The sequence below is a fragment of the Pseudonocardia sp. Cha107L01 genome (assembly GCF_052566575.1).
The window spans coordinates 1-56,656 of the sequence record NZ_CP199579.1; the positions used below are offsets into that span (position 1 = coordinate 1).

Annotated in this window: 53 protein-coding genes and 1 pseudogene (1 of these 54 cut by a window edge); 22 read left to right on the forward strand and 32 right to left on the reverse strand. The window is 72.8% G+C overall.

What is annotated here, in order from left to right; all coding sequences use genetic code 11:
* The first annotated feature begins 69 nt into the window (after positions 1-69).
* Entirely contained in the window at positions 70-657 is a 588-nt protein-coding gene (locus ACTXG6_RS00005; RefSeq protein WP_445190305.1) for an O-methyltransferase, read from the forward strand.
* A gap of 67 nt (positions 658-724) precedes the next feature.
* On the opposite strand, the gene glgC is transcribed toward ACTXG6_RS00005, so the two are convergent.
* Positions 725-1,966 (reverse strand): glucose-1-phosphate adenylyltransferase, encoded by a 1,242-nt coding sequence (gene glgC, locus ACTXG6_RS00010; protein WP_445185678.1) that lies wholly within the window; start codon positions 1,964-1,966, stop codon positions 725-727.
* Between the two features lie 90 nt (positions 1,967-2,056).
* Positions 2,057-2,605, reverse strand: coding sequence for a CGNR zinc finger domain-containing protein (locus ACTXG6_RS00015; protein WP_445185679.1), 549 nt, complete (start codon positions 2,603-2,605; stop codon positions 2,057-2,059).
* Between the two features lie 83 nt (positions 2,606-2,688).
* On the opposite strand from ACTXG6_RS00015, the gene ACTXG6_RS00020 reads away from it, so the two are divergent.
* Complete coding sequence (locus ACTXG6_RS00020; RefSeq protein ID WP_445185680.1) at positions 2,689-2,898, forward strand: hypothetical protein; 210 nt, start codon at positions 2,689-2,691, stop codon at positions 2,896-2,898.
* A 4-nt stretch (positions 2,899-2,902) separates the two neighbouring features.
* Here ACTXG6_RS00020 and ACTXG6_RS00025 read toward each other — a convergent pair whose 3' ends face one another.
* From ACTXG6_RS00025 to ACTXG6_RS00065, 9 genes are all read right to left on the reverse strand, one after another.
* Positions 2,903-4,522 (reverse strand): leucyl aminopeptidase family protein, encoded by a 1,620-nt coding sequence (locus ACTXG6_RS00025; protein ID WP_445185681.1) that lies wholly within the window; start codon positions 4,520-4,522, stop codon positions 2,903-2,905.
* Between the two features lie 29 nt (positions 4,523-4,551).
* Positions 4,552-4,719, reverse strand: a complete 168-nt coding sequence (locus ACTXG6_RS00030) for a DUF3117 domain-containing protein (RefSeq protein WP_084211001.1) — start codon at positions 4,717-4,719, stop codon at positions 4,552-4,554.
* 116 nt (positions 4,720-4,835) lie between these two features.
* Positions 4,836-5,411, reverse strand: coding sequence for a DNA-3-methyladenine glycosylase I (locus tag ACTXG6_RS00035; RefSeq protein WP_445185682.1), 576 nt, complete (start codon positions 5,409-5,411; stop codon positions 4,836-4,838).
* Positions 5,408-5,890 carry an SRPBCC family protein gene (locus ACTXG6_RS00040; protein ID WP_445185683.1) on the reverse strand — a complete coding sequence of 161 codons (483 nt, stop codon included), beginning with the start codon at positions 5,888-5,890 and terminating at the stop codon, positions 5,408-5,410. The genes ACTXG6_RS00035 and ACTXG6_RS00040 overlap by 4 nt, the downstream gene beginning before the upstream one ends.
* Before the next feature lie 30 nt (positions 5,891-5,920).
* The gene (locus tag ACTXG6_RS00045) at positions 5,921-6,280 is read right to left on the reverse strand and encodes a DivIVA domain-containing protein (RefSeq protein WP_445185684.1); all 360 of its coding nucleotides are present in this window, start codon (positions 6,278-6,280) and stop codon (positions 5,921-5,923) included.
* A gap of 9 nt (positions 6,281-6,289) precedes the next feature.
* A complete protein-coding gene (locus tag ACTXG6_RS00050) occupies positions 6,290-7,243 on the reverse strand; it encodes a glucosyl-3-phosphoglycerate synthase (RefSeq protein ID WP_445185685.1) in 954 nt (317 codons plus the stop codon).
* 54 nt (positions 7,244-7,297) lie between these two features.
* Positions 7,298-8,110, reverse strand: coding sequence for a dihydropteroate synthase (folP, locus tag ACTXG6_RS00055; RefSeq protein ID WP_445190306.1), 813 nt, complete (start codon positions 8,108-8,110; stop codon positions 7,298-7,300).
* Between the two features lie 140 nt (positions 8,111-8,250).
* Positions 8,251-8,793: an LOG family protein gene (locus ACTXG6_RS00060; protein ID WP_445185686.1), complete on the reverse strand. Its 543-nt coding sequence runs from the start codon at positions 8,791-8,793 to the stop codon at positions 8,251-8,253.
* 28 nt (positions 8,794-8,821) lie between these two features.
* Complete coding sequence (locus tag ACTXG6_RS00065; RefSeq protein ID WP_445185687.1) at positions 8,822-9,613, reverse strand: LOG family protein; 792 nt, start codon at positions 9,611-9,613, stop codon at positions 8,822-8,824.
* A gap of 186 nt (positions 9,614-9,799) precedes the next feature.
* On the opposite strand from ACTXG6_RS00065, the gene ACTXG6_RS00070 reads away from it, so the two are divergent.
* From ACTXG6_RS00070 to ACTXG6_RS00080, 3 genes are all read left to right on the forward strand, one after another.
* On the forward strand, positions 9,800-10,822 hold the full coding sequence (locus ACTXG6_RS00070; protein ID WP_445185688.1) for a C45 family autoproteolytic acyltransferase/hydolase: 1,023 nt from the start codon (positions 9,800-9,802) through the stop codon (positions 10,820-10,822).
* Between the two features lie 144 nt (positions 10,823-10,966).
* Positions 10,967-11,137 (forward strand): hypothetical protein, encoded by a 171-nt coding sequence (locus ACTXG6_RS00075; RefSeq protein ID WP_445185689.1) that lies wholly within the window; start codon positions 10,967-10,969, stop codon positions 11,135-11,137.
* 46 nt (positions 11,138-11,183) lie between these two features.
* Positions 11,184-12,863 (forward strand): biotin carboxylase, encoded by a 1,680-nt coding sequence (locus ACTXG6_RS00080; RefSeq protein WP_445185690.1) that lies wholly within the window; start codon positions 11,184-11,186, stop codon positions 12,861-12,863.
* Positions 12,864-12,882: 19 nt separating this feature from the next.
* Here the strand turns inward: ACTXG6_RS00080 and dapE are convergent, their stop codons facing one another.
* Positions 12,883-13,983, reverse strand: a complete 1,101-nt coding sequence (gene dapE, locus ACTXG6_RS00085) for a succinyl-diaminopimelate desuccinylase (protein ID WP_445185691.1) — start codon at positions 13,981-13,983, stop codon at positions 12,883-12,885.
* A 408-nt stretch (positions 13,984-14,391) separates the two neighbouring features.
* On the opposite strand from dapE, the gene dapD reads away from it, so the two are divergent.
* Together dapD and ACTXG6_RS00095 are read left to right on the forward strand one after the other, a co-directional pair.
* Positions 14,392-15,324 carry a 2,3,4,5-tetrahydropyridine-2,6-dicarboxylate N-succinyltransferase gene (dapD, locus tag ACTXG6_RS00090; protein WP_445185692.1) on the forward strand — a complete coding sequence of 311 codons (933 nt, stop codon included), beginning with the start codon at positions 14,392-14,394 and terminating at the stop codon, positions 15,322-15,324.
* A 31-nt stretch (positions 15,325-15,355) separates the two neighbouring features.
* Complete coding sequence (locus ACTXG6_RS00095) at positions 15,356-16,327, forward strand: CHAD domain-containing protein (RefSeq protein WP_445185693.1); 972 nt, start codon at positions 15,356-15,358, stop codon at positions 16,325-16,327.
* On the opposite strand, the gene ACTXG6_RS00100 is transcribed toward ACTXG6_RS00095, so the two are convergent.
* The 3 genes from ACTXG6_RS00100 to fdxA are packed head-to-tail and all read right to left on the reverse strand — an operon-like array spanning position 16,302 to position 19,029.
* Complete coding sequence (locus tag ACTXG6_RS00100) at positions 16,302-17,537, reverse strand: MFS transporter (protein ID WP_445185694.1); 1,236 nt, start codon at positions 17,535-17,537, stop codon at positions 16,302-16,304. The two genes, ACTXG6_RS00095 and ACTXG6_RS00100, sit on opposite strands and share 26 nt — an antisense overlap.
* Before the next feature lie 8 nt (positions 17,538-17,545).
* The gene (gene dapC / locus ACTXG6_RS00105; RefSeq protein ID WP_445185695.1) at positions 17,546-18,667 is read right to left on the reverse strand and encodes a succinyldiaminopimelate transaminase; all 1,122 of its coding nucleotides are present in this window, start codon (positions 18,665-18,667) and stop codon (positions 17,546-17,548) included.
* A gap of 35 nt (positions 18,668-18,702) precedes the next feature.
* Complete coding sequence (fdxA, locus tag ACTXG6_RS00110; protein ID WP_445185696.1) at positions 18,703-19,029, reverse strand: ferredoxin; 327 nt, start codon at positions 19,027-19,029, stop codon at positions 18,703-18,705.
* 175 nt (positions 19,030-19,204) lie between these two features.
* Here fdxA and ACTXG6_RS00115 point away from each other — a divergent pair, with 175 nt between their 5' ends.
* From ACTXG6_RS00115 to add, 7 genes and pseudogenes are all read left to right on the forward strand, one after another.
* Positions 19,205-20,359 (forward strand): GNAT family N-acetyltransferase, encoded by a 1,155-nt coding sequence (locus ACTXG6_RS00115; RefSeq protein ID WP_445185697.1) that lies wholly within the window; start codon positions 19,205-19,207, stop codon positions 20,357-20,359.
* A gap of 64 nt (positions 20,360-20,423) precedes the next feature.
* A complete protein-coding gene (locus ACTXG6_RS00120; protein WP_445185698.1) occupies positions 20,424-21,263 on the forward strand; it encodes a TauD/TfdA family dioxygenase in 840 nt (279 codons plus the stop codon).
* A gap of 128 nt (positions 21,264-21,391) precedes the next feature.
* Positions 21,392-22,198 carry an ABC transporter ATP-binding protein gene (locus tag ACTXG6_RS00125; RefSeq protein ID WP_445185699.1) on the forward strand — a complete coding sequence of 269 codons (807 nt, stop codon included), beginning with the start codon at positions 21,392-21,394 and terminating at the stop codon, positions 22,196-22,198.
* Positions 22,195-23,010 carry an ABC transporter permease gene (locus ACTXG6_RS00130; RefSeq protein ID WP_445185700.1) on the forward strand — a complete coding sequence of 272 codons (816 nt, stop codon included), beginning with the start codon at positions 22,195-22,197 and terminating at the stop codon, positions 23,008-23,010. Before ACTXG6_RS00125 ends, ACTXG6_RS00130 begins: the two co-directional genes overlap by 4 nt.
* Positions 23,007-23,849, forward strand: a complete 843-nt coding sequence (locus tag ACTXG6_RS00135) for an ABC transporter permease (protein ID WP_445185701.1) — start codon at positions 23,007-23,009, stop codon at positions 23,847-23,849. The genes ACTXG6_RS00130 and ACTXG6_RS00135 overlap by 4 nt, the downstream gene beginning before the upstream one ends.
* A gap of 51 nt (positions 23,850-23,900) precedes the next feature.
* Positions 23,901-24,977 carry an ABC transporter substrate-binding protein gene (locus ACTXG6_RS00140; protein ID WP_445185702.1) on the forward strand — a complete coding sequence of 359 codons (1,077 nt, stop codon included), beginning with the start codon at positions 23,901-23,903 and terminating at the stop codon, positions 24,975-24,977.
* Positions 24,978-25,087: 110 nt separating this feature from the next.
* Positions 25,088-26,019 (forward strand): annotated as a pseudogene (gene add / locus ACTXG6_RS00145) (adenosine deaminase).
* 57 nt (positions 26,020-26,076) lie between these two features.
* Here add and ACTXG6_RS00150 read toward each other — a convergent pair.
* From ACTXG6_RS00150 to ACTXG6_RS00215, 14 genes are all read right to left on the reverse strand, one after another.
* The gene (locus ACTXG6_RS00150) at positions 26,077-26,493 is read right to left on the reverse strand and encodes a hypothetical protein (RefSeq protein ID WP_445185703.1); all 417 of its coding nucleotides are present in this window, start codon (positions 26,491-26,493) and stop codon (positions 26,077-26,079) included.
* On the reverse strand, positions 26,487-27,428 hold the full coding sequence (gene mshB / locus ACTXG6_RS00155) for an N-acetyl-1-D-myo-inositol-2-amino-2-deoxy-alpha-D-glucopyranoside deacetylase (protein WP_445185704.1): 942 nt from the start codon (positions 27,426-27,428) through the stop codon (positions 26,487-26,489). The genes ACTXG6_RS00150 and mshB overlap by 7 nt, the downstream gene beginning before the upstream one ends.
* A 9-nt stretch (positions 27,429-27,437) precedes the next feature.
* The gene (locus tag ACTXG6_RS00160) at positions 27,438-28,481 is read right to left on the reverse strand and encodes an alpha/beta fold hydrolase (protein ID WP_445185705.1); all 1,044 of its coding nucleotides are present in this window, start codon (positions 28,479-28,481) and stop codon (positions 27,438-27,440) included.
* Positions 28,482-28,544: 63 nt separating this feature from the next.
* A complete protein-coding gene (locus ACTXG6_RS00165) occupies positions 28,545-30,119 on the reverse strand; it encodes an ArnT family glycosyltransferase (RefSeq protein ID WP_445185706.1) in 1,575 nt (524 codons plus the stop codon).
* 372 nt (positions 30,120-30,491) lie between these two features.
* A complete protein-coding gene (locus ACTXG6_RS00170; protein ID WP_445185707.1) occupies positions 30,492-31,508 on the reverse strand; it encodes an ABC transporter ATP-binding protein in 1,017 nt (338 codons plus the stop codon).
* Positions 31,505-32,632 carry an ABC transporter ATP-binding protein gene (locus ACTXG6_RS00175; protein ID WP_445185708.1) on the reverse strand — a complete coding sequence of 376 codons (1,128 nt, stop codon included), beginning with the start codon at positions 32,630-32,632 and terminating at the stop codon, positions 31,505-31,507. The genes ACTXG6_RS00170 and ACTXG6_RS00175 overlap by 4 nt, the downstream gene beginning before the upstream one ends.
* A complete protein-coding gene (locus ACTXG6_RS00180) occupies positions 32,629-33,558 on the reverse strand; it encodes an ABC transporter permease (protein ID WP_445185709.1) in 930 nt (309 codons plus the stop codon). The genes ACTXG6_RS00175 and ACTXG6_RS00180 overlap by 4 nt, the downstream gene beginning before the upstream one ends.
* Complete coding sequence (locus ACTXG6_RS00185; RefSeq protein ID WP_445185710.1) at positions 33,551-34,549, reverse strand: ABC transporter permease; 999 nt, start codon at positions 34,547-34,549, stop codon at positions 33,551-33,553. Before ACTXG6_RS00185 ends, ACTXG6_RS00180 begins: the two co-directional genes overlap by 8 nt.
* Positions 34,550-36,427, reverse strand: coding sequence for an ABC transporter family substrate-binding protein (locus ACTXG6_RS00190; protein WP_445185711.1), 1,878 nt, complete (start codon positions 36,425-36,427; stop codon positions 34,550-34,552).
* A 328-nt stretch (positions 36,428-36,755) separates the two neighbouring features.
* The gene (locus ACTXG6_RS00195; RefSeq protein ID WP_445185712.1) at positions 36,756-38,828 is read right to left on the reverse strand and encodes an ABC transporter family substrate-binding protein; all 2,073 of its coding nucleotides are present in this window, start codon (positions 38,826-38,828) and stop codon (positions 36,756-36,758) included.
* 147 nt (positions 38,829-38,975) lie between these two features.
* Positions 38,976-40,880, reverse strand: coding sequence for a translational GTPase TypA (gene typA / locus ACTXG6_RS00200; protein WP_445185713.1), 1,905 nt, complete (start codon positions 40,878-40,880; stop codon positions 38,976-38,978).
* 92 nt (positions 40,881-40,972) lie between these two features.
* On the reverse strand, positions 40,973-41,383 hold the full coding sequence (locus ACTXG6_RS00205; RefSeq protein ID WP_445185714.1) for a (deoxy)nucleoside triphosphate pyrophosphohydrolase: 411 nt from the start codon (positions 41,381-41,383) through the stop codon (positions 40,973-40,975).
* Between the two features lie 4 nt (positions 41,384-41,387).
* On the reverse strand, positions 41,388-43,139 hold the full coding sequence (locus ACTXG6_RS00210) for an ATP-binding protein (RefSeq protein WP_445185715.1): 1,752 nt from the start codon (positions 43,137-43,139) through the stop codon (positions 41,388-41,390).
* Complete coding sequence (locus tag ACTXG6_RS00215) at positions 43,136-43,822, reverse strand: response regulator transcription factor (protein WP_445185716.1); 687 nt, start codon at positions 43,820-43,822, stop codon at positions 43,136-43,138. Before ACTXG6_RS00215 ends, ACTXG6_RS00210 begins: the two co-directional genes overlap by 4 nt.
* Before the next feature lie 84 nt (positions 43,823-43,906).
* Between ACTXG6_RS00215 and ACTXG6_RS00220 the strand changes: the two genes are divergently transcribed.
* The 7 genes from ACTXG6_RS00220 (at position 43,907) to ACTXG6_RS00250 (ending at position 51,756) form a co-directional block, all read left to right on the forward strand.
* Positions 43,907-45,238, forward strand: a complete 1,332-nt coding sequence (locus ACTXG6_RS00220) for a hypothetical protein (RefSeq protein WP_445185717.1) — start codon at positions 43,907-43,909, stop codon at positions 45,236-45,238.
* Complete coding sequence (locus ACTXG6_RS00225; protein WP_445185718.1) at positions 45,235-46,257, forward strand: ABC transporter ATP-binding protein; 1,023 nt, start codon at positions 45,235-45,237, stop codon at positions 46,255-46,257. The genes ACTXG6_RS00220 and ACTXG6_RS00225 overlap by 4 nt, the downstream gene beginning before the upstream one ends.
* Positions 46,258-46,321: 64 nt before the next feature.
* Positions 46,322-47,260, forward strand: a complete 939-nt coding sequence (locus ACTXG6_RS00230; RefSeq protein WP_445185719.1) for an ABC transporter permease — start codon at positions 46,322-46,324, stop codon at positions 47,258-47,260.
* Between the two features lie 211 nt (positions 47,261-47,471).
* Positions 47,472-47,768 carry a 4a-hydroxytetrahydrobiopterin dehydratase gene (locus ACTXG6_RS00235; protein WP_445185720.1) on the forward strand — a complete coding sequence of 99 codons (297 nt, stop codon included), beginning with the start codon at positions 47,472-47,474 and terminating at the stop codon, positions 47,766-47,768.
* A gap of 316 nt (positions 47,769-48,084) precedes the next feature.
* Positions 48,085-50,076: a hypothetical protein gene (locus ACTXG6_RS00240; RefSeq protein WP_445185721.1), complete on the forward strand. Its 1,992-nt coding sequence runs from the start codon at positions 48,085-48,087 to the stop codon at positions 50,074-50,076.
* A gap of 53 nt (positions 50,077-50,129) precedes the next feature.
* Positions 50,130-51,023, forward strand: a complete 894-nt coding sequence (locus ACTXG6_RS00245; protein ID WP_445185722.1) for a DUF4397 domain-containing protein — start codon at positions 50,130-50,132, stop codon at positions 51,021-51,023.
* A complete protein-coding gene (locus ACTXG6_RS00250) occupies positions 51,016-51,756 on the forward strand; it encodes a class F sortase (RefSeq protein ID WP_445185723.1) in 741 nt (246 codons plus the stop codon). Before ACTXG6_RS00245 ends, ACTXG6_RS00250 begins: the two co-directional genes overlap by 8 nt.
* A 10-nt stretch (positions 51,757-51,766) precedes the next feature.
* Here ACTXG6_RS00250 and ACTXG6_RS00255 read toward each other — a convergent pair whose 3' ends face one another.
* Positions 51,767-52,894, reverse strand: a complete 1,128-nt coding sequence (locus ACTXG6_RS00255) for a GuaB3 family IMP dehydrogenase-related protein (RefSeq protein ID WP_445185724.1) — start codon at positions 52,892-52,894, stop codon at positions 51,767-51,769.
* A gap of 42 nt (positions 52,895-52,936) precedes the next feature.
* A complete protein-coding gene (guaB, locus tag ACTXG6_RS00260; protein ID WP_445185725.1) occupies positions 52,937-54,466 on the reverse strand; it encodes an IMP dehydrogenase in 1,530 nt (509 codons plus the stop codon).
* Between the two features lie 271 nt (positions 54,467-54,737).
* Here guaB and ACTXG6_RS00265 point away from each other — a divergent pair, with 271 nt between their 5' ends.
* On the forward strand, positions 54,738-55,118 hold the full coding sequence (locus ACTXG6_RS00265) for a DUF5319 domain-containing protein (RefSeq protein WP_445185726.1): 381 nt from the start codon (positions 54,738-54,740) through the stop codon (positions 55,116-55,118).
* An 88-nt stretch (positions 55,119-55,206) separates the two neighbouring features.
* Here the strand turns inward: ACTXG6_RS00265 and ACTXG6_RS00270 are convergent, their stop codons facing one another.
* On the reverse strand, positions 55,207-56,656 hold the 3' portion of the coding sequence (locus tag ACTXG6_RS00270) for an anti-sigma-D factor RsdA (RefSeq protein WP_445185727.1). Its footprint extends 161 nt past the window's final position; the window shows 1,450 of its 1,611 coding nt (coding positions 162-1,611); its start codon lies off the right edge, out of view; the stop codon is at positions 55,207-55,209.

A 56,656-nucleotide genomic window follows, 5' to 3' on the forward strand; every position in this document is an offset into this window, starting at 1 on the left:
GTGCACCGAGACGGCGGTCCGGCCGCGCAGCGGGACTACCTGCTGAGCAGCCTCGAAGAGGACGAGGTGATGCTCGACGCGCGCCTGCGTGGCGAGGACTTCGGCTGCACCCCGGTCGAGCCCGCCGAGGGCGCCGCGCTGCGTTTCCTGGCCACCTCGGGTCGGGCCAGGTCGGTGGTGGAGGTCGGTACCGGCGCGGGTGTGAGCGGGCTCTGGCTGATGCGCGGCATGGCCCCGGACGGCGTGCTCACCTCCATCGACATCGAGCCGGAGCACCAGCGGGCGGCCCGGCTGTGCTGGCTCGGGGCGGGTCAGCCCAGCTCGCGGCTGAGGCTGATCAACGGGCGGGCGCTGGACGTGCTGCCCCGGCTCACCGACGGCGCGTACGACCTGGTCTTCATCGACGCGGTGTTCGTGGAGTACCCGAGGTACCTGGAAGAGGCGGTCCGGCTGCTGCGCCCGGGCGGGGTGGTCGCGCTCAGCGGCGCTCTGCCGGACGACACCCCGCTCCATCTCAGCGGGCACCCGGACAACCTCGCGGTGCGCGAGGTGCAGCGCGTCTGCGAGGAGAGCGACGAGCTGGTGGTGCTGCCGATGCCGATGGGCCCCGGTCTGCTGGTCGCCGCCAAGACGCTGGGCCCACCGACACCGCGCTAGCGGCCGGACCGGTCGGGCCGCCCATCGTGACGCTCAGCCCCTCGTGACGCTCAGCCGGCCGTGACGCTCAGCCGGCCGTGACACCCTTGCCGAGCACCACGACGCCGCCGGCGCTGACCGTGTAGCGGGCCCGGTCCAGCGCCAGGTCGACGCCGAGCTGCGCACCGTCGGGCACCATCACGTTCTTGTCCAGGATGGCGCCCCGGACCACAGCGCCCTTGCCGATCTTCACCCCGGGCAGCAGCACCGAGTCGGACACCTCGGCGCCGGACTCCACCAGCACCCCGGCACTGACCACAGAGCGCGACACGATGCCACCGGAGATGATCGTCCCCGGGCCGACGATGGAGTTCTCCGCCCGCCCCGTCTCGACGAACTTGGCCGGCGGCAGCGGTGGCGTCGCCGTCCGGATCGGCCAGCGGTGGTTGTACAGGTTGAAGATCGGGTGCACCGAGACCAGGTCCAGGTGCGCGTCGTAGTAGGCGTCCAGGGTGCCCACGTCACGCCAGTAGCCGGCGTCGCGGTCGGTGGCGCCGGGCACCACGTTGTCCGCGAAGTCGTAGACCGACGCCTCCCCCTCGCGCACCAGGCGGGGGATGATGTCGCCGCCCATGTCGTGGTCGGAGTCGCTGTCCTCGGAGTCCGCCCGCAGCGCATCCAGCAGCACGTCGGTGGAGAACAGGTAGTTGCCCATCGAGGCGAAGGTGACCTCGGGGTCGTCCGGGGTGCCCGGCGGGTCGGACGGCTTCTCCAGGAAGTCGGTGATCTGCCCGTCCGCGTTCGCCGAGATGCAGCCGAACGCCTTGGCCTCCGCGCGCGGCACCCGGATACCGGCGACCGTCACGCCCGCCCCGCTGACGATGTGCTGGGCGATCATCTGCGCCGGGTCCATCCGGTACACGTGGTCGGCCCCGAACACCGCGATGTAGTCCGGCCGCTCGTCGTAGACCAGGTTCAGGCTCTGGAAGATCGCGTCGGCGCTGCCGGTGTACCAACGCCGGCCGAGGCGCTGCTGGGCCGGCACCGTGGTGATGTACTGCCCGAGCACGCTGGACAGGCGCCAGGTGGTGGAGATGTGCTTGTCCAGCGAGTGCGACTTGTACTGGGTCAGCACGCAGATCCGGTGCATCCCGGCGTTCACCAGGTTGGACAGCACGAAGTCGATCAGGCGGTAGTTGCCACCGAACGGGACAGCCGGCTTCGCCCGGTCAGCGGTGAGCGGCCACAGTCGTTTGCCCTCACCGCCGGCCAGCACGATCCCGAGGACGCTGCCCGGCATTCCCACCGGAAAGCGCACGGATGTGTTCATCCACGACCCCGTCTGCCGCTGCGCGACGAGCTGAACGGATTTACGCCCGACACTATCCCGCCGCCGATCCTGGATCCACTTACGAACCGGCTATGTCGTGTCGGCCACCCGACGGCGCGCCCGGTGCGCCGCGACCGCCGACCTGTTCGCGCACGCGGAGGAACAGTAGCGCCGGCCGGCGTTGCGCGAGGTATCCGCGTAGACCCGTGAGCAACCTGAGGCGGCACACACGCCGTGCCGATCCAGCCCGTACTCCGAGACGAGGGTGGCCAGCGCGAACGCCGTGATCGCCCGGATCCTGGCGAGCACCGTCGCCTCCGGGCGGCTGAAGTGCAGGTGCCACGGCTGCCCGCTGTGCGCGGTGAGGTGCGGGGTGATCTCCGCCCCGGCGAGCAGCTCGTTGATCAGCGCGGCGGCGGTGGACACCTCGGCGGCCGCGAACACGTCCGCCAACCGGCCGGCCCAGGTCCACAGCTCGGCATCGCTGGCCGCCGTCCACGGCACGTCGAGCAGGTACCGGTGTTCGGCGAGCAGCTCGGGCAGCCCAGGGCGCTCGGCCGGCTCCGACGCGCCGCGCAACCCGTTCACCAGCTCGACGGCCATGCCGAGCGAATCACTCCGGTAACCGACGAAATCCATTGACCACTTACCTCATCCGTGCTTCGCTGTAAGAGGTGTCCTTGATCTGAGATATTACGCGAGATGTCCCGTGGGGAGCGACGATGCAGTGCACAGCGTGCGGCTGGCCATTGGCGGAGACCTCGGTGGTGTCCGCCCACCGCACCTCGGAGGGGTTGGTCTGTTACCGGCGCTGCGTCTGCGGGCGGATCACGATCCGGCTGCGGCCACCGAGACGCGCCGCCGGCGCAGCCAGCACCCCGGCACCGGCCCAGGTACTGGCCGCGTCGGGCGGTCAGCGACTGGCCGGGTGACCGGTTAGGAGGGTGTTGCCAGGCCGAGGGCGAGCTCGACCAGGGTGCGCGCCACGAAACCGGTGGCGCCGGCGGCCACCTCGTCGTACGGCTTGTCACAGCGGGCCGGACCGGCGATGTCGAGGTGCACCCAGGGCACTCCACCGGTGAACCGCCGCAGGAACAGCGCCGCGCTGATCCCCGGCGGCCCCGGCGGGGCCTGCCGGAGGTCGGCGATGGTCGAGTCCACCTCGTCGGCCACGTGGTCCAGCAGCGGCATCCGCCACAGCCGCTCACCGGCGCGGTCACCGGCCGCCAGCACCGCATCGGCCAGCTCGTCGTCACTCGCGAACAACCCGGCGGTGCGCATGCCCAGCGCGACCTTCATCGCCCCGGTCAGCGTCGCCGCGTCCACGATCAGGTCAGGCGCCAGCTCCCGCACCGCGTAGCCCAGCGCGTCGGCCAGCACCATGCGCCCCTCGGCGTCGGTGTTGACGACCTCGGTGGTGGTGCCGTCGTAGTGCCGAACGATGTCACCGGGCCGGTACGCCGACCCGGACACGTGGTTCTCCGCCGCCGGTACCAGCCCGGTCACCCGCAGCGGCACACCGAGCCTGGCGATCGCCAACATCGCGGCGATCACCGCTCCGCCGGCAGCCATGTCGGTGCGCATCAGGTGCATGCCTTCCGCCGGCTTGATCGAGATGCCGCCGGTGTCGAACGTGATGCCCTTGCCGATCAGCACCAGGTGCCGGTTGTCGGCCAACGGCGCACCGGCCGGCGCCCAGCCCAACCGCAGCAGCGCGGGCGGGCGGGACGAGCCGCCACCCACCGCGAGCAGCCCGCCGAAGCCCTCGGCCCGCAGCCGCTCGACCGGCCACACCTCGGCGGTCAGCCCGGGCACCTCGGCGGCCAGCTCGGCGGCGGTCTCCACCAGCCAGGTCGGTGTCTTGACGTCGGACGGGGTGCTCGCCAGGTCTCTGGCCAGTGCGGTGGCCCTGGCGAGCGTGCCCGCCACCTCGAGTTGGCGGCGCAGCTCCGGCAGTGCGGCCTCGGGCACCACCAGCTCGGCCTGCCCGGGGAGCGGCGGCTGTCGGTGGCTGACCCGGTACTGGTGCGAGCCGAGGATCAGCCCGACGACCAGCGCCTCGCGGCCCGACCCGGACAGCTCGGCCACGCCGAGCGCCACCGGCCGTGTCTCGGGCTGTTGTTCGTACTCGGGCCCCGGCGATGTCTCGGGCTGCTCGGGAGGGGACTCGTCCGACCCCGACCCCGACCGGGACTGGGCCGAGCCGGACCGGGCAGAGCGGGAGCGCTCGGCCCGCGACCGCAGCGCCCCGGCCAGCGTGGCGCCGGCCTTGCGCAGGCCGGCCAGGTCCGATCCGTCGCCGACACCGAGCAGCCAGCGCCCGTCCACCAGCGGGTACACCTCACCGGCCTTGCCGGTCGCGCCGAGCCGCTCGAGCACCGTCGGCTCGACCTCGGACAGGTCGACGTCCGCGCGGTCGGCCTCGGCGGTCGCGGGCCGCGGGAGATGTTGGTTGCCGTCGGTGTCCAGCAGCACGACGTGCTCGGCCCGGTCGTCCGGTCGCGCCGAGGCGAGGACGACGAGCAGCGGGGTGGGCACCACGGGGACGGTGCCCACCACCGGTACGGCGCTGACGGCTGACGCGCTCAGCCTGAAGCCGCCTTCAGCGCGTCACCCAGATCACTTGCTTCTTCGGCCGACATCTCCACCACGAGTCGGCCACCGCCCTCCAACGGAACGCGCATCACGATTCCCCGCCCCTCCTTGGTCACTTCGAGGGGACCGTCTCCGGTCCGGGGCTTCATGGCCGCCATGTCGAGCTCCCTCCATACACACGCCTCTCGGCGCAGGTATTCTCCCTCATCGCTGAATGAGCACTGCAACCGAGGCGATCACCGACGTTCTGGCGGCGGCCGGGACATCGCGGTGGTCAGCCCGCCAGACAGCCCTCGAGGTGATCATTCACCAGTCCAGCGGCCTGCATCAACGCGTAACAGGTGGTCGGTCCGACGAACCCGAAGCCGCGCCGTTTGAGCTCCTTGGCCATCGCCTTGGACTCCTCGGTGACCGCCGGCACCTCGGCCAGGGTGCGCGGCCTCGGCCGGCCCGGACCGGGCGCGAACGACCACAGCAGATCGTCGAGCGGGACGTCCAGATCGAGCACCGCGCGGGCGTTCCGACAGGTCGCCTCGATCTTCGCCCGGTTCCGCACGATGCCCGCGTCGGCCAGCAGCCGGGTGGTGTCCGCCTCGCCGAACGCCGCCACCGCCGCCGGGTCGAACCCGGCGAACGCCCGCCGGAACGACTCCCGCTTGCGCAGGATGACCAGCCAGGACAGCCCGGACTGGAAGCCCTCGAGGCACAGCCGCTCGAACATCGGCGCCACGCCGCGCAGCGGGCGGCCCCACTCCTCGTCGTGGTAGGCCACGTAGTCCGGGGCGGACAGGCCCCACGGGCAGCGCAGCCGGCCGTCCGGGCCCGCCACCGCCCCCACCGGCGCACTCATCCGCGCCGCTCCGGCGAACCCGGGTAGCCCTCGCAGAACCGGGCCAACCGGCGCAGCGACCAGCGCACCCCGGCCGCGAAGACCGGCTTCAGCACCGCCCAGCCGGCCTGGCCGAGCGCACCGAACGGCAGCTCCAGCCGCTCCGACCAGTGCACCACCGAACCGCCGCCGGCCTTCGGCGTGACCGCGAACTCACCCTCGCCGCGCACGAGGTGCCCGGTGTGGCGCACCACGCAGCGGCGCCGGCCCGAGTCCCACTCGGTGATCTCCATGGAGTCGACGAAGCCGACCGGGCCGTAGCCGGTCCGCGCGGCCAGCGTGGACCCGACCGAGCGGCCGTCGCCGCCGGTGACCCGTACCGCGGTGCCCAGCATCCACTCGCCCTGGCGGGCCCAGTCGGTCACCGCCAGCCAGGTCTGCTCCGGCGGCGCACCCACGTCCACGGCGAGCTCGAGATCGCGCCGGGTACCGCCGTTCATCGGGTACCGCCGTTCATCGGGTACCGCCGTTCATCCGGTACCGCCCGGCGACGGTTCGGCCGACTCCAGTTCGGCGAGCCGCCCGCGCAGCCCGTCCCGCTCGCCAGCAACCCGGTCCAGCTCCAGCTGCACCCGGTCCAGCTCGTAGGCCAACCGCTCGAGCACCCAGTCGACCTCGGCCATCTTGTAGCCGCGCAGCGCCTGCTGGAACCGCAGCGCCCGCACGTCCTCGGCGCCCACCCTGTCGACCGTGTCCGGGAGCCAGGTCGGGGTGGCGTTGGGCGGGATCGGCGCCAGCTCCTCACCGCGACCGAAGATGGCCGTGGCACCGAGGAAGAACGCGGCCGCGACCCCCAGCAGCACCACGAGGTAGATCAGCGCCGTACCCATGCCTCGACACTAACGTTCCGGACCGACGCCTTTCGTCCGGGACAGCACCTGGCTCATCGGCGGCCGCTCGGTCACCTCGACGTGCTGGCTGGTCGGCAGCCATTCCCCCTCGAGCTGGCGGAACTGGGTGATCGCGCCGCCGCTGTCGGGCAGTCCGCAGCGGTGCAGCGCGGCGGCGAGGATCTGCCGGGCCATCACCCCGAGCTGCAGCAGCGACCGGTTGCGGTGCTTGCGGACACCGAGGTTGACCTGGGCCAGCGCGTCAAGGCCCCGGCGGGCGAACGTGTCCAGCAGCAGGCCGATCTCCACCCCGTAGCCGGCCGCGAAGGGCACCGACTCCAGCAGCTCCCGGGTGGCCGCGTACTCCCCGCCGAGCGGTTGCACGATGCCGGACAGCTGCGGGCACAGCGCGGCCAGCAGCGGGCGTACCAGCAGCTCGGTGACACGGCCGCCGCCGGTGTCCAGCTCGGCGGTCTCCAGCCGCAGCGGGCGCCGGTAGAAACCCTTGACCAGGGCCACCCCGGGCTCGGTGAGCAGCGGGCCGAGCAGCGCCGGGACGAAGCCCGGGTCGAAGTCGACCAGGTCGGAGTCCAGGAAGACGACCAGGTCACCGGAGGTGGCGGCCAGCGAGCGCCACAGCACCTCGCCCTTGCCCGGCAACGGCTCGACGTCGGGGAGCACCTGCTCGCGGCCGACCACCCGGGCACCCGCCGCGGCCGCGACCGCCCTGGTGTCGTCGGTGGAGCCGGAGTCCAGCACGACCAGCTCGTGCACCAGCGGGTCGGCGCCTTCGGTGAGCGGCAGGATGGCGGCCACGATCGGGCCGACGGTCGCCTGCTCGTTCAGCGCGGGCAGCACCACCGACACCCGCCGGCCACGCTGGACGGCCCGCAGCGAATCGACGGTCCAGGCCGGCCGCTGCCAGGTGCGGCGGTCGAACCACTGCTCCAGGTCGGGCTCCATGCGGGGTAGTCCTCACGTCGCTTTGCTCTGCGTAGGTATACGCAACAGGCCGGGTCAGGCGAGTCCGCGCACACATCCGGCCGGTGGCCGGGTGCCGAGGATGCTGGCCACCATGTCCACCGTACGGCGGGTGGCGGCGACATCGTGGGCCCGGAACACCCGGGCACCGGCGGCGGCGGCCAGCGCGGTCGCCGCCAGGGTGCCCTCGCCGCGCTCCTCGAGGCCGACGCCGAGGGTCTCCCCGACGAAGTCCTTGTGCGACAGCGCCATCAGCACCGGCCAGCCGGTCGCCACCAGGTCGCCGCAGCGGCGCAGCAGCTCCAGCCCGTGCCAGGTGTTCTTACCGAAGTCGTGGGTGGGGTCGATCAGGATGCCGTCCTTGGGCACCCCGAGCGCCACCATCCGCTCGGCCTGGCCGGTCAGCTCGGCGATCACGTCCTCGACCAGGTTCGGGTAGCTGACCCGGTGCGGCCGGGTGCGCGGCACCGCTCCACCGGTGTGCGAGCAGACCACGCCGACGCCGAACTCGGCGGCCACCTCGGCCAACTTCGGGTCGGCGCCGGCCCAGGTGTCGTTGAGGATGTCGGCGCCCTCCTCGCAGGCCAGCCGGCCCACCTCGGCGCGCCAGGTGTCCACGCTGATCAGCAGGTCCGGGTAGCGGGCGCGCACGATGGCCACGAACGGCACCACCCGCCGCGCCTCCTCCTCGGCGTCCACGGTGCTGCCGGGGCCGGCCTTCACGCCGCCGATGTCCACGATGTCGGCGCCCTCGGCGACCGCGTTGTCGACGGCGGCCAGCGCGGCGTCCTCGGCGAAGGTGGCGCCCCGGTCGTAGAACGAGTCGGGCGTGCGGTTGACGATCGCCATCACCAGGGCACGGTCGGCGGCCGGGGCTCGGGTGCCGAAGCGCAGCGGCGGTGAGGTCGACGGCGTCACACCCCCGATCGTGGCACGCGCCGCCCGTGTGGCCGAACCGGCGGTGACATCGGCCGCACCGGAGCCCCGGCTCACAGCTTGCAGGCGTCCAGCGCGGCGGTCACGTCGGCGGTGACCGCCACCCGGTCCAGTGCCTCCGGCCGGGCGAACCCGCCGTCGACGAGCCCGCGCAGCCAGGTCAGCAGCCCGGTGTAGTGCCCCTCCGGGTCGAGCAGCACGATCGGCTTGAGGTGCAGTGCCAGCACCCCGGAGCTCCACACCTCGAACAGCTCCTCCAGGGTGCCGATGCCGCCGGGCAGCGCCAGGAATGCGTCCGCGTGGGCGTCCATCATCGACTTGCGGTCGCGCATCGTGTCGGTGACCAGCAGTTCGTCGGAGTCGTGGTCGGCCCACTCCCGCTGCACCATGGAACGCGGGATCACCCCGACGGTGCGCCCGCCGCCGGCCCTGGCGCCCTTGGCCACCGCACCCATCATCGAGCGCCGGCCACCGCCGGAGACCAGCGTCCAGCCGCGCCGCCCGATCTCCCGGCCGACCTGCTCGGCCAGCGCCAGGTTGCTCGGGGCCACCGCATCCGACGAGGCGCAGTACACGCAGACCGCGAACGGGCTCACAGCCGCGCGCCCCGCCGCGCGGGCCGGCTCAATGCGCCTCTTCCCACGCCCGGTAGGCCTCGTTGACCACCTTCACCGCGTCGTCGATGTCGTCGGTCAGGTGTACCAGCGCAAGATCCTTCTCGCCGATCTTGCCGCTCTCCAGCACGGCGCCCTTGAGCCATTCGTACAGCCCGCCCCAGTACTCGGTGCCGAGCAGCACCACCGGGAACTTGGTGACCTTCTTGGTCTGCACCAGGGTGAGTGCCTCGAACAGCTCGTCCAGGGTGCCGAAGCCGCCGGGCAGGCAGACGAACGCCTGGGAGTACTTCACGAACATGGTCTTGCGGGCGAAGAAGTAGCGGAAGTTGATGCCGAGGTCGACCCACGGGTTCAGGCCCTGCTCGAACGGCAGCTCGATACCCAGCCCGACGGACAGCCCGCCGGCGTCCGAGCAGCCCCGGTTGACCGCTTCCATGGTGCCGGGGCCGCCGCCGGTGACCACGGCGAAGCCGGCCTTGGCCAGCGCGCCGCCGAGCTCGCGGCCGAGCTGGTACTCGGGATGGTCCCGGCCGGTGCGGGCCGAGCCGAACACGGTGACCGCGCGGGGCAGTTCGGCGAGCATGCCGAAGCCCTCGACGAACTCGGCCTGGATGCGCAACACCCGCCACGGGTCGGTGTGCACCCAGTCGGAGAGGCCACGCGAGTCGAGTAGCCGCTGGTCAGTGGTGGTCAGTTCTTGCTGGCGCTCACGGCGCAGCACCACGGGGCCGCGCAGCCTCTCAGAGGGGCGCTCCTCGTCGGGAGAGCCTGGTGCGGCCGGTGCGGGAGGGACGGACACAACTCGACAGTACTGCGCACCGCGGTGGCACCAGGGCGGCGGTATCGCCCGCCGCGCGGGCGGCCGGTGTGACATCGGCCATGGTGGGCGCCGAGGCCGCCGCTCGCCGGTGCGGATCGCGCTGGCTACCCTCGATGTCACGTCCGGGTACGCGGGCGGGAGTGCACGGCGAGAAGCGGGGACCAGGTGCCACAGCCGGCGGGAGTGATCGAGTACCGGCAGTCGGTACGCGGGGTCACCGAGGCCGTGCCCGGTACCCGGTGGCAGGAGCGGTTCGCCGCCCTCTGGCCCGGCTACCGGCGCTGGTACCTGCAGCCGGACGGGACGCTCCGGCCCACCCGTGCGGTGGCGGAGCGGATGCTCGAACGTTTCATGCCGGAGCTGGCGCCGACCTACCACCGGCTGGTCTCACTCGCCGGCGACGACGACACGGCCGCCGCGTTCCTCACCCTCTGGGACCCGCCCCGGTTCCTGCCCGGCTGCTCACAGCTGGCGTTGCCGACCTCGCCGGCCGGCCCGGTGCTGTGCCGCAACTACGACTACGCGCCGGCCCTGCTCGAGGGCGTGCTGCACTCCAGCCGGCTGACCGGGCGCCGGGTGCTCGGGATGGCCGACTGCCTGTGGGGCCTGGTGGACGGGATGAACGATGCCGGCCTGGCCGTCTCGCTGACCTTCGGCGGGCGGCGCGGCGCCGGCGAGGGGTTCGGCATCCCGCTGGTGCTGCGCTACCTGCTCGAGGTGGCCACCAGCACCGGGCACGCCTGCGAGCTGCTGGCACGGCTGCCTATCTCGATGAGCTACAACCTGACGATCGTGGACGCGGCCGGTGTGGTGGCGACGGTCTACGTCTCGCCGGGCGTCGCACCGGAGTACTCCTCGGCGCAGGTCTCGACCAACCACCGCGGCGCGGTGCCCCAGGACGCCGAGCACGCCCAGTCGACGCGCAGCGTGGAACGGTATACCGCGCTGCTGCGCCTGGCCGAGCGGCCGCCGGACCACGACGAGCTGGTCGCCGCGTTCCTGCGCGACCCGCTCCACAGCACCCGCTTCTCCCGTGCGTTCGGCACGCTCTACACGGCGGCGTACCGCCCACTGGCCGGTACCGTCGACCTCGTCTGGCCCGGCCGGCTCTGGCGCCGGGGGTTCGACGACCCGGACGCCACCACCACCGTCGTGCTCCGCGAGCCGGACCGCCAGATGTCGCGCTGAGCCGGGGCGTAATCCCGCGGGAGCCGGCCGAAGTGCCAGATTGGCGTGGTCGCGGCCGTGGAAGCCGCTGAATCGTCGCATTCGACGCCGCTTCTGGTCAGATTGTCTAGTCCGTGCGGCACCTCGACCGGCCACAATAGATCCATGCCCGCGTCGCCCAGCGCCTGCCCGAGTGCCTCCGCCCTCGGCCCGCTGGCCCCGGCCGGGGGTCTGCTCACCGCTGCCGCCACCGAACCGCTCGAGCTGCCTCGCCTCACCGACCGGACCGTGCCGCGGGTCGCGGCCGCACTCGCGACCGCGCTCGCCGACAGTTAGCCCCTTACGCCCGACGCCACCACCCTGCCGCCGAAGGACGTCCACTATGGCCGAGGCCAGCCCCACCGGGACCAGCCAGTCCGAGATCGCCGCCACGACCCCCGTCGCCGAGCCGGCGCCGCTGCCGAGGACGCCACCCGAGCCGATCACGGCCTCGGCACCGGACGCTCCCCCGGCGCCGAGCACACCGGTCGCCTCGGAACCGGCGGAACCGATCGCCACTCGGACGGACCCGATCGAGCAGGCCGAGCAGGTCGCCGTGCGCCCGACCCGGCCCCGGCTGAACGGCGTCTCGGCGATCCGCGCGTTCTTCCGGCGCAACACCACGCCGATCTACTTCATCTCACCGACGCCGTTCAACCTGCTCGGCGTGGACCGGTGGATCTCGAACTTCCACTACGTCAACTACTACGACTCGTTCGACGGCGCGCACCCACGGGTGTTCGTGCCGCGCCACCGCGGCGTGGACGACTTCGGCTCCATGGAGGAGATGAACAACTACCTCATCAGCCACCCGGAGTTCGTCGAGCTCGTCGCGGAGAACGGCCCGGGCAAGGCCGTGCTGGTGATGGTGGACGACCAGACCGAGCAGCTGGCCGCGAACCTCGGCATCGACCTGGCGCTGCCGTCGGCGTCGCTGCGGCACCGGCTGGACTCCAAGCTGGTCACCACCCGGCTGGGCAACGAGGCCGGGGTGCCGAGCGTGCCCAACGTGCTGGGCACCGTCAAGAACTATGACGGGCTCGTCGAGCTGGCCGGGTCCTCGGGACTCGGCTCCGACCTCGTCGTCCAGCTGCCCTGGGGCGACTCGGGCAAGACCACCTTCTTCATCAACTCCCGGGAGACCTGGGACGCGGCCGCCGCCGGCAACGTGCTGACCGACGTCGAGCTCAAGGTGATGAAACGGATCAACTGCCGCCCGCTCGCCGTCGAGGCGGTGCTCACCCGGCACGGCACGCTGGTCGGGCCGATCATGGCCGACATCACGGGGCACCCCGAGCTGACCCCGTACAAGGGCGGCTGGGCCGGCAACGACGTCTACCTCGACGTGCTCGACGCCACCCAGCGGGCCCGGGCCAGGGTGCTCACCCAGAACCTCGGTGACCGGCTCGGCAGCGAGGGCTACCGCGGCTTCTTCGAGGTCGACTATCTGGTGGACATCGACACCGGCGAGCTGTACCTCGGCGAGCTCAACCCCCGGCTGTCCGGCATCAGCTCGATGACCAACGTCACCGCGGGCGCGTACGCCGAGCTGCCGCTGTTCCTGTTCCACCTGTTGGAGTACCTCGACGTGGACTACGAGGTGGACGTCGCGGAGATCAACGCGCGGTGGGGCGACCCGGACACCGTGGACGTGTGGAGCCAGGTCGTCATCAAGCACACCGAGGACAGCGTCGGACTGATCACCGAGTCGCCGTCCAGCGGGATCTGGCGGTCCACCCGCCTCGACCCGGTGACCTTCCGCCGCCCGGCCACCGACTGGCACGACCTTTCCGACCAGGTGGAGGGCTTCTACCTGCGCATCGCCGGCCCCGGCGACTACCTGTACAAGGGCGCCGACATCGGGATCCTGGTCAGCCGGGGGCGGCTGCAGACCGAGGGCCGGGACGGCGACGCGGAGCTCACCCCGCTGTGCCGGCGCTGGGTGGAGGGGCTGCGGAGTCAGGTCCGCGCGACGCCGCTGGACGGGCTGGGGGTGCCGTCGACGGCGTACGGGGTGAAGTGAGCCCCGGCTGCCGGGCCGCTCAGCCCGCGCGCTCGGTGAGGTAACCGCGGAGCAGTTCGGTGCACCGGGTGATCCGGTCGGTGGCCACGTGCTCCTCGCGGGTGTGCGCGAGGTTGGGGTCACCGGGGCCGAAGTTGAGCGCCGGGATACCCAGTGCGGCGAACCGGGACACGTCGGTCCAGCCGTACTTGGCGACCGGGGCCACCCCGGTGGTGGCCAGGAACTGCCGGGCGGCCGGCGCGTCCAGTCCGGGCAGGGCACCGGCGGCGGTGTCGGTCACCCGTACGTCCAGCCCGGCGAAGACCTCGCGCACGTGCTCGGAGGCGGCGGCCACGGTCCGGTCCGGGGCGAAGCGGAAGTTGACGGTGACCTCGCAGACGTCCGGCACCACGTTGCCGGCCACGCCGCCGGTGATGCGCACCGCCTGCAGGCCCTCCCGGTACACGCAGCCGTCGATGTCCACCCGGCGCGGGTCGTAGCGGTTCAGCCGGTCCAGCACCTCAGCCGCGGCGTGGATGGCGTTGCGGCCGAGCCAGGAGCGGGCGGAGTGTGCGCGGCGCCCGTCGGTGGTGACCACCGCGCGCAGCGTGCCCTGGCAGCCGGCCTCCACGGCCCCGTCGGTCGGCTCGGCCAGGATCGCCAGGTCCGCGCGCAGCCAGTCCGGGTGCTCGCGCTCGATGCGGCCGAGCCCGTTGCGCGCCGCCTCGACCTCTTCGCAGTCGTAGAACACGCAGGTCAGCTCGTGCGCGGGGTCGGGCAGCGTGGCGACCAGGTGCGCGATCATCGCGTCGCCGGCCTTCATGTCCGAGGTGCCGCAGCCGTAGAGGGTGCCGCCGTCGAGGCGGCTGGGCAGGTTGTCGGCGATGGGGACGGTGTCCAGGTGGCCGGCGAGCAGCACCCGGGTGGGCCGGCTGCCCGTGGTGCGGGCGAGCACCGCGTTGCCGTCGCGCAGCAGCTCCAGGTGCGGGGCCTGGTCCCGCAGTGCTGCCTCGACGGCGTCGGCGAGCGCGGTTTCGTCGCCGGACACGCTGGGCACGTCCACCAGGGCGGCGGTCAGCTCGACGGGGTCGGCGGTGAGGTCCAGCTTGATCGGGCTGGTCGATCCGGCGGTCACGGTCACGGCCGCTCACGCTACCGGTGGGCGTCGCGGCGGCGCGGGCGGCGCGGGCGGCGCGGGAGTTGCCTCCGGGGTGAGCGGCGGTGCGCCTGGCCGACGTCGCCGTGCGGCCCCCCTCGGACGCCGGAGCACCTTTCGGTGGGCCGGGATTGGCCGAGCCACGCGGATCCCGGTTCCAACCGAACCCGCCTCCCGATCGACAGTAACTCCAGTCCGATCAAAATCATGATCAAAATAGGACTGTCGTTACTTTCGCCGTCAGCATCTGGTCGGATCCCGGTCGCTGTACCCAGACCCGTCCGGCCCTGCTCGTAACTTCACGGCCCCAGCGGGTCGCGGTCCGGGCCGCCCGGTACCGGGCACCGATCGTGCCTGACGGGCGCCCCCGGCGACTTGGGTAACGTCTCCGGCGTGCATATCACCGATGGCGCGAACGGCGCCGGCATCGCCACGCTCGCCTCCGACGGTTCCGTGCTGGACACCTGGTACCCCGCTCCCGCACTGGGTAACGAGGCGGCACCCGAGCTGCCCGCCGAACTGAGCGCGCTGCTGGGCCGGGACGAGGCGCGCGACGTCGAGGTGGTCGCGGTACGCACCCGGATCAACTGCCTGGCCGACCCGCCGGCCGACGCGCACGACGTCTACCTCAGGCTGCACCTGCTCAGCCACCGGCTGGTCCAGCCGCACACGGTCAACCTGGACGGCATCTTCGGGTTGCTCAGCAACGTGGTGTGGACCAACCACGGGCCGGCGGCGGTGGCCGGCTTCGAGCTGGTCCGGGCCAAGTTGCGGGCCCGGGGGCAGGTCACCGTGTACTCGGTCGACAAGTTCCCGCGCATGGTCGACTACGTGCTGCCGACCGGGGTGCGGATCGCGGACGCCGACCGGGTCCGCCTCGGCGCGCACCTGGCGGCGGGTACCACCGTGATGCACGAGGGCTTCGTCAACTTCAACGCCGGCACGCTGGGCAACTCGATGGTCGAGGGGCGCATCTCGGCCGGCGTGGTGGTCGGCGACGGCTCCGACGTCGGCGGCGGCGCCTCGATCGCGGGCACCCTCTCCGGCGGCGGCAAGGCGGTCATCTCGGTCGGCGAGCGCTGCCTGATCAGCGCGAACGCCGGGATCGGGATCTCGCTCGGTGACGACTGTGTGGTGGAGGCCGGCCTCTACATCACGCCGGGCACCCTGGTGACGCTGCCGGACGGATCGGTGGTCAAGGCCCGGGAGCTGTCCGGTCAATCAGGGCTACTGTTCATCCGGCACTCGGTGACCGGCACGGTGCAGGTCAAACCGCGGACCGGGCAGACTGTCGAGCTCAACGCCGCCCTGCACGTAAACAACTGATCTTGCCCCACCGTATCCTGTGGAGATGATGTTGACGACCGGCGCCCCTGCCCAGCGACGCTCCGCCCGGGTGCGCCGTCGGTCCCAACCGCCGGTCGCGGTGCTCCGACTGCCCGAGCCGCCGCTCTCGGCCACCCCGAAGGACCCGGCGGTGCACCACGTCCGGGTCGCGCTGGACACCCGGCTGCGCGCGCTGCTGAAGCACGACCGCGGCGTGCGCACCGGAGCGGACGTGGAGGACGTGCACCAGATGCGCGTCTCGGTGCGCCGGATGCGGGCCGCGCTGAAGGCCGCCGGCCCACTGCTGGACGCCGACTGGGCCGACGGCCTGCGCGCCGAGCTGGGCTGGCTGGGCCGGTCGCTGGGCCCGGTCCGCGACCTCGACGTGCTGCAGCCCCGGTTGCGCGGGCTGGCCGCCGACCTGCCGCCGGAGGAGCGCGCCGCCGCCGAGGGACTTCTCGACGCGCTGAGCGCCGAGTACGCGGTGGCCCGCGACGAGATGCTGGTCGCGCTCAGCGCGCCCCGGTACACCGCTCTGCTGGAGCGGCTGGCCGACTCGGTCCGACTGCCGCTGCCCACCCCGACGGCCACCGCGCGCCGCCCGGAGCTGGTCGAGCTGGTGCGCGGGGAGTACCGGTCACTGCGCAAGTCGGTCCAGAAGGCCGGGCAGAACCCGCCGGACGAGGTGCTGCACGCGCTGCGGATCAAGGGCAAGCGACTGCGGTACACCGGCGAACTGGCCGAGCCGGCGCTGGGCAAGCCGGCGCGCCGGGTACTCGAGGCCACGGCCGTGCTGCAGGAGATCCTCGGCGACCATCAGGACGCCTGTGTCGCCCAGCAGCGGATCCGCGAGCTGGTCGACAACCTCGACGACGAGGCCGACCCGCTGGTGGCGTTCGCGGCCGGGCGGATGTCCGAGCGCGAGCACGTCCGCGGCGAGTACCAACGCACCCTGTGGTGGGCGGCGTGGGAGCAGGTCAAGGAGCAGGCCGAGGAGCTCTAGGAACGCCCGGCGAGGGGTCCCGCGCGGCGCCGGACCGGGCCCGGATCAGCGCGATGACCACCGCCTGCGCCAGCCCCGCCGCGAGCAGCACCGCGAGCGGCACCGGGTAGCCGCCGGTCAGGTCGAGCAGCACCCCCATGAGCAGCGGCGCGGCGCCGGCCGCCAGGTAGCCGAACCCCATCGCCAGGCCGCTGGCCGCCCCGGCACTCGCCGCGTCCGGGAAGTTCCAGGCGATCACCGAAAGGCCGAGCGGGAACCCGGCGCCGACGCCGATCGCCATCAGCACCACCCACCCCCACGGCCCGACCACCGGGGGCTCCGGCAGCCACAGCGCGCCCGCCGTGCCGGCCAGGCCGCTGGCCACCGACAGCGCGGACCAGAACGCCCACCGCCGCCGCCGCTCGGCCAGCGCGGGGAACAGCAGGGCGGCCGGGATCTGCGCCACGCTCCACAGCGCCTGCAGCAGCGCGGCGTGTTGGCTGGGCCAGCCGAGGTGCTGGTAGTACGGCGACAGCCAGGTCAGCCAGCCGTAGAACTGCACCGACGTCATCGCCATGAACCCGGTGGCCAACCAGGCGAACCCGTTGCGCCAGGGCAGCGCGGCGCTGCCCCGGTCGTCGGCGCGGGGGAACCGGCGGGCCAGCGGCCACCACAGGCCGACCGCGAGCACCGCCGGCACCGCCCACACCGCCAGCGAGAACGACCACCCGCCCAGCCCGATGGCCAGCGGCACCGCGACCACGCTGGTCACCGTCGCGCCGATCATCATGGAGACCACGTAACCGCCGGTCACGGTGGCGGCGCGCTCCGGCAGGTGGTGCTTGACCACGCCGGCGACCAGGACGCCGGCACTGCCGATCCCGAAGCCGACCAGCGCACTGCCGGCGATCAGCGTCGGCAGTGCCGGGACCACCCGCAGCGCGCTACCGGCCGCGAGCACCCCGACCGAGACGGCGAGCGAGCGCTCCCAGCCGAGTGGGCCGGCCAGCCGGGGAGCCAGGAACGAGCCGACGCCCATCATGGTCACCGCACTGGCCTGCACCAGCCCGGCGCCTGCCCCGGACACCCCGAGGTAGGTCCGGGCGATCTCCAGCAGCGGCGGGTACGCGGCGAGCGCGGTGCGCAGGTTCGCGGCCAGCAGCAGGACCCCGACCAGCACCAAGGCCGGCCGGACCTGCGACCGCCTCGGCGCTGAGGACGGATCGACCACCCGGCGGGTCACCGGGCGGCGTGCAGCCGCTCCGCCGCCGCGTCGACCCGCTCATCGGTGGCGGTCGCGGCCACCCTCACGTAGTTCGCGCCGGCCGGACCGTAGAACTCACCAGGTGCCACCAGCACACCCTGCGCCGCCAGCCGGTCCACGGTCAACCGGCCGTGCTCGCCCGCGGTGGCCCACAGGTACAGCCCGGCCTCGGAGTGCTCGATCGTCAGGCCGAACGCGGTGAGCGCGCCGCGGAGGCGCTCGCGGCGGCCCCGGTACCGCGCCCACTGCGTGTGCACGTGTTCGTCGTCACGCAGTGCCGCCGTCATCGCCGCCTGGACCGGCCGGGGCATGATCATGCCGGCGTGCTTGCGTACCTCGAGCAGCTCCGCGACCAGGCGCGGGTCGCCGGTGACGAAACCCGCGCGGTACCCGGCCAGGTTGGACGACTTGGACAGCGAGTGCACCGCGAGCAGACCCTCGGTCGAGCCGCCGCACACCTCGGGGTGCAGCACGGACGCCGCTTCAGCAACGTCCCCGCTACCGGAAAGTGCCAGGTAGCACTCGTCGGAGGCCACCACGGCACCCTGCTCGCGGGCCCAGTCGACCATCTTGCGCAGGTGCTCCGGCGGCAGCACCCGCCCGGTCGGGTTCGACGGCGAGTTGATCCAGAGCAGCCGGACCCGGCGTGGGCCGAGCGCGACGGTCGTGTCGGAGCGCAGCCACTGGGCGCCGGCCAGCCGCGCGCCGACCTCGTAGGTCGGGTAGGCCAGCTCGGGCAGCACCACCAGGTCGTCCGGTCCCAGCCCGAGCAGCGTGGGTAGCCAGGCCACCAGCTCCTTGGAACCGATGGTGGGCAGCACCGCGCCCGGGTCCAGACCGGTCACCCCGAACCGCCTTGCCATCGCCTCGACGGCGGCCTCGCGCAGCTCGGGGGTGCCCCAGGTGGTCGGATAACCCGGTGCCTGCGCGGGCTCGCTGGCCAGCGCGGCCCGGATCACGGCGGGCACCTCGTCCACCGGGGTGCCCACTGAAAGGTCGACGATGCCGCCGGGGTGCGATCTCGCCAGGGCTGTCGCTCCGGTGAGCGAGTCCCAGGGAAAGTCCGGCAGGCGGGAGCCGATGCTCGTCTTGATCACCAATCAGTACTCGGAGTTCGACCCTCGGGCCAGGATCACTCGTCGTGCTCCTGCGGGGGCAGCTCGGCGGCCGGCGACACGTCGCGCTCGATCCGACCGACCTTGGAGGCACCGCCGGGCGAGCCGAGCTCCTCGAAGAAGTCGGCGTTCGCCTTGGTGTAGTCCTTCCACTGGTCCGGGACATCGTCCTCGTAGTAGATGGCCTCTACCGGGCAGACCGGCTCACAAGCACCACAGTCGACGCACTCGTCGGGGTGGATGTAGAGCATCCGGCCACCCTCGTAGATGCAGTCGACCGGACACTCTTCAATGCACGCCTTGTCCTGGAGGTCGACACATGGCTCGGCGATTACGTAGGTCACGGCGTTCTCCTGCAGTGGGGTGCGACGTCTACGCGCCAGTATGTCTCCTCAGGTTCAGCTCCGCGCAGTGAGGTATGCCTGAACGAGGGCCTAATCACGTCCACGCGGGCCAACATCGCAGCGACTGGACATCTTCGGCGTCGCAGCCCGGCCGCGCGTGCGGCAGGATCAAGGAGTGGACACTGCGAGGGGGGTGGCCGACCGGCTCAACGCGCTGGTCGGACGGCGCGTCGCGCTGCGGCACCGGCTACCCCCGGTGGACGGTCGCCCGATGCTCACCGACGCGGTCGGCGAGCTCGGCGAGGACGGCCCGGCCGCCGTACTGGTGCACACCCGGCGCGGCGTGGTGCGGGTCGAGCGGAACGCGGTGGTGGCGGTGCGGGAGATCCCCCCGCCAATGCCGAGACGGCCGTCCTGGGCGGCGGTCGCCCGGTTGGAGCGGATCTGCGCGGACGCCTGGCCGTCGGTGGTGGTGCGCCCGCTCGGGCAGTGGCGGCTGCGCGCGGCGGGCGGTTTCACCGGCCGGGCCAACTCGGCGCTGGTGGTGGGCGACCCCGGACTGCCGGTGGCGGAGGCCCTCCGCGAGGTCTGCGCGTTCGCCGTCGAGCACGAGCTGGCGCCCCGGGTTCAGGTGGCGACGGGTTCGCCGTGGCAGCAGGCGATCACCGCACAGGGCTGGACCAGGGACGACACCCACCCGGCCGGCGCCGACGTCGCGGTACTGGTTGCCGAGCTGCCGGGGCTCGCCGTGCCCGGCCCGCCTCGGACCGAACCGGCGGTCGGCGAACAGGCGGTGGGCGACCCGGCGGGGTCCGCGCCGACTGCGGACCGGGCGCCGGGCCCGGCGGTGGGCGAACCGGCGGCCGCCGACCTGACCGGGTGGCTGGAGCCGCCGGTACCGGTGGACGGCGTGGCGCTGGCCATCGGGGAGCAGCCGGACGAGGACTGGTGGCGGCTGACCGCCGACCATCCACTGACCCGGGCGCAGCGGCACGTGCTCACCGCTCCGGGTGTGGAGTACGTCGGCTACGGGGTGGCCAGGGAACCGGACGGCGAGGCGGTCGGCGTGGTCCGGCTGGCCGTGGTGGACGGGCACCTGTACGTGGCGCGGCTGGCGGTGGCCGACGGGTACCGCCGGCGCGGGCTGGGGGTGGCACTGATGCGGGCCGCCGCGCAGTGGGGCATGACCAGGGCCGGCGCCCAGTGGTGCGTGCTGCAGGTGGCCGAGCACAACGCCCCCGCGCTCGGGCTGTACCGCCGGCTGGGCTTCCGGGTGCACCACCGTTACCAATACCTGCGGCCAGGCAGCCCAACCGCAACGTCGACGTAATAACTAGCTCTTACCGTCTGGAGTGAACCGAACGATTCAACCCAGGGACACCGGGAGAGCAACCATGGACCTGAGCTCTGCGTGCCTCGTTCCGCGCCGGGTGTCGTCGCCGGCCGAGGCGCACGAGGTGGTGGCCGCCGAGGGCGCCGCGATCGTCAGCGGCATCACCGACGAGGAGGCCGCGATCGAGTTCGGCCGCGCCACCCTCGGTGACGAGCTGGTCCGGATCGGCCGCCAGATCGAGGCCACCAAGCAGCGTGCCGAGGTGGAGGGTGCCAAGATCGACGCGCAGCCGCCGGACGCCCGGGGGCGCAAGCGCCGGATCTCCGCCGACACCTCCGTGGCGATGCCGCCGCACAACGACGGGTTCGCCTTCGGCGACCGGGCGCCGGACCGGCTCTTCCTCTTCAGCGCGCGCCCGGCCGCGACCGGCGGCGACTCGTTCCTGATCGACGGACTCAAGCTGCTCGACCTGCTGGCCGCCGACCCCGCCAACGCCGCGCTGGTGGACTTCGCCCGCACCGTGGACATCGACCACTCCGAGCCGAACTTCCCGCAGGACAGCTACTCACCGATCCTGCGGACCACACCGGCCGGCCGACCCCAGGTGCGCCACCACCCCTACCTGGCACCGATCATGGGCGCCGGCGAGGACGCCCAGTGGCCCTTCGTCAGGCAGTGGCTGGCCGCGGTGACCAGCGCGCGCGACACCGGGCCGCGCTTCCGGCTGGCGGCCGGTGACATGGCCGTGGTCGACAACTACCGGATCTTCCACGGCCGCCACGGCTACACCGACCCGGCACGGCGGCTGTACTCGATCTGGGGTTGGACCACGGCGGCCGTCGCGGTGCCCACCGGCGCGTTGGACATCGTGAACCCGGTGCCCGCCCAGGTCGGCGGCTGAGCGCAGGCCCGCCGACGGCACGTTGCGCAACGGAACCGGGCTCGAAACACCGGCGCGCCGGACCGCAACATCCCAGAAACCTGCGCTTCGTAGCGTCGGGCCCACCATCGAGCACCGGGAGCAGCCACATGCCCGAACTCGGCGACCACGCGATCACCTTGAGTGACGTCGTCAAGGAGTTCCCGATCCGCCGCGGCACCTCGGTCCGCGCCCTCGACCGGTTCGACCTCACGATCGGCCACGGCGAGTTCGTGGCCATCCTCGGGCCGTCCGGCTGCGGCAAGTCGACCGTGCTGCGGTTGGTCGCCGGGTTGGAGCAGCCCACCGAGGGCCAGGTGCAGGTGGAGGGCCGGGAACCGGCCGAGCTGATCCGCGAGCACCGGCTCGGCGTGGCGTTCCAGGAGCACGCGCTGCTGCCGTGGGCGAGTGCGCGGTCCAACATCGGGCTGCCGTTCAAGGTGGCCGGGCGGCCGGTCGACGGGCCACGGGTCGACGCACTGCTGGAGCTGGTCGGCCTGACCGGCTTCGCCGACGCGCGGCCCCGGCAGTTGTCCGGGGGGATGCGCCAGCGGGTGGCGATCGCCCGCGCGCTCGCGCTGAACCCGGATGTACTGCTCCTCGATGAACCGTTCGGTGCACTCGACGCAGTGACCCGGCGCCGGATGAACCTCGAGCTGGCCCGGATCTGGATGGCGCAGCGGATCACCACCCTGCTGGTCACCCACGACGTGGACGAGGCGGTCCTGCTCGCCGACCGGGTGGTGGTGATGACCGGGCGGCCGGGCCGGGTGCGGCACATCCAACAGGTCGAGATCCCGCGCCCGCGCAGCACCGAGGCGACCCGCGACCCCGCCTTCCACGCCCTGGTCGACCAGCTGACCGGGTTGCTCGACGCGGCGGAACCGGCCGGCCCGGGCGCCCGGCCGGCGGCATGACCAGCGGGCTCCCCGGCCTCACCGTGCCGACCGGCGCCCGGCGCCGTGCCGGTACCGAGGCCGGTCCCGGGGCCGGTCGCGGGATCAGGCTGGCCGTCGCCGGGGTGGTGACCCTGCTGCTGCTGGTCGAGGTGATCGGCCGTCTGGGCCTGGCCGGGCCGAGCTGGCCGCCGCTCAGCGCGGTGCTGCGCTACCTGACGACGCCGACGGGGCAGTTGGTACTGGGCCGGGCGGTGGCCGCCAGCGGCACCGCCGCCGCGTGCGGCTTCCTGCTCGGCACGGTGCTCGGGGTGGTCCTGGCCACCCTGGGGGTGCTGCTGCCGCCGATCGGCCCCGGCCTGGACCGGCTGGCCGCGGTGCTGCACGCCATCCCGCTGATCGCACTCGGCCCGCTGCTGATCAATACGGTCGGCCGGGGCGCCACCCCGACGCTGGTCGCCGCGCTGGCCGCCGGCTTCGCGGTGTTCGTCGCGGCCACCTCCGCGCTGGGCGCCGCCGGGGAGAGCCAGCGGGACGTCTTCGCGGTGCTCGGCGCCAGCCGGTGGCGCACGCTGCTCCGGCTGCAACTGCCGGCCGGGCTGCCACTGATCGTGGACGGCCTCACCCTGGCCGCCCCGGCGGCGGTGCTCGGTGCGGTGATCGGCGAGTGGTTCGGGGCGCCGCGCGGGGTCGGGGTGCTGCTGGTCAGCGCGATGCAGAACTTCCAGCCCAACCTGCTGTGGGCGGCCGCGCTGAGCGCCTCGGTGCTCGCGCTGGGCGGCTACCTGGCGCTGATCGGGTTGCGCCGGCTGGTCACCCGGAGGTTCACATGACGGTCACCGAGTCGGGCCGGGCAGTGGCCACCTCGACGCCACCCCGCGGCGGCGCGGCGCGCACCCGCGGCCGGTCCCGGGCGCCCCGGCCGGTCCGGCTGCTCGCCGCCGCGGTCTCCCGGTACTGGACGGTCGCCGTTCTGCTGGTCGGCTGGCAGCTCTGGGCGGTGCTCAACCACTACAACCAGATCGTGGTGCCGACCCCGGTGGCGGTGCTGTCCGACGTGATCGGCCACCTCGGCGCCTACCTGCCCGACCTGGGCATCACGCTCGCGGTCGCCGCGGCCGGACTGGTGGCCGGGATGCTCTCGGGCGCGGCGCTCGCGGTCGCGGTGTGGGCGTCGCCGCTGCTGTCCGGGATGATGACACCGGTCGCGCTGGTGATGCGCTCGGTGCCGGTGGTCGCGATGATCCCGGTGCTGGCCAGGGTGTTCGGCTACAGCTGGGTGACCGTCGTGGTGATCACCACCGTGGTCTCGTTCTTCCCGGCCTTCGTGTTCGTGGGCTCCCGGCTGCGGGATGCTCCGGCCGGCGCACTGGACCTGTTCGCGGTGCTCGGCGCGTCCCGGGCCACCACCATGCGCCGACTGCTGCTGCCGCACGCGGTACCCGGCCTGCTCGTCGCGTTCCGGCTCGCCGCGCCGACGGCGGTGCTGGCCGCGATGCTCGCCGAGTACCTGATGGGCGGGCGCGGGCTGGGCACCCTGTTCGCCCGGGCGGTCAGCTTCTACCAGCCGGACCGGGCGTGGGGCACCGCGCTGGTCGCCACCGTCGTCTCGGTGATCTGTTTCGTCGCCGCCCGCGCGGTCGAACGCCGGGGACTGGCCCGGATGACCTGATCGCCGCCGTCGCCGAACGAACCCCACAGACGACCGCAAGAGGAGTCCCAGATGCCCGACTCGCCCGCCGGCTGGAGCCGCCGCGGACTGCTGCGCAACGCGGGGCTGGCCGGCCTCGGCCTGGTCGCCGGGCCGGCACTGCTGGCCGCCTGTGGTGGCGGTGACGCCGCCGCGCCCGCCGCCGGTGCCATCCCGGTCCGGGTCGCCCTCGGCTGGATCACCAACGTCGAGTTCGCCGGGTTCTGGATCGCCCAGGACCGCGGCTACTACCGGCAGGAGGGGCTGAGCGTCGACTTCATCCCGGGCGGCCCGAACGCGCCGACCCCGACCGCCACGCTGGCCGCCGGTGGCGCGGACATCGGCGTCCCGGTGGCCCTGCAGGAGTTCCTCAGCGCGGTCAACTCCGGCAACGACTTCGTGATGTACGGGGCACAGTTCCAGAACGCCCCCTCCGCGCTGCTCTCGCTGGCCAAGAAGCCGGTGCGCACGGCGGCCGACCTGGTGGACGCCACGGTGCTGGGGCAACAGAGCGTGCAGCCCTACATCGAGGCCGCGATGCGGCTGGCCAAGGTGCCGGTGCGGTACAAGTTCGTGCCGGTCGGCTACGACCCGAGCCCGCTGCTGGCCGGCCAGGGCGACGTCTACACCTGCTTCGCCACCAACCAGCCGATCATGCTGGAGCAGAAGGGGATGAAGGAGGGCACCGACTTCGTGGTGACCACCTACGAGCAGCTCGGCCTGCCGCAGTACGCCGACCTGCTCTGCAGCTCCCGAGGGTGGCTGGCCGCGAACCGGCCCACCCTGGTGAAGTTCATGCGGGCCACCGTCCGGGGCTGGCAGGACAACGCGGCCGACCCGGCGATCGCGGCCAAGCTCGCGGTGGACCGCTTCGGCGCCGACCTCGGCCTCGACCTGGCCCAGCAGACCAGGGAGAACCAGCTGCAGACCGCGTTCACCCAGAGCCCGTTCACCAAGGCCAACGGATTGCTGCGGCTCGACCCGAAGGAGCTCGCCGGCCCGATGTACACCGCGTTCACCGCCGCCGGCGTGACCCCGCTCCCGGACGTCGCCAAGATCGTCGACACCACCGTGCTCGACGACGTCTACCAGGGCAAGGCTTCAGTATGACGGCCGGTATGACGGCCGGCACGACCGCCGCCCCAGCGGCGGGCAGCGCCCCGGCCCGTGAGCTCGCCGCGCTGCCCAAGGCCCACCTGCACGTGCACCTCGAAGGCGCGATGCGCCCAGCCACCCTCACGGACCTGGCCCGGGCGGCCGGGCGGCCCGCCCCACCGGTCGGCAACAGCTGCTCGTTCCCCGAGTTCCTGCGACTCTACGACGCTGCCACCGCACTGATCCGCACCCCGGACGACCTGCGTCGGCTGGTCGCGAGGTGGTCGAGGACGCGGCCGTCGACGGCGCGGTGTGGGTCGAGCCGCACGTCTACCCGACCCGGTACGCCAGCGCGCTGGCGCCGAGCCTGGACACCGAGGAGGCCGTCCTCGAGCTGGTGATCGACGAGGCCTCCCGGACCGCCGAGCGGCTGGGCATCGGCGCCGGGATCCTGGTCTCCGCGCTGAGGCACGCCGACCCGGCGGAGGCGGTGCGGCTGGCCGAGCTGGCGGCCCGGTACGCCGGGTCGGGAGTGGTGGCCTTCGGCCTCGCCGCGGACGAGTCGCTGTTCCCGCCGGAGCCGTTCGCGGCGGCGTTCGCCCTGGCCCGCGACGCCGGGCTGATCAGCGCCCCGCACGCCGGCGAGCTGGCCGGGCCGGCGAGTGTGTACGGCGCGCTGGACGCGCTCGGTGCGCTCCGGCTCTGCCACGGGGTCCGCGCGGTGGAGGATCCGACGCTGGTCGAGCGGCTGGCCCGGGACGAGATCGTGCTGGACGTGTGCCCGACGTCGAACCTGCTGCTCGAGGTGGTGCCCTCGCTGGACGAGCACCCGCTGGCCCGGCTGTTGGACGCCGGGGTGCGCTGCACTCTCAACGGCGACGACCCGCTGCTGTTCGGGCCCGGGCTGCTCAGTGAGTTCGAGCTGGCCCGGGGCACTCTGGGGCTGTCCGACGACCAGCTCGCCGCGATGGCCCGCACTTCCATCGAGGCGTCCGGTGCCCCGCCGGCCCTGGTGGCCAGCGGGGTCGCCGGCGTCGATACCTGGCTGGCCAGCTGACCCGTGAGTGGCGAGTTGGGCTATGACCCAACGCGCCACTCACGGGTGCTGACCTGCTCAGCCGGGGTGCTGGCTGGTGGCGAGCTCGGCGGCCGGCCGCTGCTTCGCGTCGCGACTGGACCGGATGACCCGGCCGAGCACGAACGCCGCCGGCACCAGTCCGGCGATCACCAGCGCCAGCGTCGACCAGTCGCCGAGCAGCAGCACATCGCCGCCCGGCCCGGCCAGGCCCAGCACCCCGATGACGGCTATCCAGGCGATCAGCGGGGCGCTGGCGCCGCCCGGCCCGGCCAGCTCACCGGCCCTGCGCACCAGCCACGGCGTGCTCACCAGCGCCACCAGCGCGCTGACCGGCAGCGGAACCACGCCGACCGCCAGGGTCAGGAACATCAGCTCCATCATGGCCAGCAGCGCCGCGTCCAGGGTCAGCACCACGACGACCAACAGCGAGTTGGCCCGCTCCTCGTTCACCACGCCTCGATCCCGTCGAACAGGTCGGTCTCCCGCACCGGCTGCACCGAACCGGCCGCGCCGGCCAGTGTGTAGCTCTCGGTCCGCAGCACCGGCATCGCTATCTCGTTGGTCAGCGCGAAGGCCAGCTGCTCGATGCTGGTCGGGCCGGCCCCCTCGGGCGCCGAGGGCCGGCTCCAGACGGTCAGCTGGGTGGCGTGCGCGCGCAGCGCGGCCACCTTCGCCGCCAGCTGGTCGGTCACCTCGACCCGGGTGGTCACCGTCTCGTCGGGCACCGACGGCAGCTCGTCCGCGCCGGGCAGCCGCCAGGGCATCCCGCGCGCCGGGGCGCCGGCCAGCTCGGCCAGCCCGGCCGCCAGGTCGCCGAGGGGCTGCACCGTCCAGTAGACCTTGCGCACGCTGGGCGCGGCGGCGGCCGCGGCCATGCTGATCTCGTGTGCGCGCACGTGGTCAGGATGCCCGTAGCTGCCGCCGGGGTCGTAACCGACCACCACCTGCGGCTGCACCTCGGCCAGGATCTCGGCCAGCGCGGCGACCTGTTCGGCCCGCTGGCCGTCCGCGCAGAACGCCCTGGGGTGCAGCGACTCCGGCGGCGGAGCGGCCGCGAACGCGCCGGCGACCACGACCATCCCGCTGTCCCGCCAGCGCCCGACGCCGCCGAGGAACCGGTGATCGGTCAGCCCGAGCGCGGCACTGGCGGCGGCCAGCTCCGCGATCCGGTACCCGCCCAGCTGGTCGGCGTGCTCGGCGGCCAGCCCGGCCAGCTCCGGCACCATCACCTCGCCCTGCTCACCGAGCGTGCAGGTGACCAGCGTGACCTCGGTGTCCGGCGCGGCCGCGTACCGGGCGATGGTGCCGCCGGTGGTGATCGACTCGTCGTCCGGGTGGGCGTGCACCAGCAGTAGCCGGCGGCGCGCGAGGGTTCGGGGGCGAGACACCGCCAGAGCCTATGGGGCAGCCACACCTGGGTTCATCGGGCGGGCCGCGTTCAGGTCGGGGTGGCGGCCCAGCCAGCCGGTGACGGCGTCCAGCACCAGCCCGGGCATCTCCAGCTGCGGCATGTGCCCGGTGTCAGCGAGAAAGCGAGTCTCCCAGTCGGGGTTGGCAGCCGCGGCCGCCTGGGAGGAACGCACGGACACCAGCCGGTCGGCCTCGCCGTGGACCAGCAGCACCGGCACCCGGATCTCGCCCATCGCCGCGCGGTGCCGACGGTCGATCGTCGCGGGGACCGTGCTCCGGGCGGCCGCCAGCAGGGCCGCCGCGGTCCCGGGCAGCCGGCGGCGCTCCTCGGCCAACGCCACCAGGGCGTCCTCCAGCTCGCGGGGTGCCCGTAACGGGTTGGCGAACGAGAGGTTCAACGTCCCCCGCACACGCTGGCGGGACGAGAGCAGGGACCGTTCCACGCGCAGGTACAGCTCGCCGATACCGGGCAACGCGACCGCCAGGAACAGCACGACCACGCCGAGCTTGGGACGCGGGCCCGGCTGCGGCAGCGCCGGGTCCACCAGCACCAACCCGGCAACCGTCTCCGGGTGTGCCTGGGTCTGCAGGACGGAGATCAGCCCGCCCATCGAGTTCCCCACCAAGATCGCCGGGGTGCCGACCACCTCGCGCAGGAACCGGTCCAGCAGCGCTACGTTCGCGGCCACTGTGGCCGTCCGCCGGGTGCCCGGTGTCAGCCCGAAACCGCGCAGGTCCAGTGCCACGGCCCGGCGGTCGGCGGCCAGTCCCGACCCGACCGGCACCCAGTCCAGGTGCGAACCGCCAAGGCCGTGCACGAACACGATCGGCGGTGCGTCAGTGTGCCCGGCGGGAGCCGCACCGGAAGGCACAGCGTGGGCCGGCGGAGTGTCCGCCGAGCCGCCGGAACTGAACTCGACCCAATGCACCGGGCCGGCCAGGTCGGTCACCCAACCCCGGGCGCCCCACGGTGCGGCGAACGACCACGGCGCTTCGCGGGTGTCGTCGACCGCGGTGCGCTGGCTGATCATCGGAGCATCAGAGCCACGAAGTACCTCTCTGTCGACCGGACCGTGTTGCACGGCGCTCGATCCTCAGTGCGCGGGCGGGCCGGCGTAACGGTCGGTAATGATGAAGTCACGCAGTTCCGGCCACATCCGCGACCACTCGACCCGTTGGTTGGTGCAGATCCAGAGGGACAGGCCGGTGTTGATCCCGGTGATGCCGTACCGACTGTTGAACGTGCGGACCTTTCGCACGTTCCCGAAGTAGCGGCGCGGCGTCGTGTCGTCGGAGCCGACGAACAAGGTGGCGCGCGCGCTGTCGGGGGGCGGGCCGAAGTACCAGAACCCCCGGCTTCCGCTGTAGACCTCCGGCAGGCCGTTCGCCGGTCCGAACTGGTCGATCGCGGACGCCTGCCAGTAGGTGTCCGCGAGCAGGACGGCCCCCTGTCGTTCGCCTTCCGGCAGCGTGTGGAAGGCATCGGCGACGGCTGTTGTCAGTTCCGGCCAGCCGGTGCTGAGGGCGGATACCGGATTGGTCGTGCCGCCACCGTCCCAGGAGATCGGCCGGATCGGCATCGTGGCCACCACCGTGATCACCGCGGCCAGCGCGTACACCGGCCAGGTCGTCGTCCACCGCCACCAGCTGGCCGGTCGTCGGCGGCCGATCTCGACCACCGCGGCGGCGTTGGCCAGCGCGAACAGGCCCGTCACGTAGTTCTGCCGCCCACCGGTGACCAGGACGATCACGAGGACGCCGACGATCGTCCAACCCAGGAACCGGTAGGGCGCCAACTCGGCGGACCGCAGCAGCCGCCACGTTCCGTAGCAGAACAGCACCGCGCCGATCGGGATGCCGGCGAAGATCAGGATGAGCGGCAGCAGGGCCAGCCGGCCGCCGAGGATGTTCTGCTCCGCCACGATGGCCTGGGTCATGTCCAGCTGCGGCCAACCGTGGTGGGCCTGCCACCACAGGTTCGGGAGACTGCACACGACCGCGATGCCGCCGCCCACCCACAGCAACGGCCGGCGCAGCAACCCTCTGGGACCGAGCACGAGTACGGCGCACACGAGGGCGAACCAGAAGATGACGATCAGATCTTTGGTCTGCAGGCAGACAGCGGTGGCCACGCCGGACAGCAGCAGCAGCCTGTCCCCCCGGGTGCGGATCCAGCGGACCAGCAGCCAGGTGATCAGGGTCCAGCCGAATGAGTCGATCACGTCGGTGGACAACGTGTGGCCGGTGCCGAGGAGGCCGCAGGACACGGCGTAGGTGGCCGCCGCCAGCACCTGCGCGCGACGCTCGCCACGGAGCTCCCGCGCGATCAGCGACGCCACGATCACACCCAGCGCGGTCACCACGGTCGCCGGCAGCCGCAGGGCCGCCACGGAGTCCGGGAACAGTGTGTCCATCAACCGGGCCAGCAGCGGAATCAGTGGGGGCTGGTCGGCGTAGCTCCAGTCCAGCCGGCGCCCCGCGGCGAGGAAGTACAGCTCGTCGCCGAAGTAGCCGTAGCGCCCGCTGGTCAATGCGAGAACCGCGGCGACGGCGCCGGTGATGGCCAGTACCGGCCACCGCGCCCACGTTGGCGGCACGGCGCCCGGTCGGCCGACGCGGGTCCGCCGCTGGCTGATGGCCACCGAGGTGTCCCCGGCCAGCTCCGTCATCGACCGCATCTGTCCCGGCCCCCCTCGGCGGTATTAGAGATCGTCTAGGAGTCTGGTGCCACGGTCGCGCGGTTCGCCCCCGCTGTTCAGTGGGTCACACTTTCAACCGTTCACTCGGCAAAGGGTCCGCACCCCCGAGGACGGCCGCTCAGTGACCGGCCGATTGACTCAGGCTGCTGAACTGGGGGTGGGCTGCGTCGAGGTCGACGTGAGTCTGGTTCTTGGCGAAAATTTCCGGACTGACGTTGGTCTCGGTGACGATGGACATACCAGGGTCGTCACCGGGCCACCCGGCCGGTGACGCGGCGTCACCCCCAGCGTTACGGCGGTGTCAAGTGCCAACGTTTCCACCCCCCGAGGACGGCCGCTCAGCTAGGGCGCTTCGGGGAAGTGGCAGGCCGCCAGGTGGGTGGGCGAGGTCTGCGGCAGCATCGGCGGTTCCTCGGCGGCGCAGATGTCCTGGGCCTTCCAGCACCGGGTGCGGAAGCGGCAGCCGGACGGCGGGTTCAACGGGCTCGGCACGTCGCCGGTGAGCATGATCCGCTGCCGGCGCCGCTCCACGACCGGGTCCGGGATCGGAACCGCCGACAGCAGCGCCTGGGTGTACGGGTGCCGCGACTCGGTGTAGATCTCCTCCCGGCGCCCGGTCTCGACGATCTTGCCGAGGTACATCACCGCCACCCGGTCGGAGATGTGGCGCACCACGGACAGGTTGTGCGCGATGAACAGGTACGCCACCCCGAGCCGCTCGCGCAGCTCGGCCAGCAGGTTCACCACGCCGGCCTGCACCGACACGTCCAGCGCGGACACCGGCTCGTCGAGCACCACCAGCCGGGGCCCGAGCGCCAACGCCCTGGCGATGCCGATGCGCTGGCGCTGGCCGCCGGAGAACTCGTGCGGGTAGCGGTTGCGGTGCTCCGGGTTCAGCCCGACGGTCTCCAGCAGGTCGTCGACCTTCGCCTGGGCGTCGCCCTCGTCAGGGTGGTGGATCGCGAACGGCTCGGCGACGATCTGGTTCACCGTCCAGCGCGGGTTCAGCGAGGCGTACGGGTCCTGGAAGACGATCTGGATCTCCCGGCGCAGCGCACGCATCCGGCGCGACGACGCCGTGGTCAGCTCCTCGCCGCCGAACCGCACCGAACCCGAGGTCGGCTCGTGCAGCCGCAGCAGACACCGCCCGACGGTGGACTTGCCGCAACCGGACTCGCCGACCAGACCAAGGGTCTCCCCCGGCCGCAGGTCCATGGAGACCCCGGCCACCGCCCGTACCTGCCCCACCGTCCTCGGGATGATCCCGCCGCCGCGCACCGGGAAGTCCTTCACCAGGTCGCGGACCGACAGCAATGGCTCGGTCGCCACCGCCACGTCGTCCGGCGCAACTCCGGTCACTGCTCCTCCACCAGGTCGGCCGCCGGGTCCTCGTGCAGCCCGATCTCGGCGTGCGAGAACATCCGCCGGGCGGACTGGTCGCCGCTCAGCTCGGACCACCGGTGGCAGCGCGTCGCGTGTGCCTCCGCCGCGGCGCCGATGGTGACCAGCTCCGGCTCGGACTCCCGGCACTGCTCGGCCACCAGCGGGCAGCGCGGCCCGAACGTGCAGCCGGGCGGCAGGTGCAGCGGTGACGGCGGCGCCCCGTGGATCGGGGTGAGCGGGCGGCCGATCAGCTCCGGGTGCGGCACCGAACCGAGCAGCCCGACGGTGTAGGGCATCCGAGGGTGCGCGAACAACTCCTCCACCCCGGCTGCCTCCACCACGGTGCCGCCGTACATCACCTGCACCCGGTCCGCCACGCCGGCCACCACGCCGAGGTCGTGCGTGATCAGCATGATGGCGGCGCCGACATCGGTGGAGATCTTGACCAGGGTCTCCAGGATCTGGGCCTGCACGGTCACGTCCAGCGCCGTGGTGGGTTCGTCGGCGATGATCAGCTCGGGCTCGTTGATGATCGCCATCGCAATCATGGCCCGCTGCCGCATACCGCCGGAGAACTCATGCGGATACTGCTTGGCGCGGCGGTCCGGCTGTGGGATGCCGACCGCCTCGAGCGCCTCGACGGCCTTGGCCCGCGCCTGCTTGCCCGGCACCCGGTGGTGCGCCTGATACGCCTCGGCCAGCTGCCAGCCCACCGTGTACACCGGGTTCAGCGAGGTCATCGGATCCTGGAAGATCATCGAGATCCGGCTCCCGCGCAGCGCGCGCAGGGCCTCCGGGGCGGCCCCGACCAGCTCTTGGCCTCCGAACCTGATCGACCCGTGCACCCGGGCGTTGCGTGGCAGCAGCCCCATCATCGCCGCCGCGGTCACCGACTTGCCGCAGCCGGACTCGCCGACGATGCCGAGCACCTCGCCGGGCGCCAGCTCGAACGTCACCCCGCGTACCGCGCGGACCAGGCCGTCGTCGGTGCCGAACTCCACCGAGAGGTCCTCCACCGCCAGCAACGGCTGTGCCTTCTCCCTCACGGGCTTCTCGCTCACGGACTGCTCGCTCACGCCCGGTGCCGGTTGCTCGGTCATGCCCGGACCTTCCGTTGCCGGGGGTCGAACGCGTCCCGGAGCCCGTCTCCTATGAAGTTCACCGAGAGGGAGATCAACACGATGAACACGAACGGAAACCAGAACAGCCAGGGCAGCGTGGCCAGCTCGTTCTTGTTCTCGTTGATCAGCAGCCCGAGCGAGGCGTCCGGGCGGTGCACCCCGAGGCCGATGAAGGACAGCGCGGACTCCAGCAGCACCGCCTGGGCCACCGTCACGGTCGCGTTGACGATGATCACGTCGATCGTGTTCGGCAGGATGTGCCGGGCCACGATCCGCCAGGTGGACGCGCCGAGCGCCCGAGCCGCCTCGACGAACTCCTTCTCCCGCAGCGAGAGCACCATGCCGCGCATCGTCCGGGCGATCGGGAACCACGAGGTGAACAGCGCCAGGATCAGCGCCACGGTAAGCCAGTTGCTCGAGTTCTGTGCGGACGGCGCGAGGGTGAAGGTGTGCCGCGCCAACACGGCGGTGACCACCAGCGCCGGGATGCACAGCATCAGGTCGATCACCCGGCCGATCACCCCGTCCACCCAGCCGCGCAAGTAGCCGGCCATCGCGCCGAGCACGACCCCGAGCACGGTGGCCACCAGCGCGACGACCAGCGCGATCTGCAGGGACAGCCGGGTGCCGGAGATCACCGAAGCGAGCATGTCGTGCCCGATCCGGTCGGTGCCGAACGGGTGCCCGGAGCTCGGAGCGACCTTCGCCGCGCCTCCGGCACCAAGGTCCTGGGTCCACAGCAGCGGGCCGACGAACGCGAACAGCAACAGCAGCACGAACATCGCCAGGCCGGCCACCGCCGCCCGGTGCCGGAGGAACCGGCGCAGCACGGTGCGCCACTGCGCGCGCGCCTCGACCTCGGCGAAGCCGGCGGCTGTGCTGGGAGGTGAGCTGAGGTCAACCAAGGCGAATCCTCGGGTCTAGGTAGGCGTAGACCAGGTCTGCGATCAGGTTGGCGCCGATGATCACGATTGCGGTGACCATCATCCAGCCCTGCACCATCCAGGGTTCCCGCTTGGTGATCGCATCCACGATGAGCGCGCCCATGCCGCGCCAGCCGAACACCGTCTCGGTGATCACCGCGCCGCCGACCAGCAGGCTCAGGTCGAGCGCGAACACGGTCACCACCGGGATCAGACCGTTGCGCAGCGCGTGCCGGATCACCACCCGCGCCGAGCTGAGCCCCTTCGCGCGCGCGGTGCGCACGTAGTCGGCGTTCAGCGCGTCCAGCATGGAGGCCCGCTGGTACCGGCTGAACAGTGCGAACTGGATCGCGATCAGCGACAGCACCGGCAGTACGTAGGCCCCGGTGTACTGGTAGATCAGGTGCCCGAACCCACCACCGAAGCCGCTCTGCGGTGGCCCGGCGGTAATGATCCAGCGGCCCAGGCCGAGGTTCTCCAGCCAGTTGTTGAGCTGGATCCCGCCGAACTTGAGGATCACCGCCACACAGAACAACGGCATGGAGAACATCACGAACGCCACCCCGGTGGCCCCGTAGTCGAACAGCGAGTACTGCCGCACCGCACCGAGCGCTCCGACCGCCATGCCGATCAGCAGCGCAAGCAGCTCCGCGACGATCACCAGATTCAACGTCACGCCCAGCGCGCGACCGATCTCGCCGCGCACCGCGAGAGTGCCGCTGCCGGGGGTGATCGTGGTGCCCCAGTCACCCGTGACGAACCCCTCCGCCCAGTCGATGTAGCGCTGCTCCGGTGAGCGGTCCCAGCCGATCCGGTGGTACTCCGAGGCGACCTCCGCCGGGCTGCGCGGGCGCAGTGACTTCCACTCCGACAGCGGGTCGCCCATCGCGGTGGTCAGCGCGAAGGTCAGGATCGACGCGACGATCAGCAGCGGGATCGCGACGAGCACCCGCCGGACGATGTAGCGCAGCATCTACAGCGATTTCGTCCAGGCGAACACGTTCCACAACGCGCCGCCGGTACTCAGATAGCTGATCGGCGAGTAGGACCGGTCCGCGCAGGCGAAGTCGGGCAGCTGGAACAGCGGCAGGCTGTGCATGTCCTTGGCCATGATGTCGTCGGCCTGGTTGAAGGTGGCGAGGCGCTGGGTGAAGTCCAGCTGGGTGTTCGCCTTGCTCAGCAGGTCGTCGACCTGCGGGTTGCTGTAGTTGTTGTAGTTCGCCACGCCACCCTTGGCCTTGCTGGTGTAGTTCGGCGTGAGGGTCGACTTGATCGAGGAGCCCACCCAGGCGAACAGCGCGGCGTCGAAGTCGCCGGCCGGCAGCTGCTGGTCGTTGAACGCCTCGTTGCCCGCGTCGATCATCTCGATGCCGGCCGGCTTGCAGCTGGCCTGCATCAGCTGGACCGTCTGGCCACGCCGGTCCACCAGCTTGTGCCCGACCCGGAAGCTGGCCCGCTGGCCGCCCTTGGCGTAGATGCCGTCCGGGCCGAGCGCCCAGCCGGCGTCCTCCATCAGCTTCTTGGCCCCGGCCACATCACCGGTACCCACCCCGGGGTAGTGGTCCTGGTAGCCGGCCTCGTTCGGGTTGATCAGGAAGGCACCCAAGGGCTTGGCGTTCGGGTCGACGCTCTTGACCAGCTTGTCCACGATGTCCTGCCGGTTCACACAGTCGGCGACCGCGTGGCGCAGCTCCGGGTGGTCGCGGAACAGCGGCCGGCCCATGTTGAAGTCCAGGTGCTCGTAGGTCTGGCCGCCTCGGGCGAACACGCTGAAGTCGCCGCCGGCGCGCACCTGCTCGGCGACCGTCGAGTCGGCCTGCGGTGCGATGACCTGAACCTCCTTGTTCAGCAGCTGCTGAACCATGGCCTGCGAGTCGGTCACCGCGGTGGTGGTGATCTTGGCGGGCCCACCCGGGTTGCCCCACCACTTGGGGTTGCGCACCAGCACGGCCCGCTGGTTGCGGGTGGCGCTCTGCAGGATGTACGGCCCGGCGGACAGGTCGTTCGTGGCGTCGAAGTCGCCCCAGCTCTTGGTGAAGAACTGTGCGGCCTTCTGCACCTCCGGGGTGTCCCGGTCCAGCGGGAGCTTGGTGATGTCCGGGATGCCGGTGCGCTGCTCCAGGATGTGCGCCGGCAGCAGCTGCCCGCCGGAGAGCCACGCCTGCGACCACAGGCCCCGGTAGTCGGCGAGCGGGGTGCCGAAGGTGACCGTCACCGTCTTGCCGTCCGGGGAGCACTCGAACTTGGAGATCTGGCTGTAGCCGGTTGGCGAGGAGTCGAAGGCCTGCGAGCCGCCGCTGGCTTTGGCCGGGCTCACCGCGGCCAGGTAGAGCAGGTACATGTCCTTGCAGCCGACCGGGGCGCCGTCCGACCAGACCGCGTCCGGTCGCCACTTCCACTCGACCACCTGCGGACTGGTGGACTTCACGGTCACCGACTCCATGTAGTCCTTGTCGACCTTGAGGCTGAAGTCGCTGTCCACGAAGTACGGCGAGGGCGAGAACAGCTCACTGAAGTACTGGTTCGCCTGGCTGTTCGCGGCGCCGGTGTTGTTGTTGTAGTCCTGGAACGACTCGTCCAGTGAGACCGAGACTTCGCCGATGTCCGGCACCTTCGGCCGGGTGTACGGCTGATCGGCGCCGCCGATCGTGCCCGGGTTGAGGGTCTGTTGCTGGTCGACGTCGCCGCCCCCGCCACCGGCGCTGCCGGGCCCGGCGGAGCAGGCCGCCAGGCTCAGCGCCGCGACCGCCGCCAACGCAAGGCCCCGGAGGGCCGTACCAGCTCTGGACCTGGACAGCGCCGACCTGGACAGCGCTGCTCCGCGCAGTACCCCGGTGCTCGTTCCCCGCATACCCGCAACCTTCCGTGCTGCCCGTCGCGCCACATGTTCGGCGGCGCAATGCTTACCTCGGTGGGGCCGCGACCCCATGCCATCGCCACCCCTGTGGGTGTGGCGGATGGCGCATTGTTGTCGCGCACAACATATTGGGAGGGACGTTAGGGATGACTTGCCAACTTGTCACGACCTGGCGCCGGTCGTGATCCATTGGTAACAACCAGTACTGACCATTTCGGCGTAGCCAGGCCAAACCCGGGCGCCCGGCGTATCAGTACTATCTCAGCGCCGCATTCAAGCTGGGCCGGCGCGCGGCCGACTGATGAGTTGGAGCGTTGGGGCGTTAGTTGGCCGGCTGCCAGCTCGGCGCCGTCACGAACGGGCCGGTGGTGAGCTGACCGGGCCCGATGTGCCCGGTCAGCTGGTCCCCCTTCGGGGTGGTGACCAGCGTGGTGACCGCCTGGAAGAGCGGGATCGCCGGCAGCTGCTGCCACAGCACGGACTCGATGGCCGCCTCGGCCGCCGCGGGGGCCAGCGCACCGCCCAGGGTGGCGTCCAGCACCGGCTGCAGGGTGGCGAGGCAGAACCCGGTGGAGTTGCGCGCCGGCTGGGCGACCCCGGCCATCCCTGGCGGGCAGCCGTAGTTCGACGACGCCGTGCTCGCCAGGTCGGCGCCGACCGCCCTGGGCATCACGGTCAGGTCCACCACCACGCCGACCGGTGTCGGTGGGGCGGCCGGCGGCGCGGAGCTGGACGCCGTCGGACTGGCGGACGGGCCGGCGCCAGGTGCCTGGCCCGGCGCCGGCGCGCTCGCGGTGGCTACCGGCTGGCCCTCGGCGGGCGGCGCGGCCGCGGGGTGCGCCGCGGCGGGGGCAGCCCGGGGCGTGAGCGGAGCGGGGGCGGGCGGCACAGCCGCGGGGTGCGCCGGCGCGGCCGCCGGGAGCCCGGGACCGCCGTGCGTGCCGTGGCCGGGTCGGACCACCCCGGGCGGACCGGGCGGCAGCGGCGGCCCGGTCAGCGGGCCGGGGCTGGGACTCGGGCTGGCGCTCGCGCTGGCGGCCAGGCTGGGCGGCGTCGGCACCACGGTCGGGTCGGTGAACAGCGCGGTGCCGGGCGCGGTGACCAGCTGGGCGTCCACCCCTGCCGCGTTGAGCTCCTTGACCACCTCCTGCGCGATGGCCAGGAACCGGGGGCGGTCGGCCGGGACTCCGACGGTCACCCGCAGCGGCGCGCCGTGCAGTGTCCAGCGGCCCTGCGCACCGCGCTGGTAGCCGGCCGAGGTGAGCAGCTGGTTGGCCAGCCCGGCATCCGGGTGGATCGGCGCACCGGCCGGCGCGGTGGAGTGGTAGCCGGGCTGGGACGGGGCGTACAGCTGGGCGTCGTCCCGGACCCCGCCGACCCCGTTCGAGGTGCCGACCGCGATCAGCGCATCCCGGTTGAGCAGCGCGCCGACCGCCTGCCGCAGCCGTACGTCGGTCAGCACCCCCTGGTCGGTCCGCATGCCCAGCTGCACGACCATCGGCTGCGCCACCGGCTGGATCCGCACCCGTGACCCCAGCTGGGCCACCGCGCTCAGGGTCGGCTGGTCCGGCCACAGGTGGGCCACCGGCAGCTCGCCGGTACGCAGCCCGTCCAGCAGGCCGGTCGGGTCGATCCGGCGGATCAACAAGGTGTCCAGCACCGGCGGGTTGACCCAGTAGTGGTCGTTGCGGGCCAACACCAGCTGGCCCCTGGCCCGGTCCAGCGCGGTCACCTGGAACGGGCCGCCGGAGACCGGGATGCTGTCGCTCAGCGCGGTGCCGAAGCCCCGTGGCGCGTCCTTGAGCAGGTGCGCCGGCAGCAGGTTGTTGAACAGCCGCTGCCACGCCGGGTAGTTCTGCGCGAACACCACATCGACGGCCTTGCCGCCGGCCCGCGAGCGCACGTCGGTGATCAACCGGTAGCCGGCGGCGTCCACCACACCCGGGTCGGCGCGCATCCGCTGCCACAGGTAGACGAAGTCCTCGGCGGCGATCGGTGCGTTGTCCGACCAGGACGCGCCCAGGTTGAGCTCGTAGCTGACCGTGAACGGCGCGGTCGCGGTGACCTTCGCGCTGGTCGCCACCGTGGTGTCGAGCTGCGGGTCACCGCCGGGGCCAGGGCGGAACACCGACGGCAGCACCAGCGAGGCCACCTCGGTGGACACCGGCGACAGGTCGGAGATGAGGTGCGGGTTGAACCCGGTGCCCAGGTCGTCCACGGCGACCGTCAGCTGCTTGCCGAGGTCCGGACCGACCGGGTTGGCCGGCGGCGGGGGCGGCGCGACCGGCTGGGCCTGCGGCGGCAGCGCGGTCGAACACCCGGCGAGGAGTGCCAGCGCGGTGAGGAGCGGCATCACGAGCAGCAGCCACCGCGGCGCGAGACCAGCTCGTGGCACCGAAAGACCTCCTCAAACCGCGGAAGGTCATCCTCCCAAAGCACTCGACCGCCCCGGCGAGGGGTGCTCGCTGGGGCGGTCGGGGTGGCTGGTGCGGTGGCCGACCCGCTGGTCGGTGTCCTGTCAGAAGGGCCCTGCCGGGACGGACTACTGGGCGGCCTTGCTCCGGGACCTCGAGCGCGCCCGCAGGTGCGAGTCCAGCTCGACCTTGCGCACCCGGACCGACTCCGGGGTGACCTCGACGCACTCGTCCGGCGCGCAGAACTCCAGCGCCTGCTCCAGGTTGAGCACGGTCGGCGGGGTGAGCCGCTCCAGCTCGTCACCGGTCGAGCTGCGCACGTTGGTGAGCTTCTTCTCCCTGGTGATGTTGACGTCCAGGTCGTCGCTGCGGGTGTGCTCGCCGATCACCATGCCGTTGTAGACCAGCGTGGTGGGCGCGACGAACATGGTGCCTCGGTCGGCCAGCTGCATGAGGGCGTAGGTGGTCACCGGGCCGGAGCGGTCCGAGACCAGCGACCCGGTGCGCCGGGTGCGCAGCTCGCCGACCCACGGCCGGTAGCCGTCGAACACGTGGTTCATGATCCCCGAGCCTCGGGTCTGGGTCAGGAACTCGGTCCGGAAGCCGATCAGGCCCCGCGACGGAACCGTGTAGTCCAGCCGGACCCGCAGCTCGCCGTGGGTCATCTGGATCAGCTCGCCCTTGCGCGCGGCGAGCAGCTGGGTGATCACGCCGAGGTGCTCGGTGGGCACGTCGATGGACAGCCGCTCGTACGGCTCGTGCACCTTGCCGTCGACGACCTTGGTGACCACCTCGGGCTTGCCGACGGTGAGCTCGAAGCCCTCCCGGCGCATCTGCTCCACCAGGATGGCCAGCGCCAGCTCGCCACGGCCCTGGACCTCCCAGGCGTCCGGGCGCTCGGTCGGCAGCACCTTGATGCTGACGTTGCCGACCAGCTCGGCGTCCAGCCGGTTGCGCACCAGCCGCGCGGTGAGCTTGGCCCCGGGGTGCGGGTCACGGCCGGCCAGCGGCGAGGTGTTGGTGCCGATGGTGACCGAGATGGCCGGCTGGTCCACCTCGATGCGCGGCAGCGGCAGCGGGTTGTCCAGGTCGCAGAGCGTGTCGCCGATCATCAGCTCCGGGATGCCCGCCACGGCCACGATGTCGCCGGCGTCGGCGGACTCGGCGGGCACCCGGGTCAGCGCCTCGGTGCGGAGCAGCTCGGTGATCTTGACGTTCTGGACGGTGCCGTCCTCACGGCACCAGGACACCGTCTGGCCGCGGTGCAGCCGCCCGGCGCGGATCCGGCAGAGCCCGATCCGGCCCAGGTAGGTGCTCGCATCCAGGTTGGTGACGTGCGCCTGCAGCGGGGCGTCGGAGTCGTCGACCGGCGCCGGCACGGCCTTGATCAGCACCTCGAACAGCGCCGTCAGGTCTTCCGCGTCCGGCACGGTGCCGTCCACCGGGCGCTCCCGGCTGGCCTTGCCGGCCCGGGCGCTCGCGTAGACCACCGGCAGGTCGAGCAGGCCGGAGGTGACCTCTTCGCCCAGCTCCAGCTCGTCGGCCAGCTCCAGCAGCAGCTCGAGCGACTCGTCGACCACCTCGGCACAGCGGGCGTCGGCGCGGTCGGTCTTGTTGACCACCAGGACGACCGGCAGGTGCGAGGTGAGTGCCTTGCGCAGCACGAACCGGGTCTGCGGCAGCGGGCCCTCACTGGCGTCCACCAGCAGCAGCACGCCGTCGACCATGGCGAGCCCGCGCTCCACCTCGCCGCCGAAGTCGGCGTGGCCGGGGGTGTCGATGACGTTGATCGTCATGTCCCGCCAGCTGACCGCGGTGTTCTTGGCCAGGATCGTGATGCCCTTCTCACGCTCCAGGTCGCCCGAGTCCATGACCCGGTCCTGCGGCTCGCTGCGCTCGCCGAACGCGCCGGACTGGCGCAGCATCGCGTCGACGAGGGTGGTCTTGCCGTGGTCCACGTGCGCCACGATGGCCACGTTGCGCAGGTCGGTGCGCAGTGCGGCACTAGGACGATCCAAAGCCTGGGTGGGCACGCGGGTACTCCTGAGAGTCAAGGGGCGGTATCTCAAGGATACCTCGGGTCGGCCGGTCGCCGACTACGACGCTGGTCACGCCCAGCGCGGGTTTAGCGCAGCAGACGGGCCAGTTCTGGTAGCAGGATACGGTCCGCATCCAGCCAGTTGAGCCGGGGCAGCTCTGCCCCGCTCACCCAGCGCAGCCCGGCGTGCTCCACCGCGCGCGGCTCAGGTGAGCCGTTCGACACAGTTGCCGCGTAGATCCGCAGTACCGAGCCGCTCGATCCGGGCAACTCTACGTCACCGCCGATTCGGTCCAACACCGTTATCAACGCGCCGAGCTCCTCCCGGCATTCCCTGCGCAGCGCGGCCGCCTCCGACTCGCCCCGCTCCACCCGGCCGCCGGGCAGCTCCCAGCGCCCGGCCAGCTCGGCGGGCGTGGCCCTGCGCTGCGCCAGCAGCCGGCCGTCCCGCACGATCGCCGCGCCGACCACGACCCGCGCCGGGCCGTTCTGGCTCACCGGGTCACGTCGGGTCGGCCGGTGGCGCGGCCGACGGCCAACGCGCCTCCACCCGGGCGCCGCCATCCGGGCTCGCGGCCATCCGCACCACACCGCCCCGCCCGCTCACCAGCGCCATGACCAGCGCCAGTCCCAGCCCGGCGCCGCCGCTCACGCCGCCCCGGTCCGCCTCGAGGCGGGTGAACCGGTCGAACACCCGCCGCCGGTCCGCCTCCGGCACCCCCGGGCCGTCGTCGTCCACCACGAGCCGCACAGTCCGCCCCGCCGGCAGCACCGACACCCACACCCGGCTCGTGGCATAGCGCCGCGCGTTGGCCAGCAGGTTGTCCAGCACCAGTCCCACCTCGCCGGGTGAGGCGGCGGCCAGTACCCGGACCGGTGCGGTGAGCGTGATCGCCGGCGCCAGCGGCACCGGTGACCCGAGACCGTCCTCCGGGTCCAGGTCCCGGTCCAGATCTGGGTCCAGGTCGAGGTCCAGGTCGAGGTCCGGGTCGAGGTCCGGGTCGAGGTCCGGGTCAAGGTGCGGGTCGAGGTCCGGGTCAAGGTCGGGGTCCGAGTCCAGGTCCGGGTCCGGGTCCGGGTCCGTCGCCGGGAGCGAATCCGTCGAGGGACCCCTCGGCGGGCCCTCGGCCTCCACCGAGGAGAAGGCCTCGGCCTCGACCAGCTCGCCCCGGACCCGTCCGCCGCCGTGCGCCGACTGGCCCAGGAGCTCCGACCGGTGCCCGTTCTGGCTCGCCGCATGCTCGGCCTCGGCCGCGGCCACCTCCGCCGCCAGCTCGGCCCTGGCGATCGCCTTGCGGGCCTCGGCCACCATGTCCACCGGGGTTGCGGGCGGACGGGCGCCGGCGTCCGCGCGGGCCAGCGCGAGCAGGTCGGAGAGCAGCTCGGACAGCCGGGCGGCCTCGGTGGCCACCGAGCGCAGTGTCTCCTCGGCCAGCGCCGGGTCGGGGTGGAACACGGCGACCTCGGCCTGCGCCCGGATAGCCGCCACCGGCGAGCGCAGCTCGTGCGCCGCGTCACCGGTGAAGCGCGCCAGCCGGGCCGAGGCGTTGTCCCGGCGGGCCAACAGCTCGTTGATCTCCTCGGCCAGCGAGTGCAGCTCGTCCTTGGCCGGCGGCAGCGGCAGCCGCTCCCCCGGCGGCAGGCTGATCGCGGCGGCCCGCATCCGGTCCACCGGGCGCAGCGCCAGCCCGACCGCGGTCCAGGCCGCCAGCGCCACCCCGACCCCGGCGAGCAGGGCGGCAAGGCCGAGGCCGATCGCGCCCCGACGCAGCACCGAGGAGTAGCCGACCAGGTGGGCGGCGGCCAGAACCAGGCGCGGCGAGCCGTTCGGTGCGATGGCCACCACGCCGAGCCAGCGCGTCGGGCCTTCCGGTTCGTCCACGGTGATCGCGTCACCACTGGCCAGCCGGCGCACCAGCGCGGCGTCCAGCGGAAGCGGTGAGGAGCCGTCCAGCGGCCGCCCGGCCGTGTCGGTCACCCGGACCACGATGCGCTCGGACACACCGTCCACGGAGTCGTCAGCGGGCACTACGGAGTCCTCTGGCACACCCGCGGAGAGCTGACCGGTGGCGCTGGCGGCGACCCTGGCGAGCTCGACGTCCACAGCGCCGGTGATGGTGATGCCGACCAGCCCGGTGGCCAGCCAGGCCAACGCACCGATCGCGAACATGGCAACGCCGCCGACCGCGATCGTGATCCGAACCCGGAGACTTCGACGTGCCCACCAGCCGGCGAGAGCCGCCGGCGTGTTCACCCCGAGGCTCCCACCCGGTAACCGTGGCCGCGCACAGTGCGCAGCAGATGTCCGGCGCCCACAGCCTGCAGTTTACGGCGCAGGTAGCCGACGTAAACCTCGACGGCGTTGCGGCTCGCCGCCTGCTCGCCGCCCCACGCCAGCCGCAGCAGCTCGTCCTTGCTCAGCACCGTGTCCGGCCGGCTGGCCAGCGCGTAGAGCACCGCGAACTCCCGGGGGCTCAGCTCCACCGGGCGGCCGGACCAGCTCACCTGCTTGGTCGCCGGGTCCACCATCAGCTCACCGAGGCGCAGCCGCCGCCCGGACTGGCCGCGCTCGGCCTCCCTGCGGCGCAGCAGTGCCCGCACCTGGGCCACCAGCACCATGAAGGAGAACGGCTTGACCAGGTACCCGTCCGCACCGAGGTCGAGCCCGTCGGCCTGGTCGACCTCGCCGTCCTTGGCCGAGATCAGCAGTACCGGGGTGTCCACGCCTTCATTGCGCAGCTGCTCGAGCACCCGGTAGCCGGACAGGCCGGGGATGATGATGTCCAACAGGATCAGGTCGAAGCTGCCTGTCAACGCGGCACGCAAGGCGGTGGGGCCGTCGGCCGCCGTGACCACGTCCAAACCTTCGGCCGTGAGGCCACGGCCGAGGGCAGTACGCACCCCGGCCTCATCGTCGACCACCAGCACTCTAGGCATCAACTAAGACGCTACGCGGAGAAGCTCTCAACGAGATCACAATCTCTCAGGGCGTTCTCAGAGCACATGGTTCACCCTTGCCGCATGCAAACGGGCAGACTGGCGCTGGCGCTGTCGTGCGCCACCGCGGTCGCGCTCGTCGCGATAGTGGCGGTCGAGCTGGCGAACCCTGCCCCGGTATCGACACCCGGGGCGCTGCCGCCGGTGACCGCGGACCAGCTGATCGCCTCAATTTCCCAGGCCAACCCGGGTGCGCTCGCCGGCACCGTTGAGCTCGACTCCCGGCTGGGACTGCCCGGTCTCACCCAGTCCGGCGGCGGGGTGCGGACCGCCCGGCTGTGGTCCGACGATCACGGCCGGCGGCGGATGTCACTGCCCGAGCCGGACGGCGAGCGCACCCTCGTGGACGACGGCACGGACGTGTGGCTGTGGAACTCAGCCACACGATCGGTGATTCGCACCCCGTCCGGTCCGCCCGAGCCGAGGCCACAGCGGCTGCCCGCGATGCCGGAGCTGACCGAGCTCTCCGGGCTGCCGACCCTGCCCGCGCTGGGCACCAACCCGTTCCGCCAGGCCCGGGGCGGCACCCGGAGGGCTCAGGTCGGCGGGATGGACGGCGGGATGATGGGAAGCCCGGTGGATGTGGCGGTCGCGGTTCTTGCGATGCTGCGACGGGACAGCACGGTGCGGGTCGACCCGACCGCGATGGTGGCCGACCGGGCGGCCTACCAACTGGTACTCGATCCGGTCCCGACCGAACGGACGCTGCTGCGTGAGGTCCGGGTCGCGGTGGATGGGCAGACCCGGCTGCCGCTGGAGGTGTCAGTGCTGGCGAACGGCTCCACCGAGCCCGCGCTGCGGATCGGCTTCAGCGAGATCAGCTTCGGCGCGCAGGACCCCGCCCTGTTCGCCTTCACCCCGGCTCCCGGGGTGCAGGTCCAGCGGATGGCGCCCCGGCCGGCCGACCCGGCTCAGATCCAACCTTCGGCTGGCGCGGCGAACCCGAGCGACCCGAGTGCTGTCGGGCCGAGCGCTGTCGGACCGAGCGCTGTCGGACCGAGCGCTGTCGGACCGAGCGCTGTCGGACCGAGCGCGGTTGACGGCACGAGCGCGGTTGACGGCACGGACCTGGGCGGCTCGGCATTGATCGGGCGGGGCTGGGACACCGTGCTGCTGAGCAGGGTGCGCCCCGCGACCAGGCTGACCGGCGCCGCCAGCGGACCGGGCGCGGGCAACCGACCCCGGCAGACCGGCGCGGTGGATCTGCTGCGGCGGATCAGCAGCCCGATCAGCGGCCCGTGGGGCCAGGGGCGGCTGGTCAGTACACCGATCGGCAACACGGTGATCACCACGGACGGACGGCTGGCGACCGGCGCGGTGCCGGCCCAGGTGCTCACCGAGGCGCTGACCCGATGAGCAGGCCCGATCAGGCCGGCAGCACGATCGTCGCCCGGGGCGGCGACCCGGCACACAGCGAACCGACGGCACTGCCCGGCCCGCCGGACCGGCTGCCGACACCACCGGCGGCCCGGGTCCGCGCGCTGCGCAAGGTGTACCGGCGGACCGTGGCGCTGGACGCGGTGGACCTGGACGTACCCACCGGCTCGGTACTCGGCCTGCTCGGCCCGAACGGCTCCGGCAAGACCACGATGCTGCGGCTGCTGCTCGGGCTGTCCCGGCCGACCGGGGGCAGTGTGGAGCTGCTCGGACAGCCGATGCCGGCGGGCGCGGCGCGAGCACTGCCGCACGTCGGCGCGCTGGTGGAGGGCCCAGGCTTCGTGCCCTTCCTGTCCGGGCGGGACAACCTGGCCCGCTACGCGGCGGCCGAACCGCTGCTGGCCACCGCCGCCATCGCGGAGTCGGTCGGCGCGGCGCTGTCCCGGGTGGGGCTGGGTGGCGCGGCCGGCGGCGACCGCCCGTACCGCGCCTACTCGCTCGGCATGAAGCACCGCCTCGGGTTGGCCGCGGTACTGCTGGCGCCGCGCAAACTCGTCGTGCTGGACGAGCCGACGAACGGGCTGGACCCGGCCGGCACCCGGGACGTCCGGCGGCTGATCTCCGAGCTGCACGCCGCCGGCAGCACCGTGCTGCTGTCCTCGCACCTGCTCAGCGAGGTCGAGGAGACCTGCACCCACGTGGCGGTGCTGGCCGCCGGCGCGGTGGTCGCCACCGGCGAGCTGGCCGAGCTGCTCGAGGCCGACGGCCCGGCGCTGCAGATCCACACCAGCCAGCCGAACGCCGCACTGGCCGCCCTGCGCACCGCGCGCATCCCCGGCTACACCGAGCGCGGCCTGGTGATCGCCGACCTGGCCGAGACGCCGCCGGAGCTGGTGCTCAGCACCCTGGTGCAGGCCGGCGTGCCGGTCGCCGAGGCCCGCCGCAGGCGCACCGGGCTGGAGGAGCTGTTCGTCCAGCTCACCGAGGAGAATGCGTGACCGAGCCGGCTCAGGCCACCGTGGCAGGGCGGACGCGGTCGGCGAGCGTCCGCGGGGAGCCCGGGTGACCGCCCCCGCGGAGCGGGCCAGCCGCCGCTCGGGTCGCCGGCGCGGCGGTTCGGCCAGCGGTGGGGCGGCCAGCGGTGGGGCGGCCAGCGGTGGGGCGGCGGCCGCGCCGCTGTTGCGGCTGCTGCGCACCGAGTTGCGCACCGAGCTGCGCCGACCCCGGACGCTGGTGACCCTCGGGGTGCTCGCGCTGGTCCCGCTGCTGATCGCGATCGGGGTGACCACCCTCGGCTCGGCCGGCGATGCGCTGTCCGGCGCGCCGGGGCCAGGGCCGGGGCTGATCGCGGCGGTGACCGCGAACGGACTGATGCTGCCGGTCACCGCGCTGCGGGTGGCGCTGATCCTGCTGCTGCCGCTCGGCATCTGTATCGCGGCGGCCGACGCGCTGGCCGGTGAGGCGGCGCACGGCACCCTGCGCGGGCTGCTGCTGGCCCCGGTGAGTCGGCCCAGGCTGGTGGGGATCAAGGCCTTCGGAGTGCTCACGGTTGCGGTGCTGGAGGTCGCGGCGGTCACCGTGGTCGGGCTGTTGGCCGGGGTGTGCATCGTCGGCGGTGGGGGAACGATGCTCACCCTGTCCGGCACGTCGGTCGGCCTCGGTTCCGCGCTGGCCAGGGTGGCGCTGGCCGCCGGCTGGACGCTGCTGCAGATCGCCGCCGTCGGCGCGGTGGCACTGGCCGTCTCCGCGCTGACCGACCACCCGCTGGTGGTGCTGGCCACCGTGCTCGGCGGGGCACTCGTGTTCGGCGTGCTCGACGCGATCCCGTCCCTGAACTGGCTGCGCCCGGTAATGCTGACCAGCGGCTGGTCCTCGCTCGTCGACCTGCTGCGCGATCCGGTGCCGACCGACGGGCTGGTGCACAGCACGCTGGTCGGGGCCGGCTACCTGGTGGTCGGCCTGGCGGTCGCGGTGGCCGCCACCCGGCGCCGCGAGTCCTGACCACCGAGCCTCCGCTGTCCGCCGCACCCCCCGTTCCTTGCCGCAGCTTCCGCTGCGCGCCGCATCCCCCGTTCCTCGATGCGGTTTTCATGGTCAACTCAACACAGTTCTGGTTCGATCATGGTCCGCGGGCGACTCAGGTTGAACTCGGCGGCCGGCCGGTGCAACAAGTGCCTCGGCGAACGGCGCCCGGATGCGGGACCATGCCCCCATGGCTGATCTGCTCGACGACACCGCCGTCACCGAGGCACTGCGGGAGCTGCCCGACTGGGAGCGGGACGGCGACACCCTGGTCCGGACCGCCAAGCTGCCCAGCTTCCCGGCCGCCATCGCGGTGGTGGACCGGGTGGCCGAACTGGCCGAACGTGCCGACCACCACCCGGATATCGACATCCGCTGGCGCACTCTCACGTTCCGCTGCTCGACCCACTCCGCCGGTGGCATCACCGCGCTCGACGTGCGACTGGCCGGCGAGATATCGGACTGCATCCAGGCGGCCAGCGACTAGCGCCCTGACACTAGGACCCCGCCGGCGGCCCCCACGCGACACACCCAGATGGCCGAACTCACGACACCGTCCGTAGCAGTGCGTCCAAGTTAGACCGAATGCAGCCTGGTGAGTGTCACCTGGAAGACTAACCTGGCCAAGTTATTGATTACACTAAGTAGTCAAGAAGGCGGCCTTGTTGAACCGGCCAACTGGAGCACGCTGGCTCCCCCATCAGGCCGCTCGCGGGGCGACCGATCGCGACGATCGCGACGGCCACGGCGAGGCCGCCGACGCTCCGACGACCGACCGGGCGGCGGGCCTCGTGGCGTCGCGGTTGTCCGCGCTCCGTGTCCCGTACCGTCGCTCGCGACCGTCGCACGCCGCCCGCAACGGCCGGCCCACCCACGCGGTGCCACACCGCGGCACCCGCACCCACCGGCTCCGCCGCGGCGCCGGGTCGCGGCCGCCGGCCAGGGTCGCCGCGCTGCGTTGGGGCGCCCTGACCGCGACCCTCGGCACCGGTGCCGCACTGCGCGCGGTGGCGCTCTACGACACCCCGGAACCAACTGACCGGGAAGCCGCGCTGGTCACCGGGGTGGTGACACTGAGCCGGACCGGAGCCTGGATCGGCAGCCAGCTCGGCGCGCTGCCGGTCAAGCTGATGTCGCTGGCCACCCCGCAGTTCGCCGCGATCACCTCGGGCACCGGCGCGTGGCGGCGGGCCCCCAGCGCGCTCGGCGCCGTGCGGGAGAGCGGCCCGCTGCTCTGGGTGCTGGCCGGGCTGCTGGTCTGGGCGCTGGCCGGCCGGGTCGGGGCCGGTTGGCGTTGGTCTGTCGTCGCGGTCGCGCTGTTGGCGTTGTGCCCGGTAGCGATCGGGACGGCCCGGGTCGCGGCACCGGAGAGCCTGGCGCTGCTCTGGTCGCTGGCCGCGCTGGTGCTGGCGACCGGCATCCCCCGGGTCGGCCACGCGGCGCTGCGGGTGGACCTCGCGATCACCGGTTACCTGACGGTGGCGATCCTCACGGCGCCGGTCGCGATCGCATTGCTGCCCTCGGTACTGCTGCTCAGCGCCCGCCAGGGCGACCCGAGGCGCCCCGCGTTGCTGACCGGTGCCGTGCTCACCGCGGTCGGGTTGGGTACCGCGGCACTGGCCAGCGGGTTGGCCGTGACGACCGGGCCGGCCGACTGGTTCGGGCCGAGCGGCACGGCCGAGTGGTTCGCGCCGGGCTGGCTGGGCCGCGACCCGGTCACCCCGGTCGTAGCGCTGGTCGTGGCGCTGGCCGCGCTGCGGTCGCACCGGCAGCGGCCACTGGCCGTCGGGGTGCTCGGGGTCGCGGTGCTGGCGCCGGTACTGGATGCCTCGGCGGCGCTGGCCGTCCCGCTGGCGGCGGTGCTGGCCGTCGCGGTGGCCCGGGAGCGGCTGGACCGGATCCACGAGCGCGGGGCCACCACGACGGCCAGCACCCGCCCGAGCTGGCTGGACCGGTGGCGGCCCCGCCCGAGCTGGCTGGACCGGTGGCGGCCCCGCCTGCCCAAGCTCGCGCCGGCCGGGCTGACCGGCCTGTTCGCACTGGTCTGGGCGGCCAACCTCGCGCAGCTGCCGAAGGCGACCACGCCGCCGCCCACCACCTGGGCGAGAGCGTGGCTGCGGGACAACGTGCCGAACCCGGGGCAGGTCCGCACCGATCCCCGCAGCCGGGTGGCGCTGATATCCGGCACCGACGTCTGGCCGACCATCAACGGCGCGGCGGACTGCCAGCGCCCGCCCCCGCCCGCCACCTGTGCCGACCAGGACTGGTGGGTGACCACCCCGTCGGAGCCAACACCGCCGGCCGCCGTCCTGATCGCCGAGTTCGGCCCGACCGACGCACCGGACCGGATCGAGGTACGCACCACCGCGGCGATGGGGTCCGACCCGGCCCGCGAGCTGGACGCCCGCCGTGCCGCCGGCGCCGCGCTGGCCACCTCACCGCAGCTCCGCGCCGATCCGGAGGTCACCGCCGAGCTGCGCGCCGGCCGGGTCGACCCCGCCGCGATGTCCGCACTGGGCGCGCTGCTGTCCATCCAGCGGTTGCGGCTGGTGGCCCTGCCGCCGATACCTGGCGAGGCCGCCGACCGGCCGCTGCGCCAACTGCTGCTCACCCCGGACGGCCCGCCGCCGGACGGCGTTCCGGCGGCCGATGCGCAGCGCCACATCGTCGCCTTCTTCGAGGCCCAGCTGGGCCCGTTCCGCCCGTACGCCGTGACGGTGACCCCGTCCGGCGTGCTCGTCCGCTATCCGCCGCTGGCCCCGCCGGACCTGCTCGAGGCATTCCTCGCCCGCTGACCGAGGCCAGCACAGCACACCGAACGCACCGCACCGCACCAAAGGACGGCACCGTGATCCAGCATCCGATCGTTCCGGGAAGAGTCCGCCGCTCCGCTCCGGCCGCCGCGGTCGCTGTCCTGGTCGCAACCGTGCTCATGCTGACCGCGCCGGCCCTCGCGCTGGCCGCGCCGGCCCCGAAGCCGGCGCCCGCACCCGGCGCGCCGTCCGGCTGGGTCCGCCTCGGCCACCTCTCGCCGAAGACCCCACCGGTGGACATCTACCTGTCCCTGTTCGGCCTGCCGCAGCGGGTGGCCTTCCGACAGGCCGCCTACGGCGCGGTGACGCCGTACCAGACGCTGGCGCCGGGGACCTACTCTGTGTCCATGCGCCCGGCCGACGCGCCGGCCAGCTCACCGCCGGCGCTGAGCGCCAACGTCGACGTCAGGGCCAACACGGCGAACACCATGCTGGTGTTCGAGAACGGGCCCGACGGCACTATCCGGGGCCAGATGCTCACCGACGACCTGAGTGCGCCCGCCGCCGGTGCCGGCAAGGTCCGGGTGGTGCAGGGGGCACCCGACCCGGACGCCATCGAGGTGAACGTCATCGGTGGGCCCGTCCTCGCCCCGGGGCTGAAGTACGGCGACACCGGCCAGTACGTGACGCTGCCGCAGGGGCACTGGAACGTAGCCCTGCGCTCCGGTGACAGCGTGACACCGGCCACCATGGACGTGCGGTCGGCCTCGGTGTGCACCGTCGTTGTGGTGCACAAGGCCGGCGGGCTCGCCCTGACCGAGCTGCCGGACGCCGTCGGCACCGCCAGCGCCCCGGCCGGTGGCGCGGAGACCGGCGGTGGTGGCACCGCACCCGGTTCCTTCCCGCTGATCCCGGTGCTCGTCGTCGGGCTGGTCGTCGGGTCGCTGACGGTGTGGGTGCCGAGGGCCCGCCGGAGGTCGGGTGTCTAGGGCCACCAGGACCCGCCCCAGCCGCCACCACGCCCGGCACCACCTCGGGTACCGACTGCGGCTGCGGCTGCTCCTGCGCCGGTCCGGGGGCGTTGCCGAGTACGTGGCCGCGACCTTGCTGGTCCTCACCTGCCTGGCGCACGGGATCGCGGTCGCCTGGCTGCTCGACGAACCGAACCGGTCGCGCGCGGCCGGCACCGCGGCGGGTCAGCCACTGCCGACCGCCACCGGCGCGCGCATAGCCGGCACACCGGTGCGCGCCGACGCGGTCGGCCCGGTGCCGGTCGGCCCGGTGCCGGTCGGCCTGGCGATCCCGGCCATCGGGGTCGACGAGCGAACCCTGGTCACGCTCGGGCGCAACCCCGACGGCAGCCTCCAGGTGCCGTCGGACTACGCCAGGGCAGGCTGGTTCACCGGCGGCCCGGTACCCGGGCGCCCGGGGCCGTCGGTGATCGCCGGGCACGTCGACTCCCGAGCCGGGCCGGCGGTGTTCTTCCGGCTGCGCGAGCTGCGGGCCGGCGACGTGGTGACCGTGCGGATGTCCGACGGTGGTCAGCTGCCGTTCCGGGTCGACGGCGTGCGCCAGTACCCGAAGGCGAACTTTCCGACCGCCGCCGTGTACGGCCCGGTTCCCGGCGCGGCGCTGCGCCTGATCACCTGCGGCGGCAGCTTCGACCGGACTGTGCGCTCCTACCGCGACAACGTGGTGGTGTACGCCTCGCGCCAGCCGTGACCGGCCCGGCTCAGCGCCGGATGGTCAGGCCGACCCGCTGGAACTCCTTGAGGTCGGAGTAACCGGTCTTGGCCAGCGCCCGGCGCAGCGCCCCGAACAGGTTCACCGTGCCGTCCGGGGTGTCCGAGGGGCCGAACAGCACCGACTCCAGGTCACGCGTCCCCGGCGCGACACCCGTCACGTCACTGCGCGGCAGCGACGGGTGCGCGGCGGCCGGCGTCCAGTACAGCCCGCCGCCCGGCGCCTCCGACGCCTCGGCCAGCTGCTCGCCCAGCATCACCGCGTCCGCCCCGCAGGCGACCGCCTTCGCGATGTCCCCGGAGCCGAAGATCCCGCCGTCCGCGATCACGTGCACGTACCGCCCACCGGTCTCGTCCAGGTAGTCCCGGCGCGCGGCGGCCGCATCCACGATCGCGGTGGCCATCGGCACCCCGATACCGAGCACGGCGTCCGTGGTGGTGGCCGTCGACTCGCCGTAGCCGACCAGCACGCCGGCCGCCCCGGTGCGCATCAGGTGCATCGCGGTGCGGTGGTCGCCGACCCCGCCGGCGACCACGGGTACGTCCAGGTCGTTGATGAACTGCTTGAGGTTGAGCGGCTGGCCGGCGCTGGACACGTGCTCGGCGGAGATGATGGTGCCCTGTACGAACAGGATCTCCACGCCGGCCGCCAGCAGGTGCGGGGTGAGCTCCCTGGCCCGCTGCGGACTGACCCGCGCGGCGACCGTCACGCCGGCCTCGCGCACCGGGCGCAACGCCTCCGCGATCAGGTCCGGCTGGATCGGCGCGGTGTGCAGCCGCTGCAGCAGGCGCAGCACGGCCGACGGGTCGTCGTCCTCGGCCGCGACCACCAGCTGGGCCAGCACCGCCACCGGGTCCGCGTGGCGGGCCCAGAGTCCCTCCGCGTTGAGCACGCCGAGCCCACCCAGCTGGCCGACCCGGACCGCGGTGGCCGGCGACACGATCGCATCGGTCGGATGGGTCACCAGCGGGATGTCGAACCGGTAGGCGTCGAGCTGCCAGGCGGTGGACACCTCTTTCGACGTCCGGGTCCGCCGCGACGGCACGATCTCGATCTGCTGCAGGTCGTAGGCCCGCCGGGCGCTGCGGCCCATCCCGATCTCTACAAGGTCACGCACGGAGGAGAGCGTATGTCAGTGATCCTCGGTGACCGCCGGAGGTCAGCGGGTGACGTAGTTGGGTGCCTCGGCGGTCATCGTGATGTCGTGCGGGTGGCTCTCCTTGAGCCCGGCCGAGGTGATCCGCACCAGCTGGGCCTGCTGCAGGTCAGCGATGGTGGCCGAGCCCGTGTAGCCCATCCCGGAGCGCAGCCCGCCGAGCAGCTGGTGCATCACCTGGGTGAGTGGGCCGCGGAACGGGACCCGCCCCTCGATGCCCTCCGGCACCAGCTTGTCCTCGCTGAGCACGTCGTCCTGGGCGTACCGGTCCCGGGAGTAGGACTTTCCGCCGGTGCCTGTGCCGTCGGCCGCCCCTCGCGTGCGCATGGCACCGAGCGAGCCCATCCCCCGGTAGGTCTTGAACTGCTTGCCGCCGACCAGGATCAGGTCGCCGGGCGCCTCCGCGGTGCCGGCCAGCAGACTGCCCAGCATGACGCTGCTCGCACCGGACGCGATCGCCTTGGCGATGTCGCCGGAGTACTGGATGCCGCCGTCGCCGATCACCGGCACGCCGGCCGGTGCGCAGGCCTGGGCGGCCTCGTAGATCGCGGTGATCTGCGGCGCGCCGACCCCGGCCACCACCCGGGTGGTACAGATCGAGCCCGGGCCGACGCCGACCTTGACCCCGTCCGCGCCGGCGTCCACCAGCGCCTGGGCGCCTTCCCGCGTCGCCACGTTGCCGCCCACCACGTCGACCCCGTCACCGGTGTCCTTGACCAGGCGGGCCACCATCTCCAGCACCCGGCGGGAGTGCCCGTGCGCGGTGTCCACCATGATCACGTCGACGCCCGCCTCGACCAGCAGCATGGCGCGCTCCACGGCGTCGTCCCCGACGCCCACCGCGGCACCGACCAGCAGCCGGCCGTCCGGGTCCTTGGTGGCCAGCGGGTACTGCTCGGTCTTCACGAAGTCCTTGACCGTGATCAGGCCGCGCAGCATCCCGGCGCCGTCCACGATGGGCAGCTTCTCGATCTTGTGCCGGCGGAGCAGCCCCAGCGCGGCCTCGGCGGTCACCCCGACCTGGGCGGTGACCAGCGGCTGCCGCGTCATCACCTCGCTGACCCGGCGGCCGTGGTCCAGCTCGAAGCGCATGTCCCGGTTGGTGATGATGCCGAGCAGAGTGCCGTCCGGGTGGGTCACCGGTACGCCGGAGATCCGGTACCGGGCGCAGAGCTCGTCCACCTCGCGCAGCGTGGCATCCGGCGCGCAGGTCACCGGGTCGGTCACCATCCCGGCCTCGGACCGCTTGACGACCTCCACCTGGGCGGCCTGGTCCTGCGCGGACTGGTTGCGGTGCAACACACCCATACCGCCCTGGCGGGCCATCGCAATGGCCATCCGGGCCTCGGTGACCGTGTCCATCGCCGACGACACCAGCGGCACCCGCAGCCGCACGTTGCGGCTGAGCTGGGTGGCGGTGTCGGCCGCGCTGGGCAGCACGTCGGATTCCGAAGGCAGCAGCAGCACGTCGTCGAAGGTCAGCCCGAGCCGGGCGAACTTCGGCGGCAGTCCGGCGGTCAGCTCGGTGGTCATGCGATGGTCAACCCTTCGGCGGCGGTCTCGACTCGGCGGGAACTCGACCGGCCGGCGGTCACCGGCCAATGCATCGACATTTCGGACGGCAGGTCGCCGGCCGAGGCAGCAACACAGCGGATCGACGGGACAACCCAATCCTATCCGGCACCTCGGTCGGGCCGCTCGGGATCGGGTCGCGGAACACCCGGACCGGCATCCTGCGGCACTCAACCGGCTATAGCACATACTCGGGCCACACCACCGGCAGAAGCCGGGTACGGTATGCGTCGTGCCGCAGGATGCCCTTCCCCCCGACCCGTTCGCGGGTGACCCGCACGACCCGGCACGGGCGCTGGACAGTCTGCCCGCCGAGGACGAGCCGGAGCCGCTGACCGCCGAGGAACGCGACGAGATCGTGGAAGACCTCAGCGACCTCGCGGTGTACCAGGCGCTGTTGGAGAACCGTGGCATCCGCGGCCTGGTGGTCGACTGCGCGGACTGCGGTGAGCAGCACTTCCACGAGTGGAACCTGCTGCGTGCGAGCCTGCAGCAACTGCTCGACGAGGGCCACATGCGCCGGCACGAGCCCGCGTTCGACCCGGATCCGACCCACTACGTGACCTGGGAGTACTGCCGTGGATATGCCGATGCGGTGTTCAGCTCGGGCTGAACACCGCATCAGAGGCAGTACGAGGGTCGTGAGCTGACCCGGTTCCCGAACTCACCGCGACTTCCGGACCGACTCCGGACGTCCGAGGTCAGGTCGTCGGCTCCGGGCGGGGTCCGCTGTCGGGTGTCACCGGCCGGACCGCGCCGTGGGCGCCACCCGGCGGGGTGAAAGTCGGCCGGACGGCGCCGGTCGCATCGGGCTGACCCTCGCTGTCGCCCCCGCCACCCTTCGACTTGCCACCGCCGGAGTGGCCGCCGCCAGAACCGGCCCTGTCGCCGCCGCTCTTCTTGTCGCCAGAGTTGTTGTTGGCCGACCCCTTACTGGCGTTGTCCGAGGTCGGCTTGCTGTGCTTGTCCGAGCCGGAGTTGCCTCCGTTGGAGGAGCCGGGCCCCGGGTTCTTGGCCGGTTGGTTCTTCTCCGGTGGTTTCTTGTCCGGGGCAGGCCTGTTCTCCGGCGCCGGCTTGTTCTCCGGCGCCGGCTTGTTCTCCGGCGCGGGCTTGTTCTCCGGCGGGTTCTTCGCCGGTGGGTTCTTGTCCTGGCCGCCCTGTGGGCCGCCCTGTTGCGGCTGGCCGCCCTGTTGCGGCTGCCCGCCCTGCTGCGGCTGGCCGCCCTGCTGCGGCTGCCCGCCCTGCTGCGGCTGGCCACCCTGCTGCGGCTGGCCACCCTGCTGCGGCTGCCCGCCCTGCTGCGGCTGGCCACCCTGCTGCTGTTGCTGCTGCTGGTCGGACCGGCTGTCCGGTGACGGCTGGCCGCTGTCCGGTGCGGACTGCCTCTCCGAGCCCGGGTTCTGCCCCCGCTGCCGCTCCCGGTCCCGGCCGGGGTCGGACTCGCTGGAGGGCGGCGGGTTCGCGCCGGACGACGGAGCGCCGGCGTTCTGCCGGGCCGGGTCGTTCGAGTTGCTCGGGTCGGTGGAGTTCCGGGGGTCGCGGTGCCGCCGGCTGGGGTCGCGCGGCGTTCCGCGCTCGTCGGTGTCGACGTGCTCGCCCTCGTGCGACTCCTCGGCGGTCGCCATCAGGTTCTGGCTCTTCTCGGCCAGCTCGTCCTTGCGCTGCGGATCCTGAACCTGGTTCAGCTCCGGCGCCACGCTCTGCAGCGCGGCCCGTGCCTCGGCGACCTTGCCCTGCGACAGGGCCTGCTGGGCATTGGTCAACGCCAGGTCGACCCGGTACGCCGCCTCCACCGACTTCGCCCGGTTGGCGTCGATCACCGACGACACCCCCCAGAGCGGGTCGCCCGGCTGCGCGTTGCCGGCCGCCACGGCGACACCGGACAACGCCACCACCGCCACGGCGGCGGCAGCGGCTACCGGCATCAGTCGGCGCCGAGGCCGGGCGGCCCGCTGGCCGGCGACGATCGCGGCGGAGGCCGCATCGGTCGAGACCAGCTCGGGGTAGGGCTCGGACTCCACATCCGCCCGCCACCCGGCCAACATCGCCAGCACCTGCTGGTCGTCGGCGTACCCGTCGTCCATCCCGGCGTCGAAGCCGTGGGTGTACGCCGGACCGACCGAACGCCCGCTCGACAGCGCGTCGAGCAGC

Excerpts from the sequence above, each read along its gene's own strand:
- ACTXG6_RS00005 (WP_445190305.1), top strand. The coding sequence starts at position 70 with ATGCTCGACGCGCGCCTGCGTGGCGAGGACTTCGGCTGCACCCCGGTC.
- glgC (WP_445185678.1), bottom strand. The coding sequence starts at position 1,966 with ATGAACACATCCGTGCGCTTTCCGGTGGGAATGCCGGGCAGCGTCCTC.
- ACTXG6_RS00015 (WP_445185679.1), bottom strand. The coding sequence starts at position 2,605 with ATGGATTTCGTCGGTTACCGGAGTGATTCGCTCGGCATGGCCGTCGAG.
- ACTXG6_RS00020 (WP_445185680.1), top strand. The coding sequence starts at position 2,689 with ATGCAGTGCACAGCGTGCGGCTGGCCATTGGCGGAGACCTCGGTGGTG.
- ACTXG6_RS00030 (WP_084211001.1), bottom strand. The coding sequence starts at position 4,719 with ATGGCGGCCATGAAGCCCCGGACCGGAGACGGTCCCCTCGAAGTGACC.
- ACTXG6_RS00035 (WP_445185682.1), bottom strand. The coding sequence starts at position 5,411 with ATGAGTGCGCCGGTGGGGGCGGTGGCGGGCCCGGACGGCCGGCTGCGC.
- ACTXG6_RS00040 (WP_445185683.1), bottom strand. The coding sequence starts at position 5,890 with ATGAACGGCGGTACCCGGCGCGATCTCGAGCTCGCCGTGGACGTGGGT.
- ACTXG6_RS00045 (WP_445185684.1), bottom strand. The coding sequence starts at position 6,280 with ATGGGTACGGCGCTGATCTACCTCGTGGTGCTGCTGGGGGTCGCGGCC.
- ACTXG6_RS00050 (WP_445185685.1), bottom strand. The coding sequence starts at position 7,243 with ATGGAGCCCGACCTGGAGCAGTGGTTCGACCGCCGCACCTGGCAGCGG.
- folP (WP_445190306.1), bottom strand. The coding sequence starts at position 8,110 with ATGGCGATCGTCAACCGCACGCCCGACTCGTTCTACGACCGGGGCGCC.
- ACTXG6_RS00075 (WP_445185689.1), top strand. The coding sequence starts at position 10,967 with ATGCCCGCGTCGCCCAGCGCCTGCCCGAGTGCCTCCGCCCTCGGCCCG.
- ACTXG6_RS00080 (WP_445185690.1), top strand. The coding sequence starts at position 11,184 with ATGGCCGAGGCCAGCCCCACCGGGACCAGCCAGTCCGAGATCGCCGCC.
- ACTXG6_RS00120 (WP_445185698.1), top strand. The coding sequence starts at position 20,424 with ATGGACCTGAGCTCTGCGTGCCTCGTTCCGCGCCGGGTGTCGTCGCCG.
- ACTXG6_RS00125 (WP_445185699.1), top strand. The coding sequence starts at position 21,392 with ATGCCCGAACTCGGCGACCACGCGATCACCTTGAGTGACGTCGTCAAG.
- ACTXG6_RS00130 (WP_445185700.1), top strand. The coding sequence starts at position 22,195 with ATGACCAGCGGGCTCCCCGGCCTCACCGTGCCGACCGGCGCCCGGCGC.
- ACTXG6_RS00135 (WP_445185701.1), top strand. The coding sequence starts at position 23,007 with ATGACGGTCACCGAGTCGGGCCGGGCAGTGGCCACCTCGACGCCACCC.
- ACTXG6_RS00140 (WP_445185702.1), top strand. The coding sequence starts at position 23,901 with ATGCCCGACTCGCCCGCCGGCTGGAGCCGCCGCGGACTGCTGCGCAAC.
- ACTXG6_RS00160 (WP_445185705.1), bottom strand. The coding sequence starts at position 28,481 with ATGATCAGCCAGCGCACCGCGGTCGACGACACCCGCGAAGCGCCGTGG.
- ACTXG6_RS00165 (WP_445185706.1), bottom strand. The coding sequence starts at position 30,119 with ATGACGGAGCTGGCCGGGGACACCTCGGTGGCCATCAGCCAGCGGCGG.
- ACTXG6_RS00175 (WP_445185708.1), bottom strand. The coding sequence starts at position 32,632 with ATGACCGAGCAACCGGCACCGGGCGTGAGCGAGCAGTCCGTGAGCGAG.
- ACTXG6_RS00185 (WP_445185710.1), bottom strand. The coding sequence starts at position 34,549 with ATGCTGCGCTACATCGTCCGGCGGGTGCTCGTCGCGATCCCGCTGCTG.
- ACTXG6_RS00190 (WP_445185711.1), bottom strand. The coding sequence starts at position 36,427 with ATGCGGGGAACGAGCACCGGGGTACTGCGCGGAGCAGCGCTGTCCAGG.
- ACTXG6_RS00215 (WP_445185716.1), bottom strand. The coding sequence starts at position 43,822 with ATGCCTAGAGTGCTGGTGGTCGACGATGAGGCCGGGGTGCGTACTGCC.
- ACTXG6_RS00220 (WP_445185717.1), top strand. The coding sequence starts at position 43,907 with ATGCAAACGGGCAGACTGGCGCTGGCGCTGTCGTGCGCCACCGCGGTC.
- ACTXG6_RS00225 (WP_445185718.1), top strand. The coding sequence starts at position 45,235 with ATGAGCAGGCCCGATCAGGCCGGCAGCACGATCGTCGCCCGGGGCGGC.
- ACTXG6_RS00235 (WP_445185720.1), top strand. The coding sequence starts at position 47,472 with ATGGCTGATCTGCTCGACGACACCGCCGTCACCGAGGCACTGCGGGAG.
- guaB (WP_445185725.1), bottom strand. The coding sequence starts at position 54,466 with ATGACCACCGAGCTGACCGCCGGACTGCCGCCGAAGTTCGCCCGGCTC.